The 57,671-nt window shown below is 65.2% G+C and carries 47 protein-coding genes (2 of these 47 only partly in view); 30 read left to right on the top strand and 17 right to left on the bottom strand.

The window, feature by feature from the left end; all coding sequences use genetic code 11:
- Positions 1-84, top strand: the 3' end of a protein-coding gene (locus tag AU252_RS22150) for a dihydrofolate reductase family protein (protein WP_058932544.1). 474 nt of this gene lie to the left of the window's left edge; the window shows 84 of its 558 coding nt (coding positions 475-558); its start codon lies beyond the left edge, outside the window; its stop codon occupies positions 82-84.
- A gap of 20 nt (positions 85-104) precedes the next feature.
- Here the strand turns inward: AU252_RS22150 and AU252_RS22145 are convergent, their stop codons facing one another.
- Positions 105-578 (bottom strand): hotdog fold thioesterase, encoded by a 474-nt coding sequence (locus AU252_RS22145; RefSeq protein ID WP_099093412.1) that lies wholly within the window; start codon positions 576-578, stop codon positions 105-107.
- A gap of 193 nt (positions 579-771) precedes the next feature.
- On the opposite strand from AU252_RS22145, the gene polA reads away from it, so the two are divergent.
- From polA to rpsA, 4 genes are all read left to right on the top strand, one after another.
- Positions 772-3,414, top strand: a complete 2,643-nt coding sequence (gene polA, locus AU252_RS22140; protein ID WP_058932543.1) for a DNA polymerase I — start codon at positions 772-774, stop codon at positions 3,412-3,414.
- Positions 3,415-3,456: 42 nt separating this feature from the next.
- Positions 3,457-4,068, top strand: a complete 612-nt coding sequence (locus tag AU252_RS22135) for a GyrI-like domain-containing protein (RefSeq protein WP_058932542.1) — start codon at positions 3,457-3,459, stop codon at positions 4,066-4,068.
- A 97-nt stretch (positions 4,069-4,165) separates the two neighbouring features.
- Positions 4,166-5,455 carry a GNAT family N-acetyltransferase gene (locus AU252_RS22130; protein WP_058933105.1) on the top strand — a complete coding sequence of 430 codons (1,290 nt, stop codon included), beginning with the start codon at positions 4,166-4,168 and terminating at the stop codon, positions 5,453-5,455.
- A gap of 234 nt (positions 5,456-5,689) precedes the next feature.
- Complete coding sequence (gene rpsA / locus AU252_RS22125) at positions 5,690-7,168, top strand: 30S ribosomal protein S1 (RefSeq protein WP_056339708.1); 1,479 nt, start codon at positions 5,690-5,692, stop codon at positions 7,166-7,168.
- A 222-nt stretch (positions 7,169-7,390) separates the two neighbouring features.
- Here rpsA and AU252_RS22120 read toward each other — a convergent pair whose 3' ends face one another.
- The gene (locus AU252_RS22120) at positions 7,391-7,915 is read right to left on the bottom strand and encodes a GNAT family N-acetyltransferase (protein ID WP_058932541.1); all 525 of its coding nucleotides are present in this window, start codon (positions 7,913-7,915) and stop codon (positions 7,391-7,393) included.
- Positions 7,899-8,588, bottom strand: coding sequence for an IMPACT family protein (locus AU252_RS22115; protein ID WP_058932540.1), 690 nt, complete (start codon positions 8,586-8,588; stop codon positions 7,899-7,901). Before AU252_RS22115 ends, AU252_RS22120 begins: the two co-directional genes overlap by 17 nt.
- Before the next feature lie 95 nt (positions 8,589-8,683).
- Between AU252_RS22115 and coaE the strand changes: the two genes are divergently transcribed.
- From coaE to AU252_RS22095, 4 genes are all read left to right on the top strand, one after another.
- Positions 8,684-9,898 (top strand): dephospho-CoA kinase, encoded by a 1,215-nt coding sequence (gene coaE / locus AU252_RS22110; RefSeq protein WP_058932539.1) that lies wholly within the window; start codon positions 8,684-8,686, stop codon positions 9,896-9,898.
- An 80-nt stretch (positions 9,899-9,978) separates the two neighbouring features.
- The gene (gene uvrB, locus AU252_RS22105; RefSeq protein ID WP_056339720.1) at positions 9,979-12,078 is read left to right on the top strand and encodes an excinuclease ABC subunit UvrB; all 2,100 of its coding nucleotides are present in this window, start codon (positions 9,979-9,981) and stop codon (positions 12,076-12,078) included.
- Between the two features lie 227 nt (positions 12,079-12,305).
- Positions 12,306-13,334: a TerC family protein gene (locus AU252_RS22100; protein WP_058932538.1), complete on the top strand. Its 1,029-nt coding sequence runs from the start codon at positions 12,306-12,308 to the stop codon at positions 13,332-13,334.
- A 121-nt stretch (positions 13,335-13,455) separates the two neighbouring features.
- A complete protein-coding gene (locus AU252_RS22095) occupies positions 13,456-14,877 on the top strand; it encodes an MFS transporter (RefSeq protein WP_058932537.1) in 1,422 nt (473 codons plus the stop codon).
- Here the strand turns inward: AU252_RS22095 and AU252_RS22090 are convergent.
- The 4 genes from AU252_RS22090 to AU252_RS22075 form a co-directional block, all read right to left on the bottom strand.
- Positions 14,863-16,152 (bottom strand): alpha/beta fold hydrolase, encoded by a 1,290-nt coding sequence (locus AU252_RS22090; RefSeq protein WP_083510512.1) that lies wholly within the window; start codon positions 16,150-16,152, stop codon positions 14,863-14,865. The genes AU252_RS22095 and AU252_RS22090 overlap by 15 nt on opposite strands.
- A gap of 79 nt (positions 16,153-16,231) precedes the next feature.
- Complete coding sequence (locus tag AU252_RS22085; protein ID WP_058932535.1) at positions 16,232-16,732, bottom strand: GNAT family N-acetyltransferase; 501 nt, start codon at positions 16,730-16,732, stop codon at positions 16,232-16,234.
- A 45-nt stretch (positions 16,733-16,777) separates the two neighbouring features.
- Positions 16,778-18,148 (bottom strand): CoA transferase, encoded by a 1,371-nt coding sequence (locus AU252_RS22080; protein WP_058932534.1) that lies wholly within the window; start codon positions 18,146-18,148, stop codon positions 16,778-16,780.
- 11 nt (positions 18,149-18,159) lie between these two features.
- Entirely contained in the window at positions 18,160-20,706 is a 2,547-nt protein-coding gene (locus AU252_RS22075) for a DEAD/DEAH box helicase (RefSeq protein WP_058932533.1), read from the bottom strand.
- A gap of 97 nt (positions 20,707-20,803) precedes the next feature.
- Between AU252_RS22075 and AU252_RS22070 the strand changes: the two genes are divergently transcribed.
- The 17 genes from AU252_RS22070 to AU252_RS21990 all read left to right on the top strand — a co-directional run bounded on the left by AU252_RS22070 (position 20,804) and on the right by AU252_RS21990 (position 40,087).
- Positions 20,804-21,589, top strand: a complete 786-nt coding sequence (locus AU252_RS22070) for a trans-aconitate 2-methyltransferase (protein ID WP_058932532.1) — start codon at positions 20,804-20,806, stop codon at positions 21,587-21,589.
- Between the two features lie 144 nt (positions 21,590-21,733).
- Positions 21,734-23,479: an ABC transporter ATP-binding protein gene (locus tag AU252_RS22065; RefSeq protein WP_058932531.1), complete on the top strand. Its 1,746-nt coding sequence runs from the start codon at positions 21,734-21,736 to the stop codon at positions 23,477-23,479.
- A complete protein-coding gene (locus tag AU252_RS22060; RefSeq protein ID WP_058932530.1) occupies positions 23,476-25,287 on the top strand; it encodes an ABC transporter ATP-binding protein in 1,812 nt (603 codons plus the stop codon). Before AU252_RS22065 ends, AU252_RS22060 begins: the two co-directional genes overlap by 4 nt.
- Positions 25,284-25,664, top strand: coding sequence for a GntR family transcriptional regulator (locus AU252_RS22055; protein ID WP_056339746.1), 381 nt, complete (start codon positions 25,284-25,286; stop codon positions 25,662-25,664). Before AU252_RS22060 ends, AU252_RS22055 begins: the two co-directional genes overlap by 4 nt.
- Positions 25,665-25,712: 48 nt before the next feature.
- Positions 25,713-28,640 (top strand): excinuclease ABC subunit UvrA, encoded by a 2,928-nt coding sequence (gene uvrA / locus AU252_RS22050; protein ID WP_058932529.1) that lies wholly within the window; start codon positions 25,713-25,715, stop codon positions 28,638-28,640.
- 78 nt (positions 28,641-28,718) lie between these two features.
- Complete coding sequence (locus AU252_RS22045) at positions 28,719-29,432, top strand: HAD hydrolase-like protein (protein WP_058932528.1); 714 nt, start codon at positions 28,719-28,721, stop codon at positions 29,430-29,432.
- On the top strand, positions 29,419-30,087 hold the full coding sequence (locus tag AU252_RS22040) for a lysophospholipid acyltransferase family protein (RefSeq protein WP_058932527.1): 669 nt from the start codon (positions 29,419-29,421) through the stop codon (positions 30,085-30,087). The genes AU252_RS22045 and AU252_RS22040 overlap by 14 nt, the downstream gene beginning before the upstream one ends.
- A gap of 19 nt (positions 30,088-30,106) precedes the next feature.
- A complete protein-coding gene (gene uvrC / locus AU252_RS22035) occupies positions 30,107-32,113 on the top strand; it encodes an excinuclease ABC subunit UvrC (protein WP_058932526.1) in 2,007 nt (668 codons plus the stop codon).
- 72 nt (positions 32,114-32,185) lie between these two features.
- On the top strand, positions 32,186-33,109 hold the full coding sequence (rapZ, locus tag AU252_RS22030; protein ID WP_058932525.1) for an RNase adapter RapZ: 924 nt from the start codon (positions 32,186-32,188) through the stop codon (positions 33,107-33,109).
- The gene (locus tag AU252_RS22025; RefSeq protein ID WP_058932524.1) at positions 33,109-34,128 is read left to right on the top strand and encodes a gluconeogenesis factor YvcK family protein; all 1,020 of its coding nucleotides are present in this window, start codon (positions 33,109-33,111) and stop codon (positions 34,126-34,128) included. The genes rapZ and AU252_RS22025 overlap by 1 nt, the downstream gene beginning before the upstream one ends.
- 9 nt (positions 34,129-34,137) lie before the next feature.
- The gene (gene whiA / locus AU252_RS22020; RefSeq protein ID WP_056339766.1) at positions 34,138-35,118 is read left to right on the top strand and encodes a DNA-binding protein WhiA; all 981 of its coding nucleotides are present in this window, start codon (positions 34,138-34,140) and stop codon (positions 35,116-35,118) included.
- Positions 35,119-35,229: 111 nt separating this feature from the next.
- Positions 35,230-35,856, top strand: coding sequence for a superoxide dismutase (locus AU252_RS22015; RefSeq protein WP_056339769.1), 627 nt, complete (start codon positions 35,230-35,232; stop codon positions 35,854-35,856).
- Positions 35,857-36,120: 264 nt separating this feature from the next.
- On the top strand, positions 36,121-37,131 hold the full coding sequence (gene gap, locus AU252_RS22010) for a type I glyceraldehyde-3-phosphate dehydrogenase (protein ID WP_058932523.1): 1,011 nt from the start codon (positions 36,121-36,123) through the stop codon (positions 37,129-37,131).
- A gap of 10 nt (positions 37,132-37,141) precedes the next feature.
- Positions 37,142-38,368: a phosphoglycerate kinase gene (locus tag AU252_RS22005; RefSeq protein ID WP_058932522.1), complete on the top strand. Its 1,227-nt coding sequence runs from the start codon at positions 37,142-37,144 to the stop codon at positions 38,366-38,368.
- An 87-nt stretch (positions 38,369-38,455) separates the two neighbouring features.
- Positions 38,456-39,271 carry a triose-phosphate isomerase gene (gene tpiA / locus AU252_RS22000; protein ID WP_058932521.1) on the top strand — a complete coding sequence of 272 codons (816 nt, stop codon included), beginning with the start codon at positions 38,456-38,458 and terminating at the stop codon, positions 39,269-39,271.
- A 51-nt stretch (positions 39,272-39,322) separates the two neighbouring features.
- Positions 39,323-39,580 carry a preprotein translocase subunit SecG gene (gene secG / locus AU252_RS21995; RefSeq protein ID WP_058932520.1) on the top strand — a complete coding sequence of 86 codons (258 nt, stop codon included), beginning with the start codon at positions 39,323-39,325 and terminating at the stop codon, positions 39,578-39,580.
- A 111-nt stretch (positions 39,581-39,691) separates the two neighbouring features.
- On the top strand, positions 39,692-40,087 hold the full coding sequence (locus tag AU252_RS21990; RefSeq protein WP_056339784.1) for an RNA polymerase-binding protein RbpA: 396 nt from the start codon (positions 39,692-39,694) through the stop codon (positions 40,085-40,087).
- Here the strand turns inward: AU252_RS21990 and pgl are convergent.
- The 6 genes from pgl to tkt are packed head-to-tail and all read right to left on the bottom strand — an operon-like array spanning position 40,040 to position 48,270.
- Entirely contained in the window at positions 40,040-40,858 is an 819-nt protein-coding gene (gene pgl, locus AU252_RS21985; RefSeq protein ID WP_058932519.1) for a 6-phosphogluconolactonase, read from the bottom strand. The genes AU252_RS21990 and pgl overlap by 48 nt on opposite strands.
- Positions 40,848-41,789 (bottom strand): glucose-6-phosphate dehydrogenase assembly protein OpcA, encoded by a 942-nt coding sequence (locus tag AU252_RS21980; RefSeq protein ID WP_058932518.1) that lies wholly within the window; start codon positions 41,787-41,789, stop codon positions 40,848-40,850. Before AU252_RS21980 ends, pgl begins: the two co-directional genes overlap by 11 nt.
- A complete protein-coding gene (gene zwf / locus AU252_RS21975; protein WP_058932517.1) occupies positions 41,786-43,357 on the bottom strand; it encodes a glucose-6-phosphate dehydrogenase in 1,572 nt (523 codons plus the stop codon). The genes AU252_RS21980 and zwf overlap by 4 nt, the downstream gene beginning before the upstream one ends.
- Before the next feature lie 15 nt (positions 43,358-43,372).
- Positions 43,373-45,007 (bottom strand): hypothetical protein, encoded by a 1,635-nt coding sequence (locus tag AU252_RS21970; protein WP_058932516.1) that lies wholly within the window; start codon positions 45,005-45,007, stop codon positions 43,373-43,375.
- Positions 45,008-45,013: 6 nt separating this feature from the next.
- Positions 45,014-46,129, bottom strand: coding sequence for a transaldolase (gene tal / locus AU252_RS21965; protein ID WP_056339800.1), 1,116 nt, complete (start codon positions 46,127-46,129; stop codon positions 45,014-45,016).
- A 23-nt stretch (positions 46,130-46,152) separates the two neighbouring features.
- Entirely contained in the window at positions 46,153-48,270 is a 2,118-nt protein-coding gene (tkt, locus tag AU252_RS21960; protein WP_058932515.1) for a transketolase, read from the bottom strand.
- A 510-nt stretch (positions 48,271-48,780) separates the two neighbouring features.
- On the opposite strand from tkt, the gene AU252_RS21955 reads away from it, so the two are divergent.
- A complete protein-coding gene (locus tag AU252_RS21955) occupies positions 48,781-49,740 on the top strand; it encodes a heme o synthase (protein WP_056339805.1) in 960 nt (319 codons plus the stop codon).
- A 128-nt stretch (positions 49,741-49,868) separates the two neighbouring features.
- On the opposite strand, the gene AU252_RS21950 is transcribed toward AU252_RS21955, so the two are convergent.
- The 4 genes from AU252_RS21950 to AU252_RS21935 all read right to left on the bottom strand — a co-directional run bounded on the left by AU252_RS21950 (position 49,869) and on the right by AU252_RS21935 (position 54,315).
- The gene (locus AU252_RS21950) at positions 49,869-51,137 is read right to left on the bottom strand and encodes an IS110 family transposase (RefSeq protein WP_058930130.1); all 1,269 of its coding nucleotides are present in this window, start codon (positions 51,135-51,137) and stop codon (positions 49,869-49,871) included.
- A 490-nt stretch (positions 51,138-51,627) separates the two neighbouring features.
- On the bottom strand, positions 51,628-52,572 hold the full coding sequence (locus AU252_RS21945; protein WP_058932514.1) for a COX15/CtaA family protein: 945 nt from the start codon (positions 52,570-52,572) through the stop codon (positions 51,628-51,630).
- 7 nt (positions 52,573-52,579) lie between these two features.
- Positions 52,580-53,350, bottom strand: a complete 771-nt coding sequence (locus AU252_RS21940) for an ABC transporter permease (protein ID WP_058932513.1) — start codon at positions 53,348-53,350, stop codon at positions 52,580-52,582.
- Positions 53,347-54,315: an ABC transporter ATP-binding protein gene (locus AU252_RS21935; RefSeq protein WP_056339818.1), complete on the bottom strand. Its 969-nt coding sequence runs from the start codon at positions 54,313-54,315 to the stop codon at positions 53,347-53,349. The genes AU252_RS21940 and AU252_RS21935 overlap by 4 nt, the downstream gene beginning before the upstream one ends.
- 106 nt (positions 54,316-54,421) lie before the next feature.
- On the opposite strand from AU252_RS21935, the gene AU252_RS21930 reads away from it, so the two are divergent.
- The 3 genes in view from AU252_RS21930 to sufD are tightly spaced (at most 2 nt apart) and all read left to right on the top strand, a layout consistent with a single transcriptional unit that may run on beyond the window.
- Positions 54,422-55,264, top strand: coding sequence for a helix-turn-helix transcriptional regulator (locus AU252_RS21930; RefSeq protein WP_240484253.1), 843 nt, complete (start codon positions 54,422-54,424; stop codon positions 55,262-55,264).
- Positions 55,264-56,727, top strand: coding sequence for a Fe-S cluster assembly protein SufB (sufB, locus tag AU252_RS21925; protein WP_056339821.1), 1,464 nt, complete (start codon positions 55,264-55,266; stop codon positions 56,725-56,727). Before AU252_RS21930 ends, sufB begins: the two co-directional genes overlap by 1 nt.
- A gap of 2 nt (positions 56,728-56,729) precedes the next feature.
- Positions 56,730-57,671: the 5' portion of a Fe-S cluster assembly protein SufD gene (gene sufD, locus AU252_RS21920; RefSeq protein WP_058932512.1), read on the top strand. The gene runs 345 nt beyond the window's last position; only the first 942 of its 1,287 coding nucleotides appear in the window; it begins with the start codon at positions 56,730-56,732; the stop codon falls past the right edge of the window.

Raw genomic sequence — 57,671 nt, 5'->3', positions numbered from 1 at the left:
CTTGAGTTGACGGCGTCCCGCACTTTGGGACGGGGCATAGTGGAGCTCCGCTACACCTTCACCTCCCCGGTTCCGGCCGGTTAGGAGCTTCCCGCCTAAGGCGCTTAGGCCTCCGCGGGCTCGTTGTCCCGCAGCATGTTGGTGAGGCGTGCGGTGGAGAGGCGGCGGCCTTGTTCGTCGGTCATCACGATTTCATGCGTTGTCAGTGTCCGGCCCAGGTGGATCGCGGTGCAGGTACCTGTCACGGTGCCCGCGGCGATTGCACGGTGGTGTGTGGCGCTCACTTCGATGCCCAGGGCATGCCTGCCGGCGCCGGCGTGCATCCCGGCGGCGAAGGACCCCAGGGTTTCGGCCAGCACCACATGGGCGCCGCCGTGGAGGATGCCCGCCACCTGGGTGTTCCCTTCCACCGGCATGGTGGCCACCGTTCGTTCCGGGCTCATCTCCAGGAAGTGGATCCCCATCTTCACCACCAGGGCACCGATGCCCAGGCGGCCGAGCCAGTCGTGGAGGTGCGCCGGGATGCCTGCTGTGACCAATTCCTCAGTGAAGGGCCCGGGCGTGAAATTGTCCATCATGGGAACTAGGCTGGCACCTGTGAGTGAAACTACCAAACCGGCCCCCTTCCCGTCCGAGACCGCAGTGCTTGACGCTGATGCTGCCCTGCAGGACATCAACGTCCTACCGGCCGGAGGCCAGGTTTCCGCCACGGAAGCCCCCGTGGTTCCCATCACCGGACAGCCGCGGCTCCTGGTGCTGGACGGCCACTCGATGGCTTTCCGCGCGTTCTTCGCCTTGCCGGCGGACAAGTTCTCCACCGCCAACGGACAGCACACCAACGCCATCCACGGCTTCACGTCCATGCTCATCAACCTGATCAAGGAACAGAAGCCCACCCACATTTGTGTCGCCTTCGACGTCTCGGATGACACCACGCACCGCAAAGCCGAGTACAGCGAGTACAAGGGGGGACGCAACGAAACACCCCGTGAGATGAGCGGCCAGATCGACCTCATCGACAAGGTCATGGGCGCCTGGGGCATCAAAACCATCAAACTGCCCGGCTATGAGGCCGATGACATCCTGGCCACCCTCGCCGCCATGGGGGAAAAGGCCGGTTTCGAGGTGCTGCTCGTCTCGGGCGACCGTGACGCCTTCCAGCTGATCACGGACAACGTTTTTGTGCTGTACCCGCGGAAGGGCGTCAGCGACATTCCCCGGATGGACGCGGCAGCCATCCAGGAAAAGTATTTTGTGACGCCGGCCCAGTATTCGGACCTTGCCGCGTTGGTGGGGGAGACCGCGGACAACCTCCCGGGCGTTCCGGGCGTCGGCCCGAAAACCGCGGCCAAGTGGATCAACCTTTACGGCGGACTTGAGGGCGTCCTCGAGCACCTGGACGCGATCGGAGGCAAAGTGGGCGATGCCCTCCGGGAAAACGTGGAGGACGTCAAACGCAACCGACGCCTGAACAGGCTCCACACGGATCTCGAACTTCCGCTCACCCTGGATGATCTCGCGGAACCGCGGCCGGACGAAGCCGCGCTGGAGGCTTTGTTCGACGAACTTGAATTCAAGACCATCCGTACCCGGCTCTTTGCCCTGTACGGCAGTGAAGAGGTGGAATCTGCGGAGCGCGAAACCATCGCTGCGCCGGACGTCGTGATTCCCGCAGGGGCAGCCGAGCTGGGTGCCTTCCTGGCGGCCGGCGCTGGCAAGACGTCCGCAGTCGCCGTCGACCTGGCGCCCGGGCGGATCGGCGAGGACGCCGCCGCACTGGCCATCGTCCGTGACGATGCCGCCGTCTATATCGACCTCGCCACGCAGGACGCCGCAGCCGAAAACGTCTTGGCCGACTGGCTGCGCGATGAAAGCTCGTCAAAGGTCATGCACGGCTACAAGGCTGCGTTGAAGGCCCTGTCCAGCCGTGGCCTGGGACTGGAAGGCGTGGTGGATGACACCTCAATTTCCGGATACCTCATCCAGCCGGACCGCCGCACCTATGAACTCGCCGAGTTGGCCCAGCACCACCTCAACGTCAGTGTCTCGGCGGAGACCTCCAAGGCGGGACAGCTGGAGCTGGCGTTCGACGGCGACGACGCCGCCGCTGCCGGCGCGCTGGTCCATGTGGCGGCCGTGGTCCAGGCCCTGAGCCGGCACTTCGCATCAGAACTCACCGAACGCAAGGCGGGGGACCTGCTGACCACCCTGGAACTGCCCGTCAGCCGCGTGCTGGCCGACATGGAAACCGCGGGCATCGCCATCGACCTGCCGCGCATGGACGAGCAGATCGCCGATCTGGCCAAGGTGATCGACAACGCACAGGAACTTGCTTTCGCCGCGATCGGCCACGAGGTTAATCTCGGATCGCCCAAGCAGCTGCAGACCGTGCTCTTTGACGAACTCGAATTGCCGAAAACGAAGAAGATCAAGTCCGGCTACACCACCGATGCCGCGTCGCTGAAGAACCTGCTGGAAAAGACCGGGCACGAATTCCTGGTCCAGCTGATGGCGCACCGGGAGTCCTCGAAGCTGCGCCAGATGCTGGAGTCGCTTAAGAAGTCCGTGACGGAAGACGGCCGGATCCACACCACCTACGCGCAGAACGTGGCAGCGACGGGCCGGATCTCCTCCAACAATCCCAACCTGCAGAACATCCCCATCCGCAGCGAGGAAGGCCGGCGTGTCCGCGGCATTTTTGTGGTCAGTGACGGCTACGAGTGCCTGCTGTCCGCGGACTACTCACAGATCGAAATGCGGATCATGGCGCACCTTTCGGGCGACGCAGGCCTGATCCAGGCCTACCAGGACGGCGAAGACCTCCACCGGTTTGTGGGCTCGAACATCTTCCATGTGCCCACCGAAGAAGTCACCAGTGCCATGCGCTCCAAGGTCAAGGCGATGTCCTACGGCCTCGCCTATGGCCTGACCTCGTTTGGCCTGTCCAAGCAGCTGGAAATTTCCGTGGACGAGGCCCGCACCCTGATGAAGGACTACTTTGACCGGTTCGGGGCCGTCCGCGACTACCTCCGCGGAGTGGTGGACCAGGCCCGGGTGGACGGCTATACGGCCACCATCGAGGGGCGTCGCCGCTACCTGCCGGACCTCACCAGCACGGACCGGCAGCTGCGCGAAAACGCGGAGCGCATCGCGCTGAACTCACCCATCCAGGGATCGGCCGCAGACATCATCAAACGCGCCATGCTGGGCGTGCACGCTGAACTGGCGGCCCAGGGCCTGAAGTCCCGCATGCTCCTGCAGGTCCATGACGAACTGGTGCTTGAAGTCGCCGCCGGCGAACGTGTTGCGGTCGAGAAGCTCGTCACCGAGCAGATGGGCTCGGCCGCGGACCTCAGCGTCCCGCTGGATGTCCAGATCGGTGTGGGCCCCAGCTGGTACGACGCCGGCCACTAGGCTGCTGGGAGCGGGCTGCTGGGAACGAATGGGCGGGGCGCGATGGACAAGTACGACGTCAAGAAACAGTTCAAGGATCTGTACGCGCCCCGGGCCCGGGACTTCGAGGTGGTCACCGTTCCCCCGCTGAGCTACCTGATGCTGGACGGGCAAGGTAATCCGGGGACGGCCCCCGCCTACGCCGCCGCCCTCGAGGCCCTGTATTCGGTGTCCTACGCCGTCAAGTTCGCCAGCAAGCACGCGGGCCGGGACTACGTCGTCGGGCCGCTGGAGGGCCTGTGGACAGCAGACGATGCTGACGCCTTCACCCGGGGCGAGAAGGACAGCTGGAAGTGGACCATGATGATCCATCAGCCAGGCTGGATCGGCGCCGCCGAGGTGCAGGACGGTATCGCGGAGGCGGCGGCGAAGAACGTTCCGGGGCTGGACCTGCTCCGCCTTGAGACCCTCGATGAAGGCCTCTCGCTGCAGATCCTGCACATCGGCAGCTACGACGACGAGGCCCCCACGCTGCACCGCCTGCACAGTGAATACATGCCGTCCAAGGGCTTCGGATTTGCCGGCCTGCACCACGAGATCTACCTCAGTGACGCCCGCAGGGTGGCACCGGAGAAGCTCAAAACCATCCTCCGCCAACCTGTGCGGCGGCCCTGAGCCATTTCCCGCCGGCTCTGCGGAACTTCCTGCCTGCGGGCGTGTTGCTGCTGGCCAGGCGCCGGAATCATTGGTTAGGCTCGGCGGTGTGGCTGAACTGAGTGATGACTATGAAATCCGGCGCTTCCCAGCGGCATCCAAAGGCGAGGCGGGTTATCCCGACGCCGAATCATGGGTGAAGGCGGTCGCCTTTGGCTTCCACGAATCCACGCGGACACCGGCGCATGTTGCCAAATCCTTGGAGACCTACGCAGCTGACCGGCGGATCTTCACCGGCGCCTACCAGACCCGCGAAGTCGCGCCTGGGTCGCTCCCCGCGGAGGTACCGGTGGCAACCTTCGGCACCCTGCGCAAAACACTCAACATCGGCTTCGGCCGGCTGCTGGAAACCCAACTGGTCACAGCAGTAACGGTCCGGACTTCGCATCGGCGGCGCGGCCTGCTGCGCCGGATGATGTCCGAGGACCTGGCCATGGCGAAGGACGATGGCCTGGCAATGGCCGCCCTGACAGCGTCCGAGGGCTCCATCTATGGACGCTTTGGCTACGGCGTGGCCAGCTTCGAACGGACCGTGAAAGTGGACACCACTGCCCGGTTCCGGCTTAATCACCACGCCGTCGGTACCGTGGATGTCGCGGACCCGCGCGTGCTGCTGGACCTGGCGCCGGTCGTCTTCGACTGCGTGCACCGCCTGACGCCGGGATCGATCGGCCGCCAGGACTGGTACCGCCAGCTGGCTTCAGGGTCCTTGGGCCGCGAGGGCAAGGAAGATCCTGCCGTCAAGGCGGCACTGCACTACGGCCCCGACGGCGCCGTGGACGGCTACGTTTCCTACAAATTCCTTGGCTGGGACACCGAGCCCTACACCATGCAGGTAGTGGACCTCGTGGCGGCCACGAACGAGGCGTACCTGGAGCTCTGGCAGTTCCTGGCCGCCATCGACCTGGTGGAACGCGTCACGTGGGAGGAAGCACCGCTGGATGACCCGCTGACCTGGGCACTGGCCGATCCCCGCTGCATCGATTCCTCAGACAGCCGGGACATGCTCTGGCTCCGCATCCTGGACGTGGCCCAGGCGCTGGAAGCCCGGCATTACCCGGTGGACGGAAGGCTGGTGCTCGAGGTGCAGGACCCGCTTGGCCTCACGGCGGGAACGTTTGCCGTGGACGTCAGTGGCGGCGAGGCCGCCGTCGTGCGTCTGGAAGCTGCGCAGGATCCGGACCTGACGCTGGATGTCTCCGCACTGTCATCCATCTACCTCGGCGCCGTCAGCCCGGTGACCCTGACGGCGGCAGGCCGGATCCGTGAACACACCCAAGGCGCGGCGCTCCGGGCGCGCGGGATGTTCGCGGTGGAACGCGCCACACACTGCCTCACGCACTTCTGAGCCCCGGCATTGCAGGCACGCTCAGCCAGGCCGGTCATTGCCATGCGCTTTGACCCTCGTTGGCCGCTGCGACTAGAATAAGTGGGCGCGTACTACGTGCGCGTTTCTAGAATCCACAAATCAGGAAGACCCGGAAGATCCCTGCGATCGCCCGAAGACCTGCGCCTGCGTTCCATAACGCGGGCGCGGCGGTTTGCCTGACCGACTAACTATCCACAACGGAGCCCCTACTACATGACCATCACCTCCACCGAGAAGCCCGGTACCCCCGTAGTCGCCATTAACGACATCGGTACCGCTGAGGACTTCCTCGCAGCAGTCGACGCCACCATCAAGTACTTCAACGACGGAGACCTCGTCGAAGGTACCGTCGTCAAGGTCGACCGCGATGAAGTTCTGCTCGACATCGGTTACAAGACCGAAGGTGTCATCCCCTCCCGCGAGCTGTCCATCAAGCACGACGTTGATCCCGGAGACGTTGTCTCCGTTGGCGATCTCGTCGAAGCCCTGGTGCTCACCAAGGAAGACAAAGAAGGCCGCCTGATCCTCTCCAAGAAGCGGGCTCAGTACGAGCGCGCCTGGGGCGACATCGAGAAGGTCAAGGAAGAAGACGGTGTTGTCACCGGTACCGTCATCGAGGTTGTCAAGGGTGGTCTTATCCTCGACATCGGTCTGCGCGGCTTCCTGCCCGCATCCCTCGTCGAGATGCGCCGTGTGCGCGACCTCGCTCCGTACATCGGTCAGAAGATCGAAGCCAAAATCATCGAGCTGGACAAGAACCGCAACAACGTTGTGCTGTCCCGCCGTGCCTGGCTCGAGCAGACCCAGTCCGAGGTTCGCTCCACGTTCCTCAACAAGCTGGAAAAGGGCCAGGTTCGTCCCGGCGTCGTTTCCTCCATCGTCAACTTCGGTGCATTCGTGGACCTGGGCGGCGTAGACGGCCTCGTTCACGTTTCCGAGCTGTCCTGGAAGCACATCGACCACCCGTCCGAGGTTGTCGAAGTTGGCCAGGAAGTCACTGTCGAGGTTCTCGAAGTCGATCTGGACCGCGAGCGTGTTTCCCTGTCGCTCAAGGCTACGCAGGAAGATCCGTGGCAGACCTTCGCCCGCACCCACGCCCTCGGGCAGGTTGTTCCGGGTAAGGTCACCAAGCTCGTTCCGTTCGGTGCGTTCGTACGCGTCGAAGACGGCATCGAAGGCCTCGTGCACATCTCCGAACTGGCAGTCCGCCACGTGGAGCTGGCCGAGCAGGTTGTCTCCGTTGGTGACGAGCTGTTCGTCAAGGTCATCGACATCGACCTCGAGCGCCGCCGTATCTCCCTCTCCCTCAAGCAGGCTAACGAGGGCGTTGACGCCGAGTCCACCGAATTCGATCCGGCTCTCTACGGCATGTCCGCTGAGTACGACGAAGAGGGCAACTACAAGTACCCGGAGGGCTTCGACCCGGAGTCCAACGAGTGGCTTGAAGGCTACGAGAACCAGCGCGCCGTTTGGGAGCAGCAGTACGCTGACGCCCAGACCCGCTGGGAAGCACACAAGAAGCAGGTTGCCCAGCACGCTGCCGACGACGCTGCAGCTGCAACGTCCGGTGACAGCGATTCCGGCACCACCAGCTACTCCTCGGAGCCTGCTGCTGAGTCCAACGCCGGTGCAGGCACGCTTGCATCCGACGAGGCTCTTGCTGCTCTGCGCGAGAAGCTGACCGGCAACTAATTGCCACCGGCCCGGGGCTTCCCGGGCCAACACAGCGGGCCCCTGCGAAAGCAGGGGCCCGCTGTGTTTAACCGGCCCGGCCGACCGGAGTGCGTCATTTATGGCCGCTTCAGCACGGGTCGGCCCCGCCATTCCGGGCTTCGGGCCATGGCCGGGCCGCAAAAGTTACGCATTCCCGTCCGCGGGCTTATCCCATCAGCCCAGCAATCAGGGCCCGGGTGCCTACTGGCGCCAGTGGGAAAGGTCGACGACGGCACACACCGCGCCGCCGTCGTCGTGCGTCAGGACCGCGCCAGCGGCGGTGAGGAGCCGCTGCGCGCCGATGTTGGCTGCCGTGGTTTTGGCCACGACGCGGTGCAGTCCGGCGCGGCGGGCTTCCGCGAGTACCAGCCGCAACGCGGCGCCGCCGACACCGTGGCCGCGGTAGCTCCGGCCCAGCCAGATGCCCGTCTCAGCTGTTTCGTGTTGCGCCGTTTCCGCGTCCGTCAGCTTGAGCCTGATCGCGCCGGCCGGGCTGCCGTCGCAGAGCACTGCCCAGCTCTTTTCCGCGGCCGGTCCCTCCAGTCCCGCGGCTGCAGACCGGTGGTAGGCGAGGAACCAGTCGATGCGTTCGGCATTCCAGCCCGTCCCGTTGCTCAGCGGCGGCGTGACGTCATCCGCAGACGCATCCAGCTGTGCCAGCTCCAGCAGCCGCTCCAGCATGGGGTCGTCGACGTCTGCCAGACGGACTTCAGGGGAGCGGGACATCGAGCCACTCCGTTCCGGCCGCCGTCAGCACGGTTCTCCCGGCGGTGAGCGACAACACGCGATCGGTGGCGGCAGAAACTTCCGCGGCTTCGTCAGGCACGGCCAGGCGAAGGACCGTGTCCTGCGCTCCGTAGGTGGTTTCCGCCATCGCAAACCCGGCCGCGCGGAGATCGTTCTCCAGCCGTCCCGCGGCGGCGTGCGGCACCGACGCCGTACAGATCCGCAGCCGGCTGCGGCGAACCAGCGGGGCCCGTTCCAGGGCCGCGGAAACCGACTCGGAATACGCACGCACCAGCCCACCCGCCCCCAGCAGGATGCCGCCGAAGTAGCGGACGACGACGGCACTGACGTCACTGAGGTCCGTCACCCCCGGTGTTGTTTCCCTCTTGATGATGGCCTCCAGCATGGGGATGCCGGCCGTGCCGGAGGGCTCGCCGTCGTCATTGGAGCGTTGGACGTCCCGGTCCGGCCCCAGGACGAACGCCGAGCAGTGGTGGCGGGCATCGTGGAACTCGCGGCGCAGGGTGGCCACCAGGTCCCGTGCGGTGTCCTCATTCTCGGCGCGGCGCAGCACAGTAATGAACCTGGAGCGTTTGATCTCGATCTCGTGCCGGAACTCCGGCCCCAACGCCAGCGTGGTGTAGGCGGTGGCCCGGCTCTCTTGCTCTTGCACCGCCCAAGTCTATTCCGGTGGATGGGCCCACGCCGCCTGGGTTCCCTGGCCGAGCGCAGCGAGGTGAGGGAGGCGGTGGGGATTAGGGTGGTGGGATGCTGAAGATCGGTTTGACGGGCGGCATCGCCTCAGGGAAGTCAGTGGTCGCCACACGCCTCTCCGGGCTCGGCGCGGTGCTCGTGGACGCGGACGCGCTGGCCCGGGACGTGGTGGAGCCGGGAACGCCCGGGCTGGCCAGCGTGGTGGAAGCGTTTGGAGCGGAAATGCTCGACGGCGACGGCCGGCTGGATCGGGCCAGGCTGGGTTCCGTGGTGTTCGGCAATCCCTCGCAACTGGCCGTGCTGAACGGCATTGTGCACCCGCTGGTCCGGCAGGCAGCGGCCGGCATCATCGCCGCAGCCCCGGCCGGCGCCATTGTGGTCCAGGACATTCCACTGCTCGTGGAGACGGGCCAGGGGAGCGGCTTCCATCTTGTCCTTGTGGTGGACGCGCCCGATGACGTCAGGATCGCCCGGATGCTCGAACACCGCGGCATGACGGCCGACGAAGCCCGGTCACGCATGGCTGCCCAGGCCTCGCGCGAGGCGCGGCTGGCCGCTGCCGACGTCGTGCTGGACAACTCCGGATCACTGGCGGACGTGACGGCGCAGGTGGACCGGCTCTGGGCCGAACGACTGGTGCCGTTCGCGCGCAATCTCCGGCGCAGCGTCAGGGCGGTCAGGGCAGGCATGGCAGTCTTGTCGGTGCCGCAGCAGGATTGGGCGGCCCAGGCTGCACGGCTTGGCGCCCGAATCCAGGCCGCAGCACCGGACGACATCCTGGCTGTGGACCATATCGGCTCCACAGCCGTGCCTGGCCTGGCAGCCAAGGACGTCATCGACCTCCAGGTCACGGTGTCCGATCTCAACGCCGCGGACCGGATCGCACCGCTGCTGGCCGCTGCTGGCTTCCCGGCCGTGCCGGGGGTTGGCTTCGACACTCCGAAACCGACGGATCCGGACCCGGCGCAGTGGCAAAAACGCTTCCACGCCAACGCGGACCCCGGCCGCCCCGCCAACGTGCACGTACGGGCGGCCGGATCGTCCGGCTGGCGCTACGCGCTGCTCTTCCGCGACTGGCTCAGGAACGACCCGCAAGCCGCCGCCTTGTATGAAGACCATAAACGCGCGTTGACCGGACAGTTTGCCGGGAGTAAAGGTACCCACGCCTATGCGGAGGCGAAGGAGCCGTGGTTCACGGACGTCGCCTGGCCGCGTATGGACGGTTGGGCCGCGCGCACGGGGTGGGCGCCGCCGTCGTACGCGTCCTGATCCTGTTCGCCCGTTTCGGGTGCTGTTCGCCGGTAACTGATCCGGCTTTCACTGTCGGTCCCCGGTTGTAGATTAGATGCATGAGCCTTGCCCAGGAGATCAACCGCGTCGTCGCTCCGTTTGAAGTCATCAGCGAGTTCCAGCCGGCCGGCGACCAGCCTGCCGCCATCACCGAACTCACGGAGCGGATCAGGAACGGCGAAAAGGACGTTGTCCTGCTGGGCGCCACCGGTACCGGCAAGAGCGCCACCACGGCCTGGCTCATCGAACAGGTCCAGCGGCCCACGTTGGTCATGGTGCAGAACAAGACCCTGGCCGCCCAACTCGCCAACGAATTCCGTGAACTCCTGCCCAACAACGCGGTGGAGTACTTCGTTTCGTACTACGACTACTACCAACCTGAGGCCTACGTAGCGCAGACGGACACCTTCATTGAGAAGGACTCGTCCATCAACGAGGAAGTGGAACGGCTCCGCCACTCCGCCACCAATGCGCTGCTGACCCGCCGGGACGTTATTGTGGTGGCCACGGTGTCCTGCATCTACGGCCTGGGCACGCCGGAAGAGTACATTGCCGGCATGGTCACGCTCCGCAAAGGGGCGCAGATGAACCGCGACGACCTGCTCCGGAAATTCGTCTCCATGCAGTACGCGCGCAACGACATGGACTTCCACCGCGGCACATTCCGGGTCCGCGGCGACACCGTGGAAATCATCCCGATGTACGAGGAACTCGCCATCCGCATCGAATTCTTCGGAGACGAGATTGAGAACATCCACACTCTCCATCCGCTGACTGGCGAACTGATCCGGGACGAAGAGGAAATGTACGTCTTCCCCGCCTCGCACTATGTGGCCGGGCCCGAGCGGATGGCCCGGGCCATCAAGCGGATCGAGGACGAACTCGCCGAACGCCTGGCCGTCCTGGAAGGCCAGAACAAGCTGGTGGAAGCCCAGCGGCTCCGGATGCGCACCACCTACGACCTCGAAATGATGCAGCAGATGGGCTTCTGCAACGGCATCGAAAACTACTCGTCGCACATCGACGGCCGTGCCCGCGGGACCGCTCCGCACTGCCTCATCGACTACTTCCCGGACGACTTCCTGCTGGTGATCGACGAATCCCATGTCACCGTGCCGCAGATCGGCGCCATGTACGAGGGCGACATGTCCCGCAAGCGGAACCTCGTGGACTTCGGCTTCCGCCTGCCGTCGGCCATGGACAACCGACCGCTGAAATGGGACGAATTCCTCCAACGCGTGGGCCAGACGGTCTACCTGTCGGCCACTCCCGGCAAGTACGAACTCGGCAAGGCTGACGGCTTTGTGCAGCAGATCATCCGGCCCACCGGACTGATCGACCCCGAGGTGGTGGTCAAGCCCACCAAGGGCCAGATCGATGACCTCCTCGGCGAGATCAAGACTCGCACGGCAAAGAACGAACGGGTCCTGGTCACCACCCTGACCAAGCGGATGGCGGAGGACCTCACCGACTACCTGCTGGGCCACGGCATCAAGGTCGAATACCTGCACTCGGACGTGGACACCCTCCGACGCGTTGAACTGCTGCGGGAACTCCGGATGGGTGTCTTCGACGTCCTGGTGGGCATCAACCTGCTCCGCGAAGGCCTGGACCTGCCCGAGGTCTCCCTCGTGAGCATCCTGGACGCGGACAAGGAAGGCTTCCTGCGCTCGGCGACTTCGCTGATCCAGACCATCGGCCGTGCTGCCCGCAACGTGTCCGGCGAGGTCCACATGTACGCGGACCGCATTACCGACTCCATGGCCAAGGCTATCGACGAGACCAACCGGCGCCGCGCCATCCAGGTTGCCTACAACACGGAACGGGGCATCGATCCGCAGCCGCTGCGGAAGAAGATCGCCGACATTACCGACCAGTTGGCCAAGGAAGACGCGGACACCCAGGAGCTGCTCAACAACAACCGGCTGGCCAAGGGCGCCAAACGTGGCAAGTCCGCGGCAAAGGGCGCAGCGCAGCTCCGCAAGGACGGCCTCGCCGCGGCACCGGCCGAAGACCTCGTGGGCCTCATCGAACAACTGACCGAACAGATGCACGGTGCTGCCGCCGAACTCCAGTTCGAGGTGGCCGCGCGGATCCGGGACGAGGTCAGTGACCTTAAGAAGGAGCTCCGCCAGATGCAGGCGGCCGGCCACGCCTAGTCCACCCCGGGCGCCGAAGGGACGTGGCAGTCGGGGCATGTTTCCGCATGTCGGGACGCCTACTGTACAGTTAACGTCACGTAGGGGAGTATCCCGAGCGCTACGATCGTCAACACGCCAGGCACAGTTGCCTGGCCGGGCGTAGCGGGCCGCCATTTCAGCACCAAGTGCACAGGCTGGCCGGAGAGACTTACATCATTTCTCTGTACCCTGCGAAAGGCTAACCTGTGCCCGAATTACCCGTGTGGTTCGAGGTCGGCTCACTTGTCGTCCTTGGCCTGATCCTCCTCATTGACCTTCTGCTGGTCGTCCGACGCCCCCACGAGCCTTCCATGAAGGAAGCCGGCCTGTGGGTTGCGTTCTACGTCTCCCTGGCCCTGTTGTTCGCCGGGGCCATGTTCTTCTTTACCGGCGCCGAATTCGGCGGCCAGTTTGTGGCCGGCTGGGTCACTGAATACAGCCTCAGCATCGACAACCTGTTTGTCTTCATCATCATCATGGCCCGCTTCTCCGTGCCCCGTAAGTACCAGCAGGAAGTCCTGATGGTGGGCATCATCATCGCCCTGATCCTGCGCGGCATCTTCATCCTCCTCGGCGCCATCGTGATCGAGCAGTTCAGCTGGGTGTTCTACATCTTTGGCGCGTTCCTGCTCTGGACCGCCTGGAAGCAGGCCCAGGACGAAGGCGAGGACGAAGAGGACAAGGAAAACCCGCTCATCGCCCGGATCCGCAACGTCATCCCCATGTCGGAGAAGTTCGACGGCGGCAAGCTGCGCACCACGGTGGACGGCAAGAAGGTCTTCACCCCCATGCTGATCGTGTTCATCACCATCGGCCTGACCGACCTCCTTTTCGCCGTCGACTCGATTCCGGCGATCTTCGGCCTGACCCAGAGCCCGTTCATCGTCTTCACCGCCAACCTGTTCGCCCTGATGGGCCTGCGCCAGCTGTACTTCCTGCTGGGTGGCCTGATGAACCGCCTGATCTACCTGAAGCACGCGCTGTCCTTCATCCTGGCGTTCATCGGTGTGAAGCTGGTGCTCCACGCCATGCACGTGAACGAACTGCCGTTCATCAACGGCGGCAACCACATCGAGTGGGCCCCGGAGATTCCGACATTCGTCTCCCTGGCCGTCATCGTGGGCACCATCATCGTTGCCGTGATTGCCAGCCTCCTGAGCTCCAAGGCAAAGACGGCCCACCTGGACCCCCGCCTCGAGGAAGACGCCAAGAAGAGCCTCAGCGAAGCTGAGTAGGCTGTCTCCGCGTTTCGTTGACGCACACTGCATTTCCACTGATCCCGGCCGCACTGCGGCCGGGATCAGTGGCTTAATCTGCCCCCTGTAGGACCTGGCCGCCCAGGACTATGCTCGGATCATGGCCCGCACCCTGATCACGGAAAGAGGAGTGCGCCAGGTGCAACGGCGCACCGTGGTGCTGCTGAGCGCGGCCCAGGTTTTCGGTGGCATCGGCACCGGAGCCACGGTTTCGATTGGTTCCATCCTGGCCGTGGAACTTTCCGGTTCCAGCGTGTGGGCGGGCGCCGTGGCCACGGTTATGACATTGGGGGCCGCGCTGACAGCACTGCCCCTTGCTTCGCTGGCGGACCGGCGGGGCCGTCGGGCCGGGCAGGTCACGGGGCTTTCCGCCGCCCTGGCCGGCACAGTTCTGATAGTGCTGTCGGTGGTGTCCGGCTTGTTCGTCCTGCTGGTGCTGGGGGCGGTGGGCATCGGAGTGGGTACCGCGGCCAGCCTGCAGGCACGCTTCGCCGCCGTCGACCTTGCGGACGCTGAACACCGCGGCAGGGCGCTTTCCGCCGTGGTGTGGGCTGTGACGGTCGGCGCCGTGGCCGGACCCAACCTGATCCAGCCCGGCACCGTGGTGGGCCTGGCCCTCAGCCTGCCTCCCGTCGCCGGACCGTTCGTGATCTCCGCAGCCGGACTCCTGCTGGCCATTGTGCTGCTTTTCGCTGGTCTCAGGCCGGACCCGCTCCTGCTCGCGCGGGAAATCGCCGCCCGGGATCTTGCCACTCAGGAACCCGCCGTGCTGGATCTCGACGCCCAGCCAGCTGGCGGGAAGATGCAGGGCACGCCACCACGTATGGCAAATCAGCAAGGCGCCACCGCGCGCAACGCAGTCGGGGGATCGCTCGTCCGCGGGCTGCGGGCAATCCGCCAGTCCAGGGCTTCCTGGCTGGCGCTTGCCGCCGTCGTCGGAGCGCACGCCGTGATGGTGGGCGTGATGTCCATGACCCCGCTGCATTTGCAGGAACTCGTGGCCGGGCCTGGTGCCTCCCATGCCGGCCACGCCGCCTCCGGCGATGTCCTGGTGATCATCGGCTTCACCATCTCCCTGCATATCGCAGGCATGTTCGCGTTGTCGCCGGTTATGGGCTGGCTGACGGACAAGGCAGGCAGGACTGAGACCATCATGATCGGCTTCGCCACGCTGATCGCTGCCGTCGCCGTCGCAGGATTTGGCCAGACGTCCACCGTCGCGGTGGCCGTGGGACTTGTGCTGCTGGGCATGGGCTGGTCTGCGGCCACCATTTCCGGGTCCACGCTGCTGGCGGAGAGCGTCCCGCAGGAGTCCCGCGTGGTGGTCCAAGGGGTGTCGGACATGCTGATGGGCGCCGCAGGTGCGGTGGGCGGGGCCACTTCCGGGCTGATCCTCAGCTGGGCCGGCTACCTGGGGCTCAACATGGCAGGCGGACTGGTGGGGGCTGCTGTCCTGACCGCCGCCGTCGTTGCCCTGGTGGCGCGCCGCCGCAGCCCGGCGGCCGGCTCAGCTGCCGGCTGAGCCGGCAACCGAGCGCACCATACCCAGCAGCCGCCCGAAAATAGCCTCGCCGTCGTCCGCTATGCCGTCATGGTGGAAGTCGGCCGTCTCCCATACCCGGAGTCCGCGCACAGCAGCCGCCGTCTCCAGTGACAGGCTGCCGTCCACGTAAATGTCGTCCTGGTAAACCGCGGCGGCAACCGGCACGCTGTTCGCGGCCAACTGTGTGGGGTCATACAGCGGCTTCCAGTCCGTTTTGGCGGCCAGCAGATGGGCCACCTGCCGCAGCGGCACCAAGGCGGGATCCTGTTCGAAATACCACGGGTACACCATCTCGCCGGTCAGCAGCAGCGCCTCCGCATCCGGGTGGAATGCCGGATTTTCCTGCAGCACACGCCAGGCAGCCCAGTCGGTCGCCTGTCCCTGCCCGTAGATGGACTCATGCAGCAGGGCATAGAGCGGGTTCGCCAGGCGGGACACGATGCCCTGGACCTGCTCCAGGAAGGCATCGGAGAGCCTGTTTCCCTGTGGTGTCTCGGTGAAGGCGTCTTCCAGCAGGTAGTGCAGGCCGTCCACCCGCGTGTTTCCGCCCAGGAAGGAGCCCACCATCTGGAACCGTTCAACCGTGAGCCGGCCGCCGTCGGGAAGGAACTCCTCGGTCTGCCGAAGGTGCGATGCGATCGCGTTCACTGTCCGGCGGTCCTCCGGATACCAGCTGAAGTACTCGGTGTTGCGGGCTGCAACGCGCGCGAACGTGGCGCGGTAGACGTCGTCGGCATGGCCGGCGAGCGGCGCAAGTCCGCCCGTGATGAGAGCCTCCTTCAGCCCGTCCGGGGCAAAGGACAGGTACGTCAGCGCGCAGAATCCGCCGTAGCTTTGGCCGTAGATGCTCCAGGGGCCGGAGCCGAGCGCCGCGCGGATGAGCTCCGCGTCGGCCACGATGGAATCCGCACGGAAATGCTCGAGGTACGCAGCCTGTGCTTCGGCCGTTCCGCGAGCGGCCAGCGTGTTCCGGTCAAGGGGGGTCGACAGCCCGGTGCCGCGCTGGTCCAGCATCAGGATCCGGAAGTCCCGGGCAGCCGCCTTGCTCCAGCCGCCCAGCGAAGCCAGCCGGTTGCCACGGCCGCCCGGCCCGCCCTGGAGGAACACCAGCCAGGGAAGCTCTTCGGCTTCAGCCTGGGTGTGGGCCGACGAGACGTACTCACGGGCGAAGACGGTGATGGTCTCGGCGTTGTCGCCGCTCCCTGGAGCGAAGTGGTCCAAGGGAACGGTGAAGTAGTGCTCGGCGGTGCGCATGCCACGGAATTCGTGCCTGGCCTTCACAAAATGCGGGACAGGGGTCCGCGTTTGCGTCGTTTGAGAGGAAGCGTCCCGCTCAGCCACGGATGGACGCTGCCGTTCTGGTGCCAAAGCTCTCCAGCGCGTCGCCGGTCAGCCGGAACGTGGACCAGCCATCCAGGGGGCGGGCGCCGAGGCTGCGGTAGAAGTTGATGGACGGTTCGTTCCAGTCCAGGACGCTCCACTCAACCCGGGCGTAGCCCCTCTCGACGGCGGTGGCGGCCAGGTGCTGCAGGAGCGCCTTGCCGTGGCCCTCGCCGCGGGCGTGCGGGCTGACGTAGAGGTCTTCCAGGTAGATGCCGTGGACGCCTTCCCAGGTGGAGTAGTTCAGGAACCAGAGCGCGAAACCCCGGACCTCGCCTGCGCTGTTCTCAGCCATCGTGGCAAACACGCGCGGGTTCTCGCCGAACAGGACCTCAGCCAGCATTTCCGGTGTGTTGCGGACCGCGTCCGGTTCCTTCTCGTAAATGGCCAGTTCGTGGATCATCTGCAGAATGGCGGGGACGTCTTGCCGGGTGGCGGGGCGGATTACACTCATGGTCCGAGTTTACTAGCGGGGCCGTGATCCCTACTGCCAGGCTCCCTATTGCCAGCGAAGATGCGATGTTCCGTATCGGACGGGTCCCTTGCTGTACTCCAGCGGCACGCCGTCCGCCATGATGGGCGGCCCAACATATCGCAGGCGGCCGTAGGGGCTGTCCATCACGCGGAGTTCCGGGTCAGGCAGGGAACCGCCGTGACCGGCCACTGCGGGCAGCCGGAACAATTCTTCAGCGGTGCGGGCCAGGGAAAGCCGGGCAGCGCCGCCGCGTCCGCTTCGGAGCCGTTCGGCCAGCAAGGCAATTGCTGCCGCCGCGAGGCCATAACCGGTGGCATGATCCAGTGCCTGCACTGGAAGCGCCCCCGGCTGCCACCCGTCATCAGTCGTGCGGCCATACCGTTCGGCAATGCCGCAAGCGGCCTGTACCAGGCTGTCAAAACCGCGCCGTCCGTTCCAAGGGCCGCCGCTGCCCCAGGCACTCAGAGTGACGATCACGAGGTCGGGCCGGGCAAGCAACAGCGCTTCGGGCGCCAGCCCAAAAGGGTCCAGCCCGCCGTCGCGGTAACCCGTGACCACCACGTCGGCAGACTCAATGAGAAGCCTGACCGCTTCCATGGCGGCAGGATCCCGGAGGTCCGCCTCGGCGCTGCGCTTGTCAAAGCCCGAGTCAATGAACACATCGCTCAACTCCGGAAGCTGGGGCGGGTCGATGCGCAGAACGTCCGCGCCCAGGGCGCCCAGGAGGCGTGTGGCAGTGGGCCCCGCAATGACGCGCGTCAGGTCCAGCACCTTGAGCCCGGCCAAGGGGTGGCGCGGAACTGCCGCTGGAAACCACCGGGAGAGCTGCGGACTTTCACTGGCTGACGGTGGCGGACGGGAGATTCTGATCCATGGACCGGAGCTGGCCGTCCCATACATGGGGGTCGCGATCCACTCGTCCCGTGTGCGCACGGCAGCAGCGACGCCGTTGTTTGCCGTGATGGCTTCCTCGGCGGCCACGGACGTCATTCCCAACAGGGCGTGTTCCACGTCCTGTGGTGTGCTCACGGAGAGGGCCGACGTCAGCCGGGCTGCGTGGTGGGGGTAGTTGGCGTGGAGGCGGATCCAGCCGTCCGACGTGCGCCGAAAGCCGGACATCGGAGCGAACCCTTCGGGTTTCTCGCCCGCGATCCGCAGGTGTCCCAGCGAATCGAACGCCGCCGCGGTGGCTCCGGATGCCAGGGAGTACCTGCCCGGAACGCCAACAAGCGCGTTCAGCGACGTCGCTGCTGCCTGGACCGCCCCCAAAGCCAGTCCCTCGACGTCCAGCGGGCCCTTCCACCACTGCCGTGGACCGTTGGAAGGTGCCACGGGCTGGGCCTTCAGGGCTTCCACAACCCGAAGGCTGCCGGTCAGGTCGGGGACGGAGTCCATTCGGTCAGAGCCTAGAGCCGGTTGACGTCGGTGACACGGACCACTGCCGTACCGGTTTCATCGGAGGCCGCCAGGTCCACTTCCGCGGAGATGCCCCAGTCATGGTTGCTCGCCGGATCGTCGAAAATCTGCCGGACCTTCCAAAGGCCTGGCTCTTCGGTGATCATGAGCAGTCCGGGACCGCGGGCATCCGGGCCGGTGCCAATGTCGTTGTGTTCGTCGAAGTAGTCGTCCAGGACGTCTTCCCAGCGGGTGGCATCCCAGCCCGCGCCGCCGTCGAGCTCGCCCAGGGCTGCGGCGTTTTCGTCCGCGAACAGTTCCACGCGGCGGAACATCTCGTTGCGGACCATCACGCGGAAGGCACGGACGTTGGACGTCAGCGACGGCGGCGGGGGAGGGGGAGCGTCGTGCGGGGTGGGCATCGCGCCGGACGTCAGCTCCTCCCATTCGTCCAGGAGGCTGGAGTCCACTTGCCGCACCAGCTCGCCAAGCCAGGCGATGAGGTCTTCAAGGTCTTCCCGAAGCATGTCCTGCGGTACGGTCTGGCGCAGCGCCTTGAAGCAGTCGGCGAGGTAGCGCAGCACAATGCCCTCGGAGCGGGCCAGCCCGTAGAACTGGACAAATTCGCCGAAGTTCATGGCCCGCTCGTACATGTCGCGGACCACGGACTTGGGCGCCAGTTCAAAGTCGCCCACCCATGGCGCGGCCTTGCGGTAGACCTCGAAGGCTTCGCCCAGGAGTTCGGCGAGCGGCTGCGGATAGGTGACTTCCTCCAGCATGGCCATGCGCTGGTCGTACTCGATGCCGTCAGCCTTCATCGCGGCAATCGCTTCCCCACGGGCCTTCTTCTGCTGCGCGGAGAGGATCTGGCGGGGCTTTTCGAGGGTCGCCTCGATCACGGACACCACGTCCAGGGCGTACGACGGCGAATCCGGGTCAAGGAGCTCCAGCGCCGCCAGCGCAAACGGCGAGAGTGGCTGGTTCAGGGCAAAGTTGGCCTGCAGATGGACGGTGAGCCGTACGGTCCTGCCGTCATGGCCCTGCTCTTCTGCCGGGATGCGCTCCACCACCTCAGCGGCGAGGAGCTCACGATAGATTCCCAGGGCTTTTTTCATCAGCCGCAGCTGTGATGACCGTGTCTCGTGGTTTTCGGTCAGCAGCCGACGGGCCGCTGTGAACGGGTCGCCGGGCCGTTCCATCAGGTTCATCAGCATAGAATGCGTCACGCTGAAGCTGGACGTCAAAGGATCGGGCACGGATTCCACGAGGCGCTTGAAGGTGGGTTCCCCCCAGGAGACGAAGCCCTCCGGCGGCTTCTTTTTGACCACCTGGCGGAGCTTCTTCTGGTCGTCACCAAATTTGGCGGTGGCCTTGGCCATCGCCTTCACGTTTTCGATGACGTGCTCCGGTGCCTGGACCACCACCGTCCCCGCGGTGTCATACCCGGCGCGGCCGGCCCTTCCGGCAATCTGGTGGAACTCCCGGGAGTTAAGCGGGCGGGTGCGGACGCCGTCGTACTTGCTCAGTGCGGTGAGCAACACGGTGCGGATGGGCACGTTGATCCCCACGCCCAGTGTGTCCGTACCGCAGATCACCTTGAGCAGGCCCGCCTGGGCGAGCTGCTCCACGAGCCTGCGGTACTTCGGCAGCATGCCGGCGTGATGGACCCCGATACCGTGCCGGACCAGCCGGTTGAGCGTCTTGCCGAAGCCTGCGGCGAAACGGAAATTCGCGATCAGCTCCGCGATTTTGTCCTTCTCCTCGCGGGTGCACACGTTGATGCTCATCAGTGTCTGGGCCCGGTCAATGGCCTCGATCTGGCTGAAGTGCACCACATAGGCGGGCACCTGGCGCGTGGAGAGGAGTTCCTCGAGTGTTTCGTGGACCGGCGTCTGGTGGTAGTAGTAATGCAGCGGAATGGGGCGCTCGGCTGAACTGACGGTGGTGGTGGGGCGGCCCGTAAGTTCGGTGATGCCGGCCTCGAACCGGCTGACATCACCCAGGGTTGCGGACATCAGAAGGAACTGGGCCTGGGGGAGCTCCAGCAGCGGGACCTGCCAGGCCCAACCACGCTGGGGGTCGGAGTAGAAATGGAATTCGTCCATGATGACCGCACCGAGTTCGGCGTCGGCCCCTTCGCGGAGGGCGATGTTCGCGAGAATTTCTGCCGTGCAGCAGATGATCGGTGCGTTCTGGTTGACGCCGGAGTCACCCGTGATCATGCCGACGTTTTCTGCACCGAAGATGTCGCACAGGGCAAAAAACTTCTCCGAGACCAGCGCTTTAATGGGGGCGGTGTAGTAACTGCGCTGGCCCCGCGCCATGGCCTGGAAGTGCGCCGCGATGGCCACCAGCGATTTTCCGGAGCCCGTTGGGGTGGCGAGGATGACGTTGGCTCCGGTGGCGAGCTCCATGATGGCCTCGTCCTGGGCAGCGTACAGTTCCAGGCCCCGGCTTTCGGTCCACTCAAGGAATTGGGTGTACAGGGCGTCCGGGTCGATGCCTGCGCCGGAGGGGTCTGAGGCGGACAGGACAGGCAGCTGGTCAACGAGTTTCATTGATTTCCAGCTTAGTGCCCAGCCGGTGCCGGATATCCGGGCGGGCCCGGGTTAGGCTCGCGGTACTGCCAGACAGCACCCGGCGATGGAGGTAACTGTGAAGTGGGACCCCGTAAAGTACGTCCAGTTCGGCGATTACCGTGACCGGCCGTTTTTCGACCTGACGGGGCGGATCCAGGCCGACCGGCCCCAGCACGTTGTGGACCTGGGATGTGGTCCGGGAAACCTCACGGCCACCCTTGCCCGGAGATGGCCGGAAGCGCAAGTGGTGGGGCTCGATTCGTCCAGGGAGATGCTGGATAGGGCCGCCGCGCAGGCGGGCAAGCATGCGGGCCTCAGCTTCGGGCTGGCGGATATCGCAGCCTGGACGCCCCCGGCTGAAACGGACGTGGTGGTCACCAATGCCGCGCTTCAGTGGGTTCCGGGGCATCAGGAGATGCTGGCGGGCTGGCTGGCGGCGCTCAAGCCCGGTGCCTGGTTCGCCATGCAAGTGCCGGGGAACTTCAATGCCCCGTCCCATGCCCTGATGCGGGAACTCGCAGGTTCGGCACGCTGGTCGCCCCAGCTCGACGGCGTACTTCGCGGTGGAGAGTCCGTGGGGGAGCCCGGAGACTATCTCGGCATCATGCTGGACGCGGCCTGCACGGCAGACGCCTGGGAAACCACCTACGAGCAGGTCCTCACTGGGACGGATCCGGTGCTGGACTGGGTGCGGGGCACGGCGTTGCGCCCGGTCGCGGCGGCTCTTTCGGCCGAGGACGGGCACGCCTTTGAAGCGGAGTATGCTGCAGCCCTGCGGGCCGCATACCCGGCAACGGCACATGGCACGGTGTTTCCGTTCCGGCGGATCTTTGCCGTGGCGCAAAAGCAGCCAGGCGCATAAACTCCATTCATTTGAGGTTCTCTGGTCGGTAATGCCTTATGACTGAGAAGAGAATGTGATGCTGGTTACAATGACGACAGCGGCTTCTGGGGATGGCAAGTGGCCGGACCCTCATCGGCCTCCCAAATCCGTCCTGGAGGTGCGATGCTTTTCGGCTTGATGACCCGGCTGCTGGCTGGCCACAAAGGCGCCGTGACCGCGATCGTTGCTCTCCAGCTTATCCAGACCGCAGGCAACCTGCTGCTGCCCACCATCAACGCTGCCATCATCGACGACGGCATCGTTGCGGGGAACACGCCGGAAATATTCCGCTTGGGCGCTGTCATGGTCCTGATAGCTGCGGTCCAGGCTTCGGCAGCCATCGCCGCGGGCTACTTCGGGGCAGTGGTTGCCATGAAGCTCGGGCACCAGCTGCGCGGCGAGGTCTTCACCAGGATCCAGTCGCTTTCTTCCCAGGAAATGGCAGCCTTCGGCACGCAAAGCCTCGTTACCAGGGCCACGAACGACACCCAGCAGATCCAGTCGTTCGCCGTCCTGGTCTTCACCATGCTTGTGGCGGCCCCCGTGATGGCGGCCGGGGGCGTCTTACTGGCGTGGCAGCAGGACATGGTGCTTTCAAGCGTTGTGATGGTCATCATGCCAATACTTCTGCTCATCATGTATCTCATCGTCCGGCGCCTCGTTCCCCTGTACCGGCAGGGGCAGGAGCTCCTGGACCGAACGGGGGAGCTCTTTCGTGAGCAGATCATCGGCGCGAATGTGATCCGCGCCTTCGTCAGGCAGGGACACGAAACACGCCGGTTTGCGAAAACCAACAGCAGCCTCACGGGAAACAACCTTCAGTCGTCGCTGCTCGTGGCCGGCATGCTGCCGCTGATCATGATTGTGGTCAACCTGTCGTCGGTGGCCGTGGTGTGGTTCGGTGGTCACCGGGTTTACGACGGCGGGATGAAGATTGGTGCCCTCACGGCCTTTATCGCCTACATCCTGCAGATTCTCCTGGCAATCATGATGGCCATGTACGTGTTCATGACGGCTCCGCGGGCCGCTGCCTGCGCAGAACGGCTGGGTGCCGTGCTCGACGCAAAACCGTCAGTCCAGGACCACAAGGCGCCCCAAGAGACCCGCCATGGAAGCTCCCTGGAGGGCGGCAGCGTCACTTTCAGGAACGTCAGCTTCTCCTACCCCGGCGCCGAAAATCCGGTACTGGAAGACATCAGCTTCACAGCCCGGCCAGGAACCACTGTTGCCATCGTCGGCTCAACAGGGAGCGGCAAATCGACACTCCTGAGCCTGGTGCCCCGGTTCCTGGACGCCACGGCCGGAACCATCAGCATCGGCGGCCGGAACATCTGCTCGATGCCCCTGGACCTCCTTCGCCGGACCATGGCGGTGGTGCCGCAACTGTCGTATCTCTTCTCAGGAACCATCGCCGACAACCTGCGCGTCGCAGCTCCGGAGGCAACCGAGGGCCAGCTTTGGGAAGCCATGGAGACAGCCCAGGCCGCCGGCTTCGTCCGTGCGCTGCCGCGGGGGATGGACACGGAGGTCGGGCAAGGCGGAACGAACCTCTCCGGCGGCCAGCGGCAGCGTCTCTGCATAGCGCGGGCCCTCCTGCGGCGGGTCCCCGTCTATCTCTTTGACGACAGCTTTTCTGCGCTGGACTTCGCCACCGAGGCCCGGGTCCGGGATGCCCTGGAGATTGCCCTTGACGGTGCAGTGGTCATTGTCGTGGCGGAACGGATCTCCACCGCTGCCGGAGCCGGCCAGATCCTGGTGCTCGACGACGGCCGGCTGGTTGCCCAGGGAACACACCTGCAACTGCTCGAGACGTCTGCCACCTACCGGGAAATCGCCGAGTCCCAACTGGCGCTGGACGACGCGCCATGACCGCTTCGCCCGGCGCCGGGGCGTCCGAAGGATTCTGGCCCACAGCGCGCCGGGTCCTCGCGTTGCTGCGCCCGTCCAGGGGGCGGATGCTGGGTGCAGTTGCGGCCACCTGCGCTTTTGTTGCCCTCAACGTCGCGGCGCCGCACTACCTCGGTGATGCCACCGATGTGGTGGTGGATGGGGTCTACAGCGGAGCGCTCGACGGGCAGCGCCTGGGACTCCTGCTGGCCGCCGTTGCCGCGATGTACATCGGCGCTTCGCTGTTCAACTGGATCCAGGGAGCGCTGACGGCGAGCGCGGTTCACGGCCTGATGTATCGCCTCCGGGCATCGGTTCAAGACAAGCTGCACCGGCTTCCTTCCACGTACTTCCAAGAGCAGTCCAGGGGTGATGTCCTGAGCCGCGTCACCAATGACATCGACAATATTTCGCAAGCGCTCAGCCAGGTCCTCACGCAGCTGATCATGTCTGTCCTGATGCTGTGCGGTGCCTTGGCCATGATGTTGTGGATCTCGCCGCTCCTGGCCCTGATCGCGCTTGTTTCGGTGCCCTTGTCCACACTTATCACCGTTATGGTGGCCCGGAAGTCCCAAGCGCATTTTGCCCGCCAGTGGACCGAAACGGGTGAGTTGAACGCGCACGTGGAGGAGTTTGTCACCGGGCACGAGGTTATTAAGGCCTTCGGGTACCAGGACCAGGCAGCGGCAGTCTTCAAGGCAAGCAACGACCGCCTGGCCCGGGCATCCGCACGGGCCCAGTATTCATCCGGCATTGTCCAGCCGTTGATGGTCCTTATTGCCAATATCAACTACATCGCGGTGGCGGTGGTGGGGGCGCTCCAGGTCACCACGGGGGCCATGACCATCGGCGGGATCCAGGCGTTCATCCAGTTCAGCCGGCTTTTCACCCAGCCTGTGGGCCAGATCGGCGGCATGCTCAACGTCATCCAGTCCTGCGTGGCTTCGGCGCGCCGTGTGTTCGACCTGCTCGACGCCGCGGAGATACCTGCCGAGCCCGAAAGTGACGGTCACAAACCCGGTCAGGAAGGGCGGATTGTGTTCAGTGATGTCACCTTCGGCTATGCCCGGGCTGACCCTGTGGTCCGTGGACTGTCGTTCACGGTGGAACCGGGCCGGACGGTCGCGATTGTCGGGCACACGGGCGCCGGCAAGACCACCGTTGTCAACCTGCTCATGCGGTTCTATGAGGTCGACGCCGGCAGGATCACCATCGGGGGTACCGACATTGCTGACATTCCGCGGGACGTCCTGCGCGAGGGATTCGGGGTGGTGCTGCAGGATGCCTGGCTGTTTTCCGGCACCATCAGGGAGAACATCGAATACGGCCGGCCAGGAGCCACGGCTGCGGAGATCACCGCGGCAGCCGAGGCCAGCCACATGGACCACCTCATCAGGTCGCTGCCGGCCGGCTACGACACGATGCTGGGCAACGGGGGAGAGCCGCTCAGCCAGGGCCAGCGCCAGCTGATCGCCATCGCCCGGGCGCAGTTGGCGGACCGCACTGTGCTGGTCCTGGATGAGGCCACCAGTTCAGTGGATTCCCGGACCGAGGTCCTGATCCGCCAGGCCATGCAGAGGTTGCGCCGTGGAAAAACAAGCTTTGTGATCGCCCACCGTTTGTCCACGGTCCGGGACGCTGATCTAATTCTGGTCATGGACCACGGACGCATTGCAGAGCAGGGAACCCATCGAACCCTCCTGGCGGCCAACGGCCGCTATGCACGGCTCTACAACGCCCAGTTCGCCGGACGCCCGGGCCGCGCCGGCACGTTGGAGGCCGGACGATGACAACAGCTGGTCCGTTCCCCGGAACCTGGAAGCCCAACCAGTCCAGCACGGTGGCACTGTTTGAGCAGCTGCGCCTGCATGTGATCCGCCTTGCGGACAGCGGGGCCCTTCCGCCGGGAACCAAGCTGCCGGCGGTGCGGACCCTGGCGGGGCTGCTCGACGTCGCGCCCCACACTGTGGCCAGGGCGTACAAGGAGCTGGAGGCAGCCGGCGTCGTGGCCACGAAGGGCAGGAACGGCACCGTGGTGTGCGCGCGTGATGAGCGGGCGGATGCGCTCTCCCTGGCCGCCAACTCCTATGCGTCAGTGGCCAAGGCCCAAGGTGCCACCTTTGCGGAAGCAGTCCAGCTGCTGGCAGCAGCCTACGACGCCGACTAGCCGGACCCCGCATGGATATTCGAAGAAGTTTTCGATTAGCATTAGTGGGTGCCTAAAGCCGTAGCTGAAGAAACAGCAGTCGAATCCGTCCCCGTCGCCGTTCCCCAGGCCCCAGCCACGCCTGCCCGGCCAGACCTCTCCCGCCTTGTGGTCAAAGGGGCGCGCGAGCATAACCTGCGCAACGTGGACTTGGATCTGCCCCGTGACGCCATGATCGTTTTCACCGGGCTGTCCGGTTCCGGGAAGTCGTCCCTGGCGTTCGACACAATCTTCGCCGAGGGCCAGCGGCGCTACGTTGAGTCCCTGTCGGCGTATGCCCGCCAGTTCCTCGGCCAGGTGGACAAGCCGGACGTCGATTTCATCGAGGGGCTCTCGCCGGCGGTATCGATTGACCAGAAGTCCACCAGCAAGAACCCCCGGTCCACGGTTGGCACCATCACCGAAATTTATGACTACATGCGATTGCTGTGGGCACGCGTGGGACGGCCGCATTGCCCGGTCTGTGGCGAGGTTGTGGCCCGTCAGACTCCGCAGCAGATCGTGGACCAGCTGCTTGAGCTTGACGAAGGCACGCGATTCCAGGTCCTGGCGCCGGTGGTGCGGGGGCGCAAGGGCGAGTTCGTGGACCTCTTCAAGGAGCTGACCGCCAAAGGCTATTCGCGTGCCCGGGTGGACGGTGAGCTGATCCAGCTGAGCGAGCCGCCCAAACTCGGCAAGCAGTTCAAGCACACCATTGAGGTGGTGGTGGACCGCCTGGTGGTTAAGGAAGGCATCAGCCAGCGCCTCACGGACTCCGTTGAAACGGCGCTTGGCCTGGCCGAAGGCCGGGTGCTGGCCGAGTTCGTCGATCTGGACGCAGCCGCGCCGGGACGGCTGCGGGCATTTTCCGAGAACCTCGCCTGCCCTAACGAACATCCCCTGGCCATCGATGAAATCGAGCCGCGGTCCTTCTCCTTCAACAACCCATTCGGCGCCTGTTCCGCGTGCAGCGGCATCGGTACACGGCTCGAGGTTGACGAAGAACTGATCATTCCGAATCCTGAGCTGTCGTTGTCCGAGGGCGCCATCGCGCCATGGTCACTTGGCACCGCAACAACCGAGTATTGGAACCGCCTGCTCGAAGGGCTGTCCAAGGAGCTTGGCTTCTCCATGGACACACCCTGGGAAAAGCTGGGCAACGACGTCCGCCAGACCGTCCTGCACGGCAAGGACCACAAGGTGGTTGTCCAGTACAAGAACCGCTTCGGACGCGAACGTAAATACAGCACCGGCTTCGAAGGTGCCATCCAGTACGTCCACCGCAAGCACGGTGAGACGGACTCCGAGTGGGCGCGCGACCGCTACGAAGAGTACATGCGGCAGATCGCTTGCCCCGCGTGCAATGGCGCCCGGCTCAACCCCGCCTCGCTGTCCGTCCTGATCAACGGCAAGTCCATTGCCGACGTGGCCGCCATGCCCATGCGCGTGTGCGCGGACTTCCTGAACAACCTCGTCCTCACCGGCCGCGAGGCCCAGATCGCCCACCAGGTGCTCAAGGAAATACAGGCCCGGCTGACCTTCCTGCTCGACGTCGGGCTGGAATACCTGAATCTCGAGCGCCCCTCCGCCACCTTGTCCGGCGGCGAAGCGCAGCGGATCCGGCTCGCCACCCAGATCGGTTCCGGCCTCGTGGGCGTCCTGTACGTCCTGGACGAGCCCTCCATCGGCCTCCACCAGCGCGACAACCGCCGGCTTATTGAGACCCTGACCCGGCTCCGGGACATGGGAAACACCCTCATCGTTGTCGAGCACGATGAGGACACCATCCAGGTGGCGGACTGGATCGTGGACATCGGGCCCGGCGCAGGCGAGCACGGCGGCCAGGTGGTGCACTCGGGTTCGTACCAGGATCTCCTGGCCAACACCAACTCACTGACCGGCGATTACCTGTCCGGCCGCAAGAAGATCGACATCCCCAAGAAGCGGCGCAAATACGACAAAAAGCGTGAGCTGAAGGTCGTCGGGGCGCGTGAAAACAACCTGGTCAACGTTGATGCGGCCTTCCCCCTGGGCCTGTTCACCGCCGTGACCGGCGTCAGCGGCTCCGGCAAATCCACCCTGGTCAACGAGATCCTCTACAAGGTGCTGGCCAACAAGCTCAACGGCGCCAAACAGGTGGCCGGACGCCACAAGAGCATCATGGGCCTGGAGCACCTGGACAAGGTCGTGCACGTGGACCAGAGCCCTATCGGGCGCACCCCACGCTCCAACCCGGCCACGTACACCGGCGTCTTTGACAACATCCGCAAGCTCTTCGCCGAGACCACCGAGGCCAAGGTCCGTGGCTACCTGCCAGGCCGGTTCTCCTTCAACGTCAAGGGCGGGCGCTGCGAAGCCTGCGCAGGTGACGGCACGCTGAAGATCGAAATGAACTTCCTGCCGGACGTCTACGTGCCCTGCGAGGTGTGCCACGGCGCACGGTACAACCGCGAAACCCTCGAAGTCCACTACAAGGGCAAGACCATCGCGGATGTGCTCAACATGCCCATCGAAGAAGGTGCGGAGTTCTTCGCTGCCTTCTCCCCGATCGCCCGGCACCTGAACACCCTCGTGGACGTGGGCCTCGGCTACGTACGGCTGGGACAGCCGGCAACCACCCTCTCCGGCGGCGAGGCCCAGCGTGTCAAGCTCGCCGCGGAACTGCAGAAGCGCTCCAACGGACGCAGTGTGTATGTTCTCGACGAGCCCACCACGGGCCTGCACTTCGAGGACATCCGCAAGCTCCTGATGGTCCTTCAAAGTCTGGTGGACAAGGGCAACACGGTGATCACCATCGAACACAACCTGGACGTCATCAAGAGCGCCGACTGGATCGTGGATCTTGGCCCGGACGGCGGTTCGGGCGGCGGCCAGATCGTGGCCACCGGCACGCCCGAGCAGGTATCGAAATCCACCAAGGGCCACACGGCATCCTTCCTCGCGGAAATACTGGGCTAAGCGGTTGGCCTCCGATGACGTATGCCGTGTCGGGCATGCGAGTTTCAGGCATGCTCGGTGTCGTGAGAAACTAAGCCGGTGACTCAAACAACAGTGCCCGTGATCTTTGACCTGGACGGCACTCTTGTCGATCCGGCCGGCGGAATATCCGGCGGAATCGCAGCAGCCCTTGCCGCCGCAGGTCTGCCGGTTCCTGGCCAGGACGTCCTGAACTCGATGATCGGCCCCAAACTCAGCGACGCACTCCAGAGTGTCTGCAAGGTTCCGGCCGAGATGCTTGACGAGGTCATCCGGACGTACCGGCAGTACTACTTGGCCACTGGGATAGCCCAGAGCCGGCTGTACCCCGGGATCAGGGAAGCGCTGGAGACCTTCGCGGCCGAAGGCAGGCCAGTGGCCGTCGCCACGCAGAAGCCCGAAGGGCTGGCCCAGATCGTGCTGCGCCACCACGGCATCGCCAACCTGTTCCAGTCCATCAGGGGTTCGGCAGACAACGAATCGTCAACGGACGGTCCGGTGGGAAAGGCAGACATCATCGCCGCGGCCCTGACGGACCTCTCCACGCAGCACGCCGTTATGGTGGGTGACCGCGCCCAGGATGTGGCGGGAGCCATCGCGAACGGGCTTGACTGCATCGGCGTGGGCTGGGGTTTCGCTCCCGACGGCGAACTCGAGGAAGCCGGGGCCGTCACCGTGGTGGACACCACCGCGGGCATGGTTGCCGCCATCGGGCGCCTCGAAGCCATCCACGCTGCCGCGATGAGTGAGGTGCGCAACGATGGCGCTGTTTGAGGCGGTCCGCTGGACATTTCGCGGGCTCGTCGCGGGCACCTGCCGGCCCACCGTCGTCGGCCTTGAAAACGTCCCGAAAGAGGGGCCCTTCATTGTGGCCCCGAACCATCTTTCCTTCTTTGACAGCGTCATTGTCCAGGCACTGATGCCGCGGCCCGTGGCCTTCTTCGCCAAAGCCGAGTACTTCACCACCGGTGGCGTGAAGGGCAAGGTCATGAAATCTTTCTTCGAGTCCGTGGGTTCTATCCCCGTGGAGCGCGGCGAGCAGGCAGCAAGCGTCCAGGCGCTCAAAACCCTCCTGGACATCCTCGAGGCGGGCAAAGGCATCGGCATCTACCCCGAGGGCACGCGCTCACGGGACGGTATTCTCTACCGCGGCCGCACCGGCGTGGGCTGGCTTGCACTGGCAACCGGAGCTCCCGTGATCCCGGTCGGGCTGATCGGGACGGAGAACCTGCAGCCGGCAGGTGAGAAGGGCTTCAAGCCGCATCACTTCACCATGAAGGTGGGGGAGCCCTTGTATTTCGACAAGACCGGCCCGGATCATTCGCTGCCGGCGCGGCGGCAGGTAACGGACCGCATCATGGATGCGATCGCCGAACTCAGCGGCCAGGAACGCTCCACCAGCTACAACCAGAGCAAGGCCGCGGACTAGGCGTTAGTAGAATGAAGTAGTGGCAGATCCAGCAAGTTACAGGCCCCAAGCGGGTGAAATTCCCACCAATCCCGGGGTGTACCGGTTCCGCGATCCCCACGGCCGGGTCATCTACGTCGGCAAGGCCAAAAGCCTTCGCTCGCGCCTGAACTCCTACTTTGCGAACCCGGCGGGCCTGCTGCCCAAAACCCACGCAATGGTTCACACGGCCAGCAGTGTCGAGTGGACAGTGGTGGGCAGCGAGCTGGAGTCGCTGCAGCTTGAATACACCTGGATCAAGGAATACAAGCCACGCTTCAACGTGGTCTTCCGCGACGACAAAACCTATCCGTACCTGGCCCTCACCATGAGCGAGAAGCTCCCCAGAGTCCAGGTCATGCGGGGGGACCGCCGCAAAGGTACACGGTACTTCGGCCCGTACACGGCTGGCGCGATCCGGGAAACCATGGACACCTTGCTGCGGGTTTTCCCCGTCCGCAGCTGCAGCGCCGGCGTCCTCAAACGGGCCCAGGCGAGCGGCCGGCCGTGCCTGCTGGGCTACATCGATAAATGCTCGGCCCCTTGCGTTGGCCGGGTGACTCCCGAGGAACACCGGGCCCTGGCGGAGGACTTCTGCGCGTTTATGGGCGGCGAGGCCAAGCGTTTCATCACCAAACTCGAAAAGCAGATGGCCGACGCCGTTGGCACCCTCGACTACGAGCGTGCGGCGAGGCTCCGTGATGACATCGCCGCCCTTCGGAAGGTCTTTGAGCGGAACGCCGTGGTGCTCGCCGACGATACCGACGCCGATGTCTTCGCACTGCACGAGGACGAGTTGGAGGCTGCCGTCCAGGTGTTCCACGTCAGGGGTGGCCGGATCCGTGGCCAGCGCGGCTGGGTGGTGGAAAAAGTGGAGGACGCCACCACCCCGGATCTGGTGGAACACCTGCTGCAGCAGGTCTACGGCGACGACGGCGACAGCCATGGCAGGCTGCCCCGCGAAGTCCTGGTGCCCGTCGAACCCAGCAACGCCGCCGAGCTGACGGAATGGCTCGGCGGCCTGCGCGGAGCCAAGGTGGATGTCAGGGTGCCGCAGCGCGGCGACAAGGCTGCGCTGATGTCCACCGTCCGTGAAAACGCCGAGCACGCGCTCAAACTGCATAAGACCCGCCGCGCCGGGGACCTCACAGTGCGCTCCCAGGCACTGCAGGAGCTGCAGGAAGCCCTGGACCTGCCCGTGGCGCTCCTGCGGATCGAATGCTTCGACGTCTCCCACGTCCAGGGCACCAACGTCGTGGCGTCCATGGTGGTGGTCGAGGACGGGCTGCCCAAGAAGTCCGAATACCGGAAATTCTCCGTCACCGGGGCCGCCGCCGCAGACGACACCGCCGCCATGCACGACGTCCTGACCCGGCGCTTCCGGCATTACCTGCAGGACAAGTCGGCGCAGTCCGAGGCGTCCGCCCTGCCCGGGCACCAGGCCGCCTTGGAAGCAGCCGCCGATGCCGCGGTCCTGGACACCACTACGGCCGCCCCGCGGGCAAAATTCGCGTACCCGCCCAACCTGGTGGTGGTCGACGGCGGCAAGCCCCAGGTGAACGCCGCAGCCCGGGCCTTGGCGGACCTTGGCATTGAGGATGTCTACGTGGTGGGCCTGGCCAAACGCCTTGAGGAAGTCTGGCTGCCGGACAGCGACTTCCCCGTGATCCTGCCCAGGACGTCCCAGGGACTCTATCTGCTGCAGCGGATCCGTGACGAAGCCCACCGCTTCGCCATCACCTTCCACCGGCAGAAGCGCGGCAAGGCCATGACCGTCTCGGCGCTGGACGGAGTGCCGGGCCTTGGCGAGTCCAAACGCAAGGCCCTGCTCACCCATTTCGGATCCGTCAAAGGCGTGAAAGCCGCCACCGCGGCCGAGCTCACGGCGGCCAAAGGCATTGGACCATCCCTTGCCAACGCCATCGTGGCCCACTTCAGCGGCGACGACACGGCCGGCGATGCGCTTCCGGCCGTGAATATGGCCACCGGCGAAATCATTGAAACCTAGGTAGGGTAAGGAACGCAGGTTTCCGCCATTGCGGGCGCCTGCCTTCATCTGGACAGAAACGGGGCGGAACGAATGGCAGACTCTACGGCGGAATCCGGGACGGAGCAGGACGGGCTGACGCCGGTCAAGCCCCTCGAAGCGGAACTGCTGGTGGTCACCGGTATGTCAGGGGCGGGACGCAGCACCGCCGCGGACGCACTTGAGGACCATGGCTGGTATGTCGTGGAAAACCTACCGCCGCAGATGCTCGGCACCCTGGCCGAGATTGTCTCCCACGCTCCGCAGTCCATTCCGCGGCTGGCCGTGGTGATGGATGTCCGCAGCAAAGGCCTCTTTGTCGACGTCCGTGCGGCCCTGGGGGCCCTCGCCGCCAGTGGTGTCAAGTTCCGGGTCCTTTTCCTCGACGCCAAAGACGACGTCCTGGTCCGCCGGTTCGAGCAGGGCCGCAGGCCCCATCCGCTCCAGGAAGGCGGCCGCATCCTCGACGGCATTGCAGCCGAACGGGAGGTGCTCAAGGAACTGCGCGACAGCTCCGACGTCGTACTGGATACCTCGACCTACAACGTCCACGCCCTGGCTACCGCCATCACGGAACTCTTTAGCGAGACCGGCCCGGTGGCACTGCGGCTCAACGTCATGAGCTTTGGCTTCAAGTACGGCCTGCCGGTGGATTCCAACTACGTTGCTGACGTCCGGTTCATCCCGAATCCGCACTGGGTCCCGCAGCTGCGCCCGCATACGGGCCTGGACAAGGACGTCAGCGATTACGTCCTCGAGGCGGAAGGTGTAAAGAACTTCGTGGACCGCTATGTCCTGGCGCTTGAGCCCGTCCTGGACGGTTACCGGCGCGAAAACAAGCACTACGCCACCATCGCCGTCGGCTGTACCGGCGGCAAGCACCGGTCCGTGGCCGTCGCCGTCGAGCTTTCCAAGAAGCTGGCACAGTATCCGCGCGTGACCGTGACCACCACCCATCGGGATCTGGGCCGCGAGTAATGGGGATGTTCACCGGGCCCCTCCCGCTCGTACCGGTTTCCAGCGGAACGGCAGCCGGCCAGCAGGACAAGGGCCCCAACGTCGTGGCGCTCGGCGGCGGGCACGGCCTGTCCGCTTCGCTCTCGGCGCTGCGGCTGCTGACCTCCGAGCTGACCGCCATTGTCACTGTGGCGGACGACGGCGGGTCTTCCGGGCGTCTGCGCGACGAGTACGGCGTCCTGCCGCCCGGAGACCTGCGCATGGCGCTCTCCGCCTTGTGCGATGACACGGACTGGGGACGCACCTGGCGCGACGTGATGCAGCACCGTTTCCGGCCCGGCCAGGGCAGCGGTGGATCGCTGGACGAGCATGCGATGGGCAACCTGCTCATCGTCACCCTTTGGGAACTGCTGGGCGACACCGTGGCCGGCCTGAAGTGGGCCGGCGCCCTGCTCGGTGCCCGTGGACAGGTCCTGCCCATGTCCACCGTTCCGCTGACCATTGAAGGTGACATCCGCGTCACTGCACCTGACGGCACGTTCGCGCTCCAGACAATCCGCGGGCAGGCGAGGTGCGCCGTTGCCGGCTCGCTGGAACACGTCCGGCTCCTGCCCGAACAGGCACCGGCCTGCGTTGAAGCCCTGACAGCCATCGAACTGGCTGACTGGGTCATCCTGGGGCCGGGGTCCTGGTACACGTCCGTGCTGCCGCACCTGCTGCTCCCGGAAATGCGTGCCGCCCTGAGTGCCACAGCCGCAAAACGCTGCCTCACCATGAACCTGGCCACGGACACCAAGGAGACCACGGGCATGTCGGCGGCGGACCACCTGTACGCACTGCGCCGGTATGCGCCGGACTTCAGCGTCGATGTTGTCCTGGCGGATCCCGCGTCGGTGCCGGACCGGCAGGAGTTCGAGAAAGCCGCCGGGATGATCGGCGCCGAGGTTGTCTTGGGTAAAGTGGGGGCGTCGGGCCGCCGACCCGTCCATGACCCCCTGCGTCTGGCAGCGGCGTACCACGACATTTTTGGGAACAGTTAGGAAGGTGCCATGGCACTGACATCATCGGTCAAGGAAGAACTGTCCCGTCTGGACATCAAGAAATCCTCAGTCCGCAAGGCAGAGGTCTCGGCAATGCTGCGCTTCGCCGGCGGCCTGCACATCATCTCGGGCAGGATCGTGATCGAAGCCGAGGTTGACCTCGCATCGACGGCGCGCAGGCTCCGGGCAGCCATCGCCGAGGTTTACGGCCACCAGAGCGAGATCATCGTTGTCTCCGGCGGGGGACTGCGCCGCGGCAGCCGGTACGTGGTGCGGGTAGTCCGCGACGGCGAGTCCCTGGCCCGGCAGACAGGCCTCCTGGACGGCCGCGGCCGGCCGGTGCGGGGGCTTCCCTCGGCCGTGGTCAACGGCTCGGCTGCTGACGCCGAGGCCGTGTGGCGTGGTGCGTTCCTGGCCCACGGGTCCCTCACGGAACCGGGCCGTTCGTCATCGCTGGAGGTCACCTGCCCGGGCCCCGAGTCCGCGCTTGCCCTCGTTGGTGCCGCCCGCCGTCTTGGCATCCAGGCCAAAGCCCGCGAAGTCAGGGGAGTGGACCGGGTGGTGATCCGCGACGGCGACACCATCGCCGCCCTGCTCATCCGCATGGGCGCCCACGATGCCCTGATGGTCTGGGAAGAGCGCCGGATGCGCAAGGAAGTCAGGGCCACGGCCAACCGGCTGGCCAACTTTGACGACGCCAACCTGCGGCGCTCCGCCCAGGCGGCCGTGGCCGCCGGAGCCAGGGTGGACCGGGCACTGGAGATCCTGGGCGACGACGTCCCGGACCACCTCAAATACGCCGGCGAACTCCGGGTGGCCCACAAACAGGCGAGCCTGGACGAGCTGGGGCGCCTGGCAGATCCGGTAATGACCAAGGACGCCATCGCCGGCCGTATCCGCCGGCTCCTGGCCATGGCGGATAAGCGGGCCATAGATTTGGGGATCCCTGGCACTGATGCCAATGTGACGCCTGAGATGCTGGACGAGTAGCGGCGCCCCTAGAATCAGAGCGTTCACCCTGATCTTCCGGATGCCAGTCATCCGGATGCACAATCCGAGAGTTACAACCCGGACAGACCGTCCACGACATTGGAGGATTTTGTGACCGAGTACGTACTGCCAGAACTCAGCTACGACTACGCGGCGCTTGAGCCGCACATTTCGGCGCGCATCATGGAGCTGCACCACAGCAAGCACCACGCTGCCTACGTTGCAGGTGCCAACAACGCCCTTGCCCAGCTGGCAGAGGCGCGCGACAAGGGCGATTTCGCCAACATCAACCGCCTTTCCAAGGACCTCGCGTTCCACACCGGCGGCCACATCAACCACTCGGTGTTCTGGAACAACCTGTCACCGGACGGCGGCGACAAGCCTGAGGGCGAGCTGGCAGCTGCCATCGACGACGCCTTCGGTTCCTTCGACGCCTTCCGCGCACAGTTCTCCGCAGCTGCCCTTGGCCTGCAGGGATCGGGCTGGGGCTTCCTGGCCTACGAGCCGATCGGTGGCAACCTGGTCATCGAGCAGCTCTACGACCAGCAGGGCAACGTGGCTCTCGGCACCACGCCGCTGCTGATGCTGGACATGTGGGAGCACGCCTTCTACCTGGACTACGTCAACGTCAAGGCTGACTACGTCAAGGCCTTCTGGAACATCGTCAACTGGGCCGATGTCGCCAAGCGCTTCGATGCTGCACGCACCAACGCCACGGGCCTCATCACCCTGCCGTAGTGACCCGCAGTACATGAGCGTGTAACAAACTTCACATTTCGGCGTGATTTCGGCCGGAATGTGGAAGGTCCGCCCCCGCACTTGCGGGGGCGGACCTACTTAAACGTAAGATGGATCACGGAAGGCGGTCTGCCTTCAGCAATGTGGCTGGTCGCCCTCCGATCTATTAATCATCTCTGCCCAATGGCGTGCGGGATCTGTTAGTTGGCTTCAATGCCCGCTCAACTAGTTTGTGCTTAATCAAGCACCAAGGAGACTAAACAAGTGACGACCCGTATTGGTATCAACGGCTTCGGCCGCATCGGCCGCAACTACTTCCGCGCAGCCCTCGCACAGGGCGCGGACCTGGAGATCGTTGCCGTCAACGACCTCACCAGCCCTGAGGCACTGGCCCACCTGCTTAAGTACGACTCCGTCGGCGGCCGCCTGAAGGAAACCGTTGAGGTCAAGGACGGCAACATTGTTGTCGACGGCAACGTCATCAAGGTTCTCGCCGAACGCGATCCCGCCAACCTGCCCTGGGGCGAGCTGGGCGTTGACATCGTCATCGAGTCCACCGGCTTCTTCACCAAGGCCGCTGCCGCGCAGAAGCACATCGACGCAGGCGCCAAGAAGGTCCTGATCTCCGCACCTGCCTCCGACGAGGACATCACCATCGTGATGGGCGTCAACGAGGGCCTGTACGACAACGCGGCGCACAACATCATTTCCAACGCGTCCTGCACCACCAACTGCCTGGGCCCGCTGGCCAAGGTCCTCAACGACACCTTCGGCATCGAGCGTGGCCTGATGACCACCATCCACGCCTACACGGCTGACCAGAACCTGCAGGACGGCCCGCACAACGACCTCCGCCGTGCCCGTGCCGCCGCCATCAACATGGTTCCCACCTCCACGGGTGCGGCCAAGGCGATCGGCCTGGTCCTGCCCGAGCTCAAGGGCAAGCTGGACGGGTTCGCCATCCGCGTGCCCGTCCCCACCGGCTCGGCCACAGACCTCACCGTCACGGTCTCCCGCGAGACCACCGTCGAGGAAGTCAACGCGGCGTTGAAGAAGGCTTCGGAGTCCGACGAGTTCCAGGGCATCCTGACCTACACGGACGCACCGATCGTGTCCTCGGACATCGTCGGGGACCCGGCGTCGTCGATCTTCGACTCCGGCCTGACCAAGGTCATCGGCAACCAGGTCAAGGTTGTTTCCTGGTATGACAACGAATGGGGCTACTCCAACCGCCTCGTGGACCTCACGGAGCTCGTCGCAGCCAAGCTGGGCTAGGGTTAGACACATGACATTTCACACCCTCAACGAACTGATCGCTGAAGGTGTCCGCGGGCGGTACATTCTTGTCAGAAGTGACCTGAATGTGCCGCTCGACGGCTCTACAGTGACTGACGACGGCCGCATCAAGGCGTCTCTGCCAGTACTGGGAAAGCTCACGGACGCCGGTGCCCGCGTGCTGGTAACAGCCCACCTCGGACGCCCCAAGGGCGCTCCGGAGGAAAAGTACTCCCTCCGGCCTGCCGTAGCGCGGCTCGCCGAACTTGCCGCCTTCAAGGTCTCGCTCGCGCAGGACACCGTGGGCGGCTCCGCTAAGGAACTCGCCGCCTCGCTTCAGGACGGCGAAGTCCTCGTCCTGGAGAACGTGCGCTTCGACGCCCGGGAGACCAGCAAGGACGACGCCGAACGCGGCACCTTCGCGGACGAACTGGTGGCCCTGACCGGGGCCAACGGCGCCTACGTTGACGACGCCTTTGGTGCCGTGCACCGCAAGCACGCCAGTGTCTACGACGTCGCCACCCGGCTCCCGTCCTACCAGGGCGACCTTGTGCACACTGAGGTGGAGGTCCTGCGGAAGCTGACAGCTGACACGCAGCGGCCCTACGTGGTGGTGCTCGGCGGCTCCAAGGTCTCCGACAAGCTGGCTGTCATCGACAACCTCATCGGCAAGGCAGACACCATCCTCGTGGGCGGCGGCATGCTCTTCACGTTCCTGGCAGCAGAAGGCCACAGCGTGGCCGGCAGCCTCCTGGAAGAAGACCAGATCCCGGTTGTTCAGGACTACCTGAAGCGCGCTGCCGGTGCCGGCACCGAGTTCATCGTGCCGACCGACGTTGTGGTGGCCGGTAAGTTTGCGGCCGACGCCGACTACGAGACTGTCCCCGCGGACGGCATCGAGGGCAGCAGCTTCGGTGCCCAGGGCATCGGCCTGGACATTGGGCCGGACTCTGCAGCCGCTTTTGCGGACCGCATCAAGGGCGCCAAAACGGTGTTCTGGAACGGGCCCATGGGCGTCTTTGAGTTCGAAGCATTCTCCGGCGGAACCCGCGCCGTGGCCCAGGCCCTGACTGAGGTCGACGCGTTCACCGTGGTCGGCGGCGGCGACTCCGCTGCCGCGGTGCGGACGCTCGGTTTCGCTGACGACCAGTTCGGGCACATTTCCACCGGCGGCGGCGCCAGCCTGGAATATCTCGAAGGCAAGGAACTCCCGGGACTCAGCGTCCTGGACCGTTAGGAACCTGGACTGCCAAGTCCTCCGGCCGGCAGGGTACCCGCGGGCACCCTGCCGGCCGCATACATATCAAGTACTTTTGGAGAACACGTGACTACGTCAACGAACGGCGCTTTTGACCGCACGCCTCTCATTGCAGGCAACTGGAAGATGAACATGGACCATGTCCAGGGCATCACCCTCCTGCAAAAACTGGCCTGGACCCTGTCCGACGCCAAGCACGACTACAGCCGGGTTGAGGTGGCCGTCTTCCCGCCATTCACCGACCTCCGCGGCGTGCAGACCCTCGTCCAGGGCGATGAACTGGACATAGCCTACGGCGGCCAGGACCTCTCCCAGTTCGACTCGGGCGCCTACACGGGCGACACCTCCGGCCAGTTCCTGAACAAGCTGGGCTGCCGCTACGTCCTGGTGGGGCACAGTGAACGCCGCACCATCCACCAGGAATCCGACGAAGTGCTCAACGCCAAGGTCAAGGCAGCGTTCAAGCACAGTGTCACTCCGGTCCTTTGCGTGGGGGAAGGCCTGGAAATCCGACAGGCCGGCACGCATGTCGAGCACACGCTGACACAGCTCCGGGCGAACGTCGCCGGTTTGACGGCCGAGCAGGCGGCAGAGCTTGTGGTGGCCTACGAGCCCGTTTGGGCCATCGGCACCGGTGAAGTGGCCGGGCCGGAGGACGCCCAGGAAATGTGCGCCGCCATCCGCGCGGAACTGGCCACGCTCTTGGGCGATGACGTTGCGGCGAAGATCCGTCTGCTCTACGGCGGCTCGGTCAAGGCCAATAATGTCGCCGCGATCCTGAAGGAACGCGACGTCGACGGCGTGTTGGTCGGCGGGGCAAGCCTCGATCCCGCGGAGTTTGCTAATATTGTCAGGTTCGAGAGTCACCTCGTGACGGACTAGTCCGTCACGAAGCTCCAGGCTCCCGCAATTCCAATCTTCTGAAAGGCCGTCGTGGACGTTCTTCATGTCATTCTGCAGATTCTCCTGGGCATCACCAGCCTTCTGCTGACCCTGCTTATCCTCCTCCACAAGGGCCGGGGTGGCGGGCTGTCGGACATGTTCGGCGGCGGTATGAGTTCCGGCCTCAGCTCCTCCGGCGTGGCCGAGCGGAACCTGAACAGGTTCACGGTGATTCTGGGCGTTACCTGGGGCGTCGTGATCATCGCCCTTGGCCTGGTCATGCGCTTCAGCGGCGCAGGGGACTCATAACTCCTGCAACTGATCGTCGCCCGGCACTGCCGCGATGGGGATCTCCGAACTAAACTGTGGCTGTTGGCTTCCAACAGCCACAGTTTTTTGTTTAAGCAGCCAGGAGTCCCGATGGTACATAGTGCGTCAGCGTTCCGCGGCACCCGGGTGGGTGTCACAGAAGGAGCCGGTCCCAAGAACCAGTCAGAAGCGGCCTCGGGCGAGAGGGTGCCCCGTATCAGGGTTTCCTTTTGGTGCGCCAAGGGGCATGAGACCCAGCTTGTTTTCCTGCGGTTACCGGATGAGCAGCTTCCCACAGTCTGGGACTGCCGGCGCTGCGGGGCTCCGGCATCACGGGACGGCAAGGAAGCCGACCTGCCGGACCCGCTGGACGAAGGCTTCAAGAGCCACCTTGAATACGTTAAAGAACGGCGCTCCGACCAGGACGCCGAAGCTGTCCTGGCCGGAGCGCTGGAAAAGCTACGCGCCGGCGGCGTCCTTCCGGACGAGCTGCTGCGGGACGCGTGACGCTGCGTTTTCGTCGATAAGCCACAGCGTGCGGGATGTTCCCCGCGGGCCGGCCGCCGGTACCTGTACCGGGTTGGCGCCCGCCAGAGCCAGGCCCACCGCGCCGGCCTTGTCCTCGCCGGCCACCACCATCCAGACCTCGGCAGCAGTGTTTATGGCGGGAAGCGTGAGCGAGATCCGCTGGGGCGGCGGCTTGGGGGAATTGCGGACGCCAACGACTGTCCGCTCCTTCTCCCGGATTCCGCCCTGCTCCGGGAAGAGCGAGGCTACGTGGGCGTCCGGGCCAACGCCCAGCAGCACAACATCCAGCCGCGGCAGTACTCCTGGTTCGTCCGGACGGTCATCGGACATGTCGGCAGCGTGTTCGACCTGGGCTGCTTCCCGGAGCCTGCGCGCGTAGTCCTCGGCGGCTTCTTCGGGCGTGTCGAAGTCATCCGAGGAGGCAGGCTGGTTGATCCTTGCAGGATCAACCGGAATGCTCGACAGGAGTGCAGCAAACGCCTGCCTGGTGTTCCGGTCGGGATGGTCCGCGGCAACAAAGCGCTCGTCACCCCACCAAAAGTTCACCTTGGACCAGTCGACGGCCGGCGCTGCCGGAGAATCGGCAACAGCCTTCAGCGTTCCGATGCCTACTGTGCCGCCGGTCAGCACCACCGTGGCCTCACCGTGCTTGTCCTGCACATCCACCAGCTTGGTGATCAGGCGGGCCGCAATGGCGGCCATCAGGACGGACGAATCAGGATGGATGCTAACTCTTGGCTCAACGCTCACTGGGTCGGACGCTCCTTAGATTGGTACGTGGCAGTCCAATAGTAATCACTTCGCCGAACACTTCGTCGGGGTCGAGGCGGCGGAGTTCTTCGGCGAGGCAGTCTTTGAGGCTGCGGCGTGGGAGGGAGATGCGTTGGGCGGGCTGGCCGGGCTGGGTGAGTTCGGCGACGGAGAGTCCGGGGCGGAAGAGCTGCACGTCGCCGGTGTGGCGGGTGAGGCGGACGCGGCGGATGCCGGTCCCGGCGGGGTCCGCGACGATGGTCACGGGCGCGTCCAGGGCCAGGGTAAGCCATGCTGCGAGCAGGATGGTGGACGGGGAGTCGGAGGCGCCTTCGACGGCCACGGCGGTGACGGGCGAGGAGTCCACCTGGTCCAGGACTGCCGCGAGCTGGATCCGCCAGTTCGTCAGCCGGGTCCAGGCGAGGTCGGTGTCCCCGGCCTTGTACGTGGCCCGGATGTTCTCCAGGGCCGCCTGGGGGTCGGACTCGTTGGCGGAGTCGGTGATCCGGCGGTGCGCGATCCGGCCCACGGAGGTTTCGCAGGCGTTCTCCGGTGCCCCGTGCGGCCACCAGGCCACGATCGGGGCGTCCGGCAGGAGCAGGGCCGCGACCAGGGATTCGCTTTCGTGGGCGAGCTCGCCGTAGCCGCGGAGCACGATGACCTCGGACGCGCCGGCGTCACCGCCGACCCGGATCTGCGCGTCGAGCCGGTCCGGTGCGCTCTGGCCGGCGTCGGCGAGGACGATGATCCGGCAGGGGTGTTCGCGGCTGGCCTCGTTCGCGGCCTCGATCGCTTCTTCCTCGAGCCCGGAGCGGGTGACGACCACGAGTGTCAGGACCCGGCCCAGCGCGATCACGCCGCCCTGCTCACGCAGGGAGGTGATCTTCTTGGAGATCTTCGAGGTGGTGGTGTCCGGCAGGTCTACAATCATGGCCTTCTCCAGGTTCGTCCGTCGCGGGCCAGCAGCTCATCGGCCGAGGCAGGGCCCCAGGACCCCGGGGCGTAAGGCTCCGGCTGCTCTTTCAGCCCGGCCCAGTAGTCTTCAAAGGGGTCCAGGATCTTCCAGGACAGCTCCACCTCGGCGTGCCGGGGGAACAGCGGCGGCTCGCCGAGGAGCACATCGAGGATGAGCCGCTCGTAGGCTTCGGGGCTGGACTCGGTAAAGGAGTGCCCGTAGCCGAAGTCCATGGTCACGTCGCGGACTTCCATCTGCGTGCCCGGGACCTTGGACCCGAACCGGATGGTCGCACCCTCGTCGGGCTGGACCCGGATCACCACGGCGTTCTGGCCGAAGTCATCCTCGCCATGGTCACGGAAGAGCAGGTTCGGGGCGCGCTTGAACACCACCGCGATTTCGGTCACGCGGCGGCCCAGGCGCTTGCCCGCACGCAGGTAGAACGGCACGCCGGCCCAGCGGCGGGTATGGATGTCCACCCGGATCGCGGCGAACGTCTCCGTGGAGGAGTCGGCCGGGATGCCCTCTTCTTCCAGGTAGCCCTGGACCTGTTCCCCGCCCTGCCAGCCGCCCGCGAACTGCCCGCGCGCCGAGTGGGTGGACAGGTCATCGGGAAGCTTGACCGCGGCGAGGACCTTTTCCTTCTCCGCCCGCAGGTCATCGGCGTTGAAGGAAATCGGCTCCTCCATCGCAGTCAAAGCCAGCAACTGCAGCAGGTGGTTCTGGATCACGTCCCGGGCCGCACCCACACCGTCGTAATACCCGGCCCGCCCGCCCGTGCCGATATCCTCGGCCATCGTGATCTGGACGTGGTCCACATAATTCGCGTTCCACAACGGCTCGAACAACTGGTTCGCGAAACGCAACGCCAGGATGTTCTGCACCGTCTCCTTCCCCAGGTAATGATCGATCCGGAACACCGCATCCGGCGGGAACACCGACTCCACAATGTCGTTCAGCGCCCGCGCCGACTCCAGGTCATGCCCGAACGGCTTCTCGATCACCACCCGCCGCCACTTCTCCCCATCAGCCTGCGCCAGCCCGTGCTTGGAGAGCTGCCGGCAGACCTGCTCAAACGCCTTCGGCGGAATCGAAAGGTAGAACGCATGATTCCCCCGCGTCCCGCGCTGCTCATCGAGCTCAGCGATCGTGTCACCCAACCGCTCAAACGAATCATCGTCGTCGAACTCGCCCTGGACAAAACGGATACCCTCTGCGAGCTGGTTCCACACCGCCTCATCAAACGGCGTCCGCGAGTACGCCTTCACCGAGGCCTTCACCTCGGCGGCGAACTCCGCGTCCGACCACGGCCGGCGGCCAAAGCCGACCAGCGCGAAACTCGGCGGCAGCAGGCCCCGGTTCGCGAGGTCATACACGGCCGGCATGAGCTTCTTACGGGCAAGGTCACCGGTCACTCCGAAGAGCACCAACGAGGACGGACCGGCAATCCGGTTCAGGCGGCGGTCACGCGGATCCCGAAGCGGATTACGCCCTGATCGTCCGGAACGCGTCGTGGAATTCCTGCCGTTTTCAGTTTCTGGCATGTTTGCTGTTGAGCCTTAGTTTTCGGTGACGGAAGCTGACCGGGCTGCGAGTGCTGCAATGATCTCCTGCAGCTGTGCAACTCCGGCGGCGCGGTCGGTCAGGTGCAGTCGCAGGACGGGGCGGCCGTGGCCGGCCAGGACCTGGGCGTCGCCCGCGGCCTGGGCGGAAATCAGTTCCCCGAACGTGAACGGACGGTCCGGGATGGCCAGGTCTTCCGCAGGAGCGGCCGTGACCTGGAGAAAGACTCCAATGGCGGGTCCGCCCTTGTGGAACTGCCCGGTCGAGTGCAGGAACCGCGGGCCCCAGCCGAACGTGACGGGACGGCCGCTGACGCCGGCAAGCGGGTCGCGGATGCCTTCCAGCTCTGCGAAGGCCAGCCGGTCGAAGTAGGCATGGACGCTGAGGTAGCTGTCGTCGTCGAGCGTTCCAAGGAGGGCGCCGACGGCTTCCTCCGCGGTGGCTGCCCCACGGAGCCAGTCACCGCCGCGGACCTCAATGGCGCCGTCCACGAAGGCGGCAGGGGTCGGTTTGGGCTGGGCGTCAAGCAGGCCGCGGGCGGCAACCTTGGCTGCCTCCACGTCCGGCTGGTCATACGGGTTGATCCCCAGGAGGCGTCCGGCCACGGCAGTGGCGAACTCCCACACCATCATCTGGGTGGCCAGGCCGCCCGCGATGGCTACCTCATTGTCACCGAGTTCGACGTCGGCATCCGCGGCTACCAGCCGCACCACCAGGACGTCGGCGGCGCCGGAGGTGACCTCCGGCGACGTGGGTCCGGCAACCACCGGCAGGACGCCGGTACCGAGCTTGCCGGTGGATTCGGCGATGAGCTGTTCGGCCCAGTCCGCGAAGCCCACAATGCCTGAGCCGTCCTCGGCGATGACAATCTTGTTGCGCAGCGGGTTGGTTCCGCCCAGGGCTGTTCCGAGGGCCAGACCGATGTTCTCGGCGGCGTCCTCGTTCAGGATCTCGGCGGCTTCCTCGGCCTCATCCAGGAAGGCCTGGATATCCACACCGGCGAGGCCCGAGGGGACCAGCCCGAATGCGGTGAGGGCCGAGTAGCGGCCGCCCACGTTCGGATCGGCGTTGAAGACGGCGCGGTAGCCGGCCTCACGCGATGCCTTGTCCAGCGGGGAACCGGGATCGGTGACGATGATGATCCGGCTCTTCGCTTCGATGCCGGCCTCGGTGAAGGCGTGCTCGAAGATCCGGCGCTGGGAGTCGGTCTCCAGGGTTGAACCGGACTTGGACGAAACCACAATCGCGGTTTCGGCCAGCCGGTCTGCGAGGGCAGCACGGACCTGGTCGGGGTCGGTGCTGTCCAGCACTGTCAGCTCGACGCCAGCGGTGCCGGCGATGACCTCGGGAGCCAGCGAAGATCCGCCCATGCCGCAAAGCACGATGCGGGTCACGCCGTCAGCCTTGAGGGCATCACGGAGCTCGAGGATGCCGGCCACGAGGGCCTGTGAGACGGTGGCCGCCTCCACCCAACCGAGGCGGACAGCGGACTCGGCCTCGGCGTCGGGACCCCACAGGGTGTGGTCCTTGGCGAAGATCCGGGTGGCGATGCGGTCCGCCACAAGGGCGGGCAGGTGCTGCTCGAGTGCCTGCTGCGCGGCACCGGTGGCGTCGTAGCTGAGAGTGCTCATAGTGGGTTAGGAGGCCTTCCGTGCAGCGGCAAGGGCACCTTCGACGTCGCCCAGGAGTTCCTTCCAGCTGGCCACGAACTTGTCCAGGCCTTCGGATTCGAGGAGGGCGACAACCTCGTTGTAGGAGATACCCAGTGCGTCCAGTGCGTCCAGCGTGGCGTTGGCCTCGGTGTAAGTGCCGGAGACGGTGTCGCCGGTGACGACGCCGTGGTCGAACGTGGCATCCAGGGTCTTCTCCGGCATGGTGTTCACGACGCCGGGGGCGGCCAGTTCGGTCACGTACAGGGTGTCCGGGTAAGCCGGGTCCTTGACGCCGGTGGAGGCCCACAGCGGACGCTGGGGGAGCGCGCCGGCTTCAGCCAGCAGTGCCCAGCGCTCGGTGGCGAAGAGCTCCTCGTAGACCTGGTACGCCAGGCGTGCGTTGGCCACGCCTGCCTTGCCCTTGAGTGCCTTGGCCTCGTCGGTGCCGATGGCGTCAAGGCGCTTGTCGATCTCGGAGTCCACGCGGGACACGAAGAACGACGCGACCGAGTGGATCTTGGACAGGTCGTGGCCGTTGTCCTTGGCCTGCTCCAGGCCGGACTGGAAGGCATTGATGACGGCGCGGTAGCGCTCAAGCGAGAAGATCAGGGTCACGTTGACGCTGATGCCCTCGGCCAGCGTCGCGGTGATCGCTTCGAGGCCTTCAAGGGTTGCCGGGATCTTGATGTGGACGTTGTCCTTGTTGACCTTCTTGTACAGGTGCTTGGCTTCGGCAATGGTGCCGGCCGTGTCCCAGGCAAGGCGCGGGTCAACTTCGATGGACACGCGGCCGTCAACACCGTTGGTGGCTGCTGCCACCGGTGCGAAGAGGTCGCAGGCGTCGGCGACGTCGGTGGTGGTGATTTCGAAGATGGTCTCCTCGACGCTGGCGCCGGCTGCTGCCTGCGCCGCGATGATGGCGTCGTAGTCCGTGCCGGCCGTGATGGCGGCGTGGAAGATGGAAGGGTTGGTGGTCACACCAACAACGTTCTTCTCTTCGATCAGCTTCTGCAGCGTGCCGGTCTCAAGGCGGCTGCGGGAAAGGTCATCGAGCCAGATGGATACTCCGGCGTCGGAGAGCTGCTGTGTAGGGGTAGTCATGGTGATATCTCCTAAAATCTGGTTCAGGCCTGCAGGCCAGCGAGGGAGTCCTTGGCAGCGGCGGCGACAGCCACCGCGGTGATGCCGAACTCCTGGAAAAGGCGCTTGTAGTCGGCGGAAGCGCCATAGTGCTCGAGCGAGATGGAACGTCCGGCGTCGCCGACGAATTCCCTCCAGCCCAGGGCCAGCCCGGCCTCGACGGAGACCCGGGCCTTGACGGCAGCGGGGAGCACGGACTCGCGGTAAGCGGCGTCCTGCTTGTTGAACCACTCCACGCAGGGCATGGAGACAACGCGGGCAGCGATGCCTTCAGCCTGGAGGGCCTCGCGGGCCTGGACGGCCAGCTGGACCTCGGAGCCGGTGCCGATGAGGATCACGTCGGCGGGCACGGTGGCACCGTCCTTGGAAGCTTCAGCCAGGACGTAGCCGCCCTTGGCCACACCGGAAACGGAACCGAACGTGTCGCCGTCGGCTTCGCTTTCACCACGGGCATAGGTGGGGATGTTCTGGCGCGTCAGGACAATGCCGGCCGGGTTCTCGTGGTTCTCCAGCATGGTCTTCCATGCCACCGCGACCTCGTTGGCATCGCCGGGGCGGACCACGTCCAGGCCCACGATGGCGCGCAGGGAAGCGAGCTGTTCCACCGGCTGGTGGGTGGGGCCGTCTTCACCCAGGCCGATGGAGTCGTGCGTCCAGACATACAGGGACGGAACACCCATCAGGGCGCCGAGCCGGATGGCGGGTCGCTGGTAGTCGCTGAAGATCAGGAACGTGCCGGAGAACGCGCGGGTCCGGCCGTGCAGGGCAATGCCGTTCACGATCGATGCGGCGGCGTGCTCGCGGATACCGAAGTGCAGGACCCGGCCGTAGGGGTTGCCGGACCAGGTATCGGTCTGCTTGGAGGCGGGCACGAACGACGGCGAGCCTTCGATGGTGGTGTTGTTGGACTCGGCGAGGTCGGCGGAGCCGCCCCAGAGTTCCGGCATGACCGGTCCGAGTGCGTTCAGGACCTTGCCGGAAGCGGCGCGGGTGGAGACGTCCTTGCCGGCCGGGAAGACCGGAAGCGCGGCGTCCAGGCCGTCGGGCAGTTCGCGGGCCTCGATGCGCTGCAGGAGTGCAGAGCCTTCGGGGTTGGCGGCCTGCCAGGCGTTGAAGGACTCTTCCCATTCCTTCTTGGCAGCGGCGCCGCGGTCCACGACGGAGCGGGCGTGGGCCAGGACTTCCTGGTCAACGTCGAAGGACTTGGCGGGGTCGAAGCCCAGCACGGACTTCAGCCCGGCGACTTCCTCTGCACCGAGAGCGGAACCGTGGATCTTGCCCGTGTTCTGCTTCTTGGGCGCCGGGTAGCCGATGATGGTGCGCAGCGAAATGATGGAGGGCTTGGACGTCTCGGCCTTGGCGGCGAGCAGTGCGGAGTAAAGCTCCTGCACGTCCTCTTTGTATTCGCCGGTCTTGGTCCAGTCGACGCGCTGGGTGTGCCAGCCGTACGCCTCGTAGCGCTTGAGGACATCCTCGGTGAAGGAGATGTCGGTGTCGTCCTCGATGGAGATGTGGTTCTCATCGTAGACAACTACGAGGTTGCCCAGTTCCTGGTGGCCGGCCAGCGAGGACGCCTCGGAAGTGACGCCTTCCTGCAGGTCCCCGTCGGAGGCGATAACCCAGATGGTGTGGTCGAACGGGGACTCGCCGGCCGCAGCATCGGCGTCGAACAGGCCGCGCATCCGGCGCTGGGAGTAGGCGAAACCGACCGACGAGGCCAGGCCCTGGCCCAGCGGCCCGGTGGTGATCTCCACACCGGCGGTGTGCTTGTACTCCGGGTGGCCCGGGGTCAGGGAATCCCAGGTGCGAAGTGCCTCAAGGTCCTTCAGTTCCAGGCCGTAGCCCGACAGGAACAGCTGGATGTAAAGGGTCAGCGACGTGTGGCCGGGAGACAGGATGAAACGGTCGCGTCCCAGCCAGTCCGGGTTGCGCGGGTCGTGGCGCATCAGCTTCTGGAAGAGAAGGTAGGCGGCGGGCGCCAGGCTCATGGCCGTGCCCGGGTGGCCGTTACCGACCTTCTCGACGGCATCCGCAGCCAGAACGCGGATGGTGTCCACCGCGCGCTGGTCCAAGCTGGTCCATGACAGTTCTTGCTCTTCCAAATGTGGCACGAAAACCGGGCCCCTCTCTGTGCTGATGGTGGGCGGTACACGGGATCCGTTTCGGGGCACGCTATGGTGCCCGCTGCGGTGTGTACCAGCCGTTCACCATCGAAACGTTGATCTATCATTCAGCAGGGCTATGGGAACGCGTTATCCAACGCTTTTCTGCCGCTTGCTGATCTGGTGACAGCTTAGCTCGATTCCACTCTGCGGTCAGCGCAAATCTCACCTTTTGGACGCAATTTCCCCTTATGTGAATCGCCATTTCGTGAGGTTGAGTTAATCTGCTCGAATCACCCTGCGCGCAATCATCAGGGCCTAATCAGGGGGCATCTGTTACAAATGCGCACGGTATGATATTTGGAGGCCGACGCCGGTAGCCGAGCCCTTTAGGGGCGGCGGCAGACCCGGGGCGTTGCCGGGACCTCTTCTGATGACCATTGGCGGGCTGCCCGGCGAACGGCCGCAAGACACAGCTGCACCGCCAGACAGAACTGCCAACCAGAACGGGTGACTGCCACCGTGAGCACAACAGATACGCCGCTTAATGCTTCCCGCACCAGAGGGGGAGCCGGGTTCGCCCGTAAGGCCAAGGCGTATTTCGCCCTCACTAAGCCGCGTGTCATTGAGTTGCTTCTGGTCAGCACCCTGCCCACCATGATCTACGCCGAGCGCGGTTTCCCGCCGATAGGTCTGATCCTGGCCACGCTGGTCGGCGGCGCGTTTGCTGCCGGCAGTGCCGGCGCCTTCAACTGCTACCTTGACCGCGACATCGACAAGCTGATGCACCGGACCGAGAACCGTCCGCTCGTCACCGGCGAGGTGACCCCGCGCGAGGCGCTGGTGTTCTCCTGGCTGCTCGGGGCAGCCGCCATTGTTATTCTCTGGTTCGGCGCCAACCCGCTGGCCGCGTGGCTCGGATTAGCCGCAATTTTCTTCTATGTAGTCATCTACACCATCATCCTCAAGCGCCGCACCGCACAGAACATTGTGTGGGGTGGAGCCGCGGGCTGCTTCCCGGTGCTGATCGCCTGGGCCGCCGTGACCAACACCGTCGAATGGCCGGCCGTCATCCTGTTTATGGTCATCTTCCTCTGGACGCCGCCGCACTACTGGCCGCTTTCGATGCGTTACGGCGAGGACTACCGCAACGCCAACGTGCCCATGCTGGGGGCAATTGCCGGCGCCAAGGTGGTTTCCGTCCAGGTGGTCCTCTACGCCTGGGCCATGGTGGCCTGCTCGCTGCTGCTGGTCCCCGCCGGTGGCGCGGGCTGGGTCTACACGGCCACCGCAGTGTTGGCGGGTGCATGGTTCCTTTACGAGTCGCACTCCCTCTACAACCGGGCGCAGCGCGAGGACATCTCGGACAAGCGCGCCATGAAGGTCTTCCACGGCTCCATCAGTTACCTGACGCTGCTGTTCATCGCACTGGCCGTGGATCCGTTCGTCGGATCAGCGATCATCGGTTAACAGCACCCCCACCCAACGCTCTCTCACTAGTCCGAAAATGGAGGGGACGTGACCGCGGTCGGTGCGCACTGTGGTGCACTCCGTCGTGGTCTGGCGGGTGTTGGTGTTGGTATGAAGACGGGGTAGGGTCAGGCTGCGGGTGCGAGGGTGACGGTGTAGCCGAGGGCTTCGAGCTGGCGGATGTGGCCTCGTTTTCTGCTCTCGGGGTCGGTGCGGCGGCTGAAGTAGTCGGGGCCGAGGTCGTTGAACCGGGCGTCCGGGTCTTGGAGCAGGTGCCAGATGATCACGAGGATGGAACGTCCGGTGGCGACGATAGCGCGTTTCTTGCCCCGCCGCCGCGCGATCCTCTGGTGGCGTTCGCCCAGAAAGGTGTGAGTTTTGCTGGCCCCGACGGCGGCCTCGCCCAGGACCCGGGCGAGATAGCGGTTGCCGTGTCCGGTCGAGCCGTTTCCCTTGGTCTTCCCCGCGGAGGAGTTGATGCCCGGGGAGAACTTCGCCCAGGAACACAGGTGCCCCGCGGTCGGGAACCGGGTCATGTCTACCCCGATTTCGGCGATAATAGCGGCAGCAGCGACGGGGCCGATGCCCGGGATCTCATCCAGGCGTTCCGCTGCCGCCGCGAAAGGGGCCAACTGCCCCTCGATCTGTTCATCGACCGCGGCGATATCGGCATCGATGCCGTCGATCCTTGCCAGCATCCGGGCCAGCAGGAAGGCGTGGTGGTCATCAAATTGGCCGGTGAAGGCCTCCTCAAGTTCGCTGATCTTCCCCCGCATCCGGGTCCGGGCCAGCTGCGCGAGCCTACTCGGGTTCCGTTCGCCGGCGATGAGCGCCGCCATCATTTCCCGCCCGGACACCCCGAAAATATCCGAAGCGACGACGGAGAGCTTGATGCACGCGTCCTCGAGGAGTTTTTCGACCCGGTTCTTCTCCGCGGTCCGGGTTCCGACCAGATCAGCGCGGTACCGGGTCAGGTCCCGCAGCCGGCGGATCGGGGCAGGCGGGACGAAACTGGGCCGCAGCATCTGCCGCTCGGCGACCTTGCACAGCCACACGGAATCGAGCACGTCCGTCTTCGGCCGGCCCGGCAGATGCTTCACGTCGCGGGCGTTGACCAGCCACGGCTCGAGCCCGTGCGCCTCCAGGAGGTAAAACACCGGCTTCCAATAGTCCGAAGTCGCCTCCATCACGACCCGCTCGATCCGGAGGTCCACGAGATGGTTGGCCAGCTCCATCAACGACCGCGTCATCGTGGAGTGCGTGGACACCTCCTGCAACCGTTTCCTCCGGTCCCCTTCCGCGGGGACCCGGACACAACACACGAGTTCGGCCTTGCCAATGTCGATCGCGGCGACTCTGGCAATGATCTGATCCTCATCCTGGGTTTCAGCCAGCATGGCTACTGCTCATCTCCTCACAGAGCGGAACTTCTGATTATCGAAGCGGCCGCCCGCGGGGATCACCGGGAAAAATCGGAATCTAGTCCTCGTTCTCGGTAAAAGGAAACAGTGAAGGGCCCACGGCGTGATCCCCGGCGCCCGGCTTAATGACGGACTGAAAGAACCATAGTGACTACGGCGTCGGCAGGCGACCACAGGCACATTTTCAGCCCGGAACGGGCGCCCCGCAAGGGGCATACAGGCTTAATGTGGGTTTCTTGCCGACCCTCTATCAGTACCTGCAGCTTTCTTAGCGACCCTCTCTCACCAACAGTGAAGGAGGGTCGCTTCTTTGTCTCCAGGAGGTAAGGGAAGATCCTGCGAAACAACGCAGGGAGTGAGAGAGGGTCTGCCCACTTCCTGCATTAAGTGAGAGAGGGTCCTTAAATGCGGGGTGCCACGGTTCGTCGGGAACCGTGGCACTCCTGTTGGGCAAAAACAGTGGAGGCTACGAGACCGGGCTCGAGCGGGCGAGGTCGGCGGAGTTTGTTGCCGCGCTCATCAGCAGCGCCGCCCCCAGCATGTGGGCGCCCACCAGCAACGCGGGGATGCCGTTGTAGTACTGGGTGAAGCCGATGACGGCCTGCAGCAAGGTCACGGAAAGCAGCAACAGGACGGACGTGCGGAACGGGCCCTGGATCCGGCCGACAATGACCAGCACCAGTGCGAACAGTGTGCCGGCCGTGATTACGTACGCCGGAACGGCATGGATGTGGGAGAACAGGTCCCAGTCGAGGCCGTTGCGGGGCGCGTCGGCGTCACCGGCGTGGGGACCGGAGCCGGTCACCACTACGCCGAGCATTACGGCGAGGGCGGAGAAAAGCCCGACGGCGGCAGTCACCGGACGCATAACGCCCGGCAAGGCGGGGAGCTGGACGCTGGCATGGCGGCCCGTCCTGCCGTAGGCCCGGTTGACGAGCAGCGTGGCAATCACCACGAGGGCCATGGAAACGAGGAAATGCAGGCCCACCACCCACGGATTGAGGTTGGTCAGCACGGTGATGCCACCGATCACCGCCTGTGCCGGGATGCTGGCCAGCAGGCCCAGCGCCAGCAGGAAGAGGTCCCGGCGCTCCTTGCGAAGGTTCCACAAGTACACAAGCATGGCCAGCGCAACTGCCGCCAGTGCAAACGTCAGGAGCCGGTTGCCGAACTCAATGAAGCCGTGGATCCCCATTTCGGCAGTGTTGACCAAAGAGGTCTCGGTGCAGCGCGGCCAGGTGGGGCAGCCGAGGCCGGATGCAGTCAGCCGCACCGCGCCGCCGGTCACCACTAGCAGCGTCTGGCCAACCAGGGACGCCACCGCGAGGCGGCGGACGCTGGCGTCCACGGTTCGGGGCAGCCTCGCGATAAGGCGGCCGGCGATCTGGGGGAGGCGTGAAGCCGTGCTCACGGATATCTCAATTCCACTTGAACCAACGGATGGCTGCTGCTCCGGCAAGAACCGTCCAGAGCAGCAGGATAAGCGCGGCGCCGCCGTTCAACGAGCCGTGCAGGAAAGCTTCGCGCATGGCCTCGCCGAGTGCGCCGGAGGGCAGGTAGTGGACCGCTCCCTGCGCCAGTGCGGGCAGCCGTTCCGCGGGAATGACTATCCCTCCCAGGGCGCCCAGCAGGATCCACAGCAGATTGGTGATGGCCAGGGTTGCCTCGGGCCGGACTGTGCCTGCCACCAGGAGCCCCAGCGCGGTGAACGCCACGGCGCCCAGGGCCAGCAGTGACAGCCCAGGGAGCCAGCCGGAGGCAGGCGGCTGCCAGCCCAACGGAAGCGCCACCAGCGTCACCACTGCCACCTGGAGGCAGAGCACCGCAAGAACGGCCAGCACCTTACCCGCGATGAGGCCTTCGCGGCCCAGGGGTGTGGTGGACAGGAACCGGAGAACCCCGTACCGCCGGTCAAAGCCGGTGGCGATGCCCTGCCCGGTGAAGGCCGTGGACATGGCGCACAATGCCAGGATGCCGGGGACGGCCACATTGATGCGGCTGGCTCCGAAACCGTCCAGGAAAGGAGTGACGGTGAGCCCCACCAGCGCCAGAAGCGGCAGGACGACTGCAAGGATCAGCTGCTCGCCGTTCCGGAGCATCGTCAGTGATTCGTACTTACCCTGCAGCAGGACACGGCGCAGCAGCGTGGCCGGTGCTCCCTGGGCGGCGGTGGCTGTGGGAGCCGTCATCGGATGTCCTTTCCCGAGATGTCCAGGAAGACATCTTCCAGGCTTCGTGCCGCCAGGCTCATGGAACCGGGCATCACGCCGTGGGCTGCCCACCAGGCGGTCAACGACGCGAGATCGCGGGGTGTCAGTGCACCCGAGGCCACGTAGCTTCCGGCCCGTGTTTCAGAGACGGCGATGGCATCGGGCAGCACGCCGGTGAAATCCAGCCCCGGGGGAGCCTCGAACACCAGGGTGCGGACGTGGTCGGTGCCGGCCTCCACAGCCGGGTCCCGCTGCAGCAGCTGGGAAACTGTTCCCTCGGCGACGTTCCTGCCGGCGTCGATGATGTACACGTAGTCCGCCAGCCGCTGGGCGTCGTCCATCAGGTGTGTTGTCAGGATGATGCCCATCCCGGCCGCCCGCAGTTCCGAGATCAGCTCGAAGACCAGTTGCCGGGACTGGGGATCCAGGCCGGCGCTGGGCTCGTCCAGGAATAGGACTTCCGGATTGCCGATCAGTGCTGCGGCGAGGGCCAGACGCTGCTTCTGCCCACCGGAGAGTCTGCGCACGCTGGTCCTGGCGAAAGTATCAATGCCGAGCCGTTCCACCAGTTCGTCAACTGAGCGGGGCCGCGCGTACATTCCGGCGATGTGCCGCAGAAGCGGGATGGGACGGGCCGACGGCGGGAGGCCGCCGTCCTGAAGCATCACGCCTACGCGGGACCGCAGGTCAGCGCCCGAACGGCCCGGATCCTGGCCGAGCAGCGAGATGCTGCCGCCGCTGCGCTTCTGCAGGCCCTGGGCGCATTCGATGGTGGTGGTCTTTCCGGCTCCATTGGCGCCCAGGAGGGCCGTGACCTGGCCGCGTTCGGCCATAAGGGATACGCCGTTGACCACCCGGAGCATTTTTCCGTCCAGGCTAGCCAGCGGACCAACATCCTTAATTAACCCGCTGATGGACAGAACCGGGGATTCGGGGGATCGCACCCCAGCATTCTACGCGATGTAGTACTGGCGGCCCCGCAGTGGACCCCGGCCGCAGGTCAGCCTGACCTTACTAGTACGGGGGAGTAAATTACGACATGATTGTGTTGTGTATTCCATGACCAATGCTGCTGCCGTGCCGTTTGCCGGGCACCGAGCGCCGCGTACCGCCGCTGACCGCGGCCACGTGGCCGCTGTTCCGGTGGCGGACTCGGACGAGCGTACACGGGACCGGGTCCTTGGTGCCGTGCTTGAGCACGGCCCCATCAGCGCGGCGGAACTCGGCGACATGCTAGGTTTCACACCCGCAGCGGTCCGGAGGCATCTTGATCATCTGGCCCGCAGCGGGGTTATTGAGGTCAAGCGCGTGGCCAAGGCCGGCGCCGGCGCGGGACGTCCCGCCCGCCGCTACGTCCTGAGCTCGCAGGGCCAGTCCACGCTTGGCAACGATTACCTCGACATCGCTACCCTCGCGCTCAAGCAGCTCCAGGCAGTGGCGGGTGACGACGCCGTCCGCGCGTTCGCCGTCGAACGTTTTGCCGACATGGAACGCCGGTACGCACCGGAGGTCGAACAGGCCGGACCGGACATCACCGCCAGGGCGCAGGCACTGTCCGCGGCGCTGAGCCGGGATGGCTTCGTGGCGTCGGCCGCCTCGATCGAGGCCAAAGCCCCGCTGCCGGCAGCACTCTCGAGCGTCCAGCTGTGCCAGGGGCATTGCCCCATCCAGCAACTCGCCGCCCAGTTCCCGGTCTTCTGCGACGCGGAGACCGAAGTGTTCTCCCGGCTGGTAGGCGTCGACGTGCGCCGCCTGTCCACGCTGGCGCGCGGTGGACACGTCTGCACCACCCACATACCCACAGGCCGGCTGGCTGCCGGGGGACCCCAGGTCCCGCAGGCAGCCCCCGCCAGCCTGGATGAAGTAACCAACCATCAGCAAGAAAGGCCGTGATGACGGACCAACTATCAGAGAAAGCGGTAGCCGAAGACACTGTGATCTCGGAGATTCTGGAAAAGAATCCCGAGCTCCACGGCATCGGCACGTACGAGTACGGCTGGTCCGACAAGAACGACGTCGGCGCCAACGCCCGCCGCGGGATCAATGACGAGGTCGTCCGTGACATCTCGGCCAAAAAGAACGAGCCGCAATGGATGCTCGATCTTCGCCTCAAGGGCCTGAAGTACTTCGACCGCAAGCCCATGCCCACCTGGGGTGCAGACCTCTCCGGCATCGACTTCGACAACATCAAGTACTTCGTGCGGTCCACCGAGAAGCAGGCCACCAGCTGGGAGGACCTGCCCGAGGACATCAAGAACACGTATGACAAGCTCGGCATCCCCGAGGCCGAAAAGCAGCGCCTGGTTTCCGGCGTCGCCGCTCAGTACGAGTCCGAGGTCGTCTACCACCAGTTGCGTGAGGACCTTGAAAAGCAGGGCGTCATCTTCCTGGACACCGACACCGCGCTGCGCGAACACCCGGAGATCTTCCAGGAGTACTTCGGCACCATCATTCCCGTGGGCGACAACAAGTTCGCGTCGCTGAACACGGCCGTCTGGTCCGGCGGTTCCTTTGTGTACGTCCCCAAGGGCGTCCACGTGGACATCCCGCTGCAGGCATACTTCCGCATCAACACGGAAAACATGGGCCAGTTCGAGCGCACCCTGATCATCGCCGACGAGGACTCCTACGTCCACTACATCGAAGGCTGCACCGCGCCGATCTACACCTCGGACTCGCTGCACTCCGCCGTGGTGGAAATCATCGTCAAGAAGGGCGCCCGCGTCCGCTACACCACCATCCAGAACTGGTCCACCAACGTGTACAACCTGGTGACCAAGCGTGCCATCTGTGAAGAAGGCGCCACCATGGAATGGGTTGACGGCAACATCGGCTCCAAGGTCACCATGAAGTACCCGGCCGTTTACCTGGTAGGCGAGCACGCCAAGGGCGAGACCCTGTCCATTGCCTTCGCCGGCGCCGGACAGCACCAGGACACCGGCTCGAAGATGGTGCACATCGCGCCGAACACGAAGAGCTCCATCATTTCCAAGTCCGTGGCGCGCGGCGGCGGACGTGCTGCCTACCGCGGCCTCGTCCAGGTCCGTGAAGGTGCCAAGCACTCGGCGAACACCGTCCGTTGCGACGCGCTGCTGGTGGATACCATCAGCCGTTCGGACACCTACCCGTACATCGACATCCGTGAGGATGACGTGGTGATGGGCCATGAAGCAACTGTTTCCCGGGTCAGCGAAGAGCAGCTCTTCTACCTGATGTCCCGCGGCATGCGCGAAGACGAGGCCATGGCGATGATCGTCCGTGGCTTCATTGAGCCCATCGCCCGCGAACTCCCGATGGAGTACGCACTTGAGCTGAACCGCCTGATTGAACTGCAGATGGAAGGGTCCGTCGGATAACGATGACTGAAATCACTACTGAAAAGGCCCGCATCGGCGCGCCCTCGGCCCAGCCGTTTATTAACGGTTTCACGGAAGAGGGCGAAAGCCTGTCTCCGATCAACTCGAACGCTTCCAAGGCCCCGCTGGCCGGCGAAGCCGTCAAGCGCCACTCGCACGGCGGCGGCGTCGGCATTCCGGACAGCTCACGCGCCGGCCGGCTGACCTCGTACAACCTCGCGGACTTCAAGCCGCTCACCGGGCTTGAAGAAGACTGGCGTTTCACCCCCCTCAAGCGCCTGCGCGGCCTGCACAGCGAGGTCCTGGCGGGAGTGGCTCCCGCCGTCACCGTCAGCGGCCCGGAGCAGGTCACGGTTGAGACCGTGGCACGCGGCGACAAGCGCATCGGTTCGGCCGGCATCCCGGAAGACCGCGTGTCCGCCAACGCCTGGGAGAACTTCAGCGAGGCCACCGTCATCACCATCCCGGCCGAGTTTGAAGCCGACACCGAGGTCACCGTCGTGATCGAAGGCACCTCCACGGAGGCAGCCGCCCAGCACCTGGTGATCGTGGCGGAGAAGTTCTCCAAGGCCATTGTGGTCCTGAACCACCAAGGCTCGGCCGTGGTGTCCGAAAACATCGAAATCGTTGTTGAAGACGGCGCCAACCTCACGGTTGTCTCGCTCCAGGAATGGAACGACGACGCCGTCCACGCCTCCTCCCAGCAGGCAAAGATCGGCCGCGACGCCAAGTTCAAGCACGTCGTGGTCAGCCTCGGCGGAGACCTGGTCCGCGTCACGCCGTCCACCCGTTTCACCGCCCCCGGCGGCGAAGCGGAAATGTTCGGCCTGTACTTCGCCGACGCCGGCCAGCACCTGGAGCAGCGGCTCTTTGTTGACCACGCCGTGGCGAACTGCACCTCCAACGTGCTGTACAAGGGCGCGTTGCAGGGCCGCAATGCCCAC

The organism is Pseudarthrobacter sulfonivorans (assembly GCF_001484605.1).
GTDB lineage: Bacteria > Actinomycetota > Actinomycetes > Actinomycetales > Micrococcaceae > Arthrobacter > Arthrobacter sulfonivorans_A.
The sequence above is the reverse complement of the archived record's forward strand: the minus strand, read 5'-3'. Positions and strand labels throughout refer to the sequence as shown.

What these genes read in the sequence shown, in the direction of transcription:
- sufB (WP_056339821.1), top strand. Translation starts at nt 55,264, where the DNA reads ATGACGGACCAACTATCAGAGAAAGCGGTAGCCGAAGACACTGTGATC.
- AU252_RS22025 (WP_058932524.1), top strand. Translation starts at nt 33,109, where the DNA reads ATGGGGATGTTCACCGGGCCCCTCCCGCTCGTACCGGTTTCCAGCGGA.
- AU252_RS21950 (WP_058930130.1), bottom strand. Translation starts at nt 51,137, where the DNA reads ATGCTGGCTGAAACCCAGGATGAGGATCAGATCATTGCCAGAGTCGCC.
- AU252_RS21970 (WP_058932516.1), bottom strand. Translation starts at nt 45,007, where the DNA reads ATGAGCACTCTCAGCTACGACGCCACCGGTGCCGCGCAGCAGGCACTC.
- polA (WP_058932543.1), top strand. Translation starts at nt 772, where the DNA reads ATGGCTTTCCGCGCGTTCTTCGCCTTGCCGGCGGACAAGTTCTCCACC.
- AU252_RS22055 (WP_056339746.1), top strand. Translation starts at nt 25,284, where the DNA reads ATGACAACAGCTGGTCCGTTCCCCGGAACCTGGAAGCCCAACCAGTCC.
- zwf (WP_058932517.1), bottom strand. Translation starts at nt 43,357, where the DNA reads ATGCCAGAAACTGAAAACGGCAGGAATTCCACGACGCGTTCCGGACGA.
- AU252_RS22040 (WP_058932527.1), top strand. Translation starts at nt 29,419, where the DNA reads ATGGCGCTGTTTGAGGCGGTCCGCTGGACATTTCGCGGGCTCGTCGCG.
- uvrB (WP_056339720.1), top strand. Translation starts at nt 9,979, where the DNA reads ATGAGCCTTGCCCAGGAGATCAACCGCGTCGTCGCTCCGTTTGAAGTC.
- AU252_RS22095 (WP_058932537.1), top strand. Translation starts at nt 13,456, where the DNA reads ATGGCCCGCACCCTGATCACGGAAAGAGGAGTGCGCCAGGTGCAACGG.
- AU252_RS22005 (WP_058932522.1), top strand. Translation starts at nt 37,142, where the DNA reads ATGACATTTCACACCCTCAACGAACTGATCGCTGAAGGTGTCCGCGGG.
- tal (WP_056339800.1), bottom strand. Translation starts at nt 46,129, where the DNA reads ATGACTACCCCTACACAGCAGCTCTCCGACGCCGGAGTATCCATCTGG.
- AU252_RS21990 (WP_056339784.1), top strand. Translation starts at nt 39,692, where the DNA reads ATGGTACATAGTGCGTCAGCGTTCCGCGGCACCCGGGTGGGTGTCACA.
- AU252_RS22120 (WP_058932541.1), bottom strand. Translation starts at nt 7,915, where the DNA reads ATGTCCCGCTCCCCTGAAGTCCGTCTGGCAGACGTCGACGACCCCATG.
- AU252_RS22135 (WP_058932542.1), top strand. Translation starts at nt 3,457, where the DNA reads ATGGACAAGTACGACGTCAAGAAACAGTTCAAGGATCTGTACGCGCCC.
- AU252_RS22145 (WP_099093412.1), bottom strand. Translation starts at nt 578, where the DNA reads ATGATGGACAATTTCACGCCCGGGCCCTTCACTGAGGAATTGGTCACA.
- AU252_RS22090 (WP_083510512.1), bottom strand. Translation starts at nt 16,152, where the DNA reads ATGCGCACCGCCGAGCACTACTTCACCGTTCCCTTGGACCACTTCGCT.
- AU252_RS22060 (WP_058932530.1), top strand. Translation starts at nt 23,476, where the DNA reads ATGACCGCTTCGCCCGGCGCCGGGGCGTCCGAAGGATTCTGGCCCACA.
- AU252_RS21980 (WP_058932518.1), bottom strand. Translation starts at nt 41,789, where the DNA reads ATGATTGTAGACCTGCCGGACACCACCACCTCGAAGATCTCCAAGAAG.
- whiA (WP_056339766.1), top strand. Translation starts at nt 34,138, where the DNA reads ATGGCACTGACATCATCGGTCAAGGAAGAACTGTCCCGTCTGGACATC.
- AU252_RS22080 (WP_058932534.1), bottom strand. Translation starts at nt 18,148, where the DNA reads ATGGACTCCGTCCCCGACCTGACCGGCAGCCTTCGGGTTGTGGAAGCC.
- AU252_RS22085 (WP_058932535.1), bottom strand. Translation starts at nt 16,732, where the DNA reads ATGAGTGTAATCCGCCCCGCCACCCGGCAAGACGTCCCCGCCATTCTG.
- coaE (WP_058932539.1), top strand. Translation starts at nt 8,684, where the DNA reads ATGCTGAAGATCGGTTTGACGGGCGGCATCGCCTCAGGGAAGTCAGTG.
- rapZ (WP_058932525.1), top strand. Translation starts at nt 32,186, where the DNA reads ATGGCAGACTCTACGGCGGAATCCGGGACGGAGCAGGACGGGCTGACG.
- rpsA (WP_056339708.1), top strand. Translation starts at nt 5,690, where the DNA reads ATGACCATCACCTCCACCGAGAAGCCCGGTACCCCCGTAGTCGCCATT.
- AU252_RS22065 (WP_058932531.1), top strand. Translation starts at nt 21,734, where the DNA reads ATGCTTTTCGGCTTGATGACCCGGCTGCTGGCTGGCCACAAAGGCGCC.
- AU252_RS22075 (WP_058932533.1), bottom strand. Translation starts at nt 20,706, where the DNA reads ATGAAACTCGTTGACCAGCTGCCTGTCCTGTCCGCCTCAGACCCCTCC.
- AU252_RS21940 (WP_058932513.1), bottom strand. Translation starts at nt 53,350, where the DNA reads ATGACGGCTCCCACAGCCACCGCCGCCCAGGGAGCACCGGCCACGCTG.